Here is a 57,537-nt window from a genome sequence, read left to right on the forward strand (position 1 = left end):
ATCGAACTCATCATGACGAGCGTACCGTGACGACGGTCCATCATGCCCGCCATGACGGCATGTACGCTGTTCATGACACCATTGACGTTGATGGCGATCATTTCGTCCCAATCGGCGGGGTCCTGCCTGCCGATGTCACCGAGCCTCGCAATGCCGGCGTTGGCGAACATCATATCCACGGGGCCGAACCTTGCTTCGGCGTCTCGTACCGCCGCGGCGAGCATCGCACGATCGCGAACGTCCACCTTGCGACAGACCGAATTGGGCAGACGCATGGCCTCCAGCCGTTCGATCCGGCGGGCCATCAGCAGCACAGGGTGGCCGGCCGCGGAGAAGGCGCGGGCGGTGGCTTCTCCGATGCCGGAGCTCGCCCCGGTTACGGCGACAAGCGGCTTTGCGGTCATGTCACAGGCCTCCCTCTCAAAGTTCGCCTTGCGCAAACGCCTCCAGCGTGCCGGCGTCTGCGGCAATGTCGAGGAACGAAAAGCGGTTGCGCATCTCGCGGCAATGCACGATGGCCTCGCGGTAGAGATCGACGGGCACAGCCAGTTCGGTCGCCGTCGTGGCGCCGCCCGCAGCCGACAGCAGGCGCTTCATCTCGCCGACCGGAATCGCGAACCCGGCCAGCTCGCGCCGCAAGTCAGGCCATGTGTCGTCGAGCTTGCGATTGAATGCGATGGCGCCGTCGCGGTCGAAAGCCTTTTTCTTCAGCTCCGCCAGGCATTGCGATGCGACTTCATCGCCAAAGCGGCGGGCCATGCCGGCGGCGTCGATAGGGGTGGCGTGAACGGAAGGCGGCTGATCGCTGGCAAGCATGTACTGCTGCAGGCGCGCCATGCTCAGCGACGCGATGCCGACTTGCTGGCCGTGCAGGCTGCCCGGATGCCGCGCTCCCGCGAAGCAGTCGATGTAATGCGAGATCTGGTGTTCACCCATCGAACCATGGTGCGAGATGCCGGTGAACGAGATGCCCAGTCCGCACAGGGTTAGCACCCGATAGAGATACCCCATCGCCTCGATATCGCCCTTGGGCAGATTCGCGGCGCGCTTGTTGAGCTCGACCTCGTCGACGGCCTGGATCGTGTAAGGCTCTTGAAAATACGCCGTGCCCAACAGCCGGTGCGACATCCACCAGTCGCTTTGGGCTACCGAGCGGGCGAGGCAGTCGGCGAAACCGGAGGCGGCGAGATAGGGCGGCGCCGCGGCGGACACCTTGAGATCGACGAAGAAGCCGGCAGGTGTGTGCGAAGGCAGCGACACCTTCAGGCCGCTGTCGAGGGTGAGCGAGGCGGTGGAAGAGGTATACCCGTTCATCGAAGCGGCGGTTGCGAACACGCAATAGCGCCGCCCGTCGAGGCCGGTGACATACTTGCAGAGGTCGTTGACGGTACCTGAGCCGACGGCGACGACGGAATCGAATCCGCGCAGCTTCTCGGTCAGATTACGAACCTCGGCCATGTCGGCGTGCGGACGATCGAGAACAATGGCCTCGACGGGGCCGATCTCGCGCAGTGCCCTTGCAATCCGCGCGCCCAACGCGTCGTAGGTCGCCTGATCGGCGACCAGAGCAAGGCTGTGCCCCAGCTTCAGGGACGCAACCAGCTCGGCCTCGCGGCCCTCGAGACTGTCTTCAATCACGATGGAGTCGTAGGGCACCTTCACGCGGGCGCCGGTCAGCGGATTGGTCCAGCGGCCAGCCACCAAATCGTCGATCAGCGCGGTCCAGTTCTGCTTCGACATCGAGAAAATCCCGCACAACGCTTCGGCACCGCAGCACCGGCCGTGACATTCGACAAAACTAATTGGCAATTAATCGAGCCAATTGACAATTGTCAACTCGATGTGCATTTTGTGTATCCGACACTGAGGCCGCGATCGCCGATGACCAGGACGCTGCAACGCAAAGTGACACCGCCGCGCATCAAGCGTCGCGCGTTGTCGATTCCTGCAGAGTTCGACAGTGATCCGGTCGTGTGGGCGGCCTGGCTCTACTACGAGGAGGGCATGACGCAGGAGGAGGTCGCCGATCAGCTCGGCGTCTCGCGCGCGTCGGTGGTGAACTTCCTGCAGGAGGCCCGCGACCGCAACATCGTCACCATCGCGGTCTCGTCACGGCACTTGCAGACCATCGGTCTCGCACGCGAAGTGGCCGACGCTTACGGCTTGTCCAACTGCCTCGTCGTGCCTGATGATGGAGGCCGGCTGCCGGTGCACGAGCGGATCGGCATGGCCGCCGCGCGGTTGCTGATCGAGCGTTTGCAGCCCGACGATGTGCTCGGCGTTTCCTGGGGGCGCACGGTGCAGGCCTTGTCGGCAGCGTTGCCCGAGATGAAGCTGCCTGGAGTGACTGTTACCCAGATCACTGGCTGCTCGATCGGGACGACGGAATTCTCGCCGGAACTGTGCACCTCCAACATCGCCAACAAGCTCGGCGCGCGATGCGTCAATCTGCACGCCCCTGGCATCGTCTCCACCGCGCAGATCAAGCGCCTGTTCATGCAGGAGCCGGCGCTGGTCGAGACCTTCAAGATCATCCACTCGAGCAACAAGGTGCTGTTCGGCGTCGGCAGTGTGGATGACGCGGGCACCGCGATGCGCAGCGGATACATGACGCCGGAGAAGATCGAGCCGTATCTCGCGCGCGGCGCGGTCGGCGTGGTGAGCGGACGTTTCATCGACCGGGACGGCAAGCCGCTGTTGGGCGCGCTCGACAATCAAATGATCGGCCTCACGCTGGACGAGATTGCCAAGGTGCCGGAACGAATCTGCATTGCCGGCGGCACCGACAAGATCGACGCGGTCTACGCGGCGCTCAATAACAACTACGCGACGATATTGGTGACGGACGTGGCAACGGCGAGAACGCTGGTGCCGCGTGCGGCCCGGTCTCACCGAGCCGGAGTATCACGCCGGCCCTGATCCAACACAGCGAACTGGGCCGCAGAGCCCGGCGCCGAGAAAAAAGCGATGCACGAGGAAACGTCAATGGTTTCGCAGCAGGTGCCAAGTCTGGCCGTTGACGTGCCGGTGTCCGGCACGGAGCGTCGCCGGGTTTGGCCGCGATTTCTGACCTCGGAACACCCGTTTCCCTGGCTGGCGCCGATCACCGCATTGATCCTGGCGTTCGGGGTCTATCCGCTGCTCTATGCGCTCTGGCTGACGTTCTTCAAGCGCAACCCGGTCACCCGTCTGAATGTCTTCAACCCGACCTGGAACTGGGGAAAGCTGTTCGCCGATGAACGGGTATGGGGCGCCATCGGTCACACCTATCTGTACACGATCAGCGCCCTGCTGATCGAACTGGGTCTTGGCCTTGCCATCGCATTGCTGCTCGACAGCGACCGCAGGGGGTATGGGCTGCTGCGCGCGCTGATGACGCTGCCGCTGGTGGTGCCGCCTGCCGTCACCGGCATGATGTTCCTCCTGATGCTGGACGGATCGTTCGGCGTATTGAGCACGGGCCTCGTTTCGCTGGGGCTGTGGTCGCCGCAACATCCGATCCTCGCCTCCAGCGGTTCTGCACTGGCCGGCGTCCTGCTGGCCGATATCTGGCAGTGGACGCCGTTCATGGTGTTGATCATGCTCGCCGGGCTGCGCGCCTTGCCGAAGGAACCCTTCGAGGCTGCCGCCATCGACGGAGCGACGGCGAGTCAAGCCTTCTTCCGCCTGACCCTGCCGATGCTCTCCAGGATCATCGCGTTGGCCGTCCTGATCCGCGGCGTCGACCTGTTCCGGATCTACGACTACGTGAAGGTGATGACGGACAGCGGGCCCGGCACCTCGACCGAGACGCTGACGTCCTACGCCGGCACCATCTATTTCAAGAACGCCGACTTTCCCTACGCCTCGACGATCTCGCTGTTTACGCTGCTGCTGGTGATCGTCACCTCGAGCATCTTCATCAAGCTGTTCAAGGTGCGGTTCTGATGCAGGAAACATTCCTCCAGAAGCGTTTGCGCGATGTGGCCGCCGTGCTCGTGGTCGGCATGTTCATGTTCCCGCTGTTCTGGTGGGCGCTGACGTCGTTCAAGCCCACGTCGGCGATCTTCAACAAGGACGAGATCGTCTGGTTCAATTTCAAGCCGACGCTCGTCAATTATGCCGTCACGATGCTCGGCAAATCGCGCGCTGAACTGGCCATCGATTCCGGCAACACGTTCGGGGTCGGGGGTGCGAGTTCGTATGACAGCCGCCAAACCATCATCGACTCGCTGATCATCGCGGTGGGAGCGACCGCGCTGACGCTGCTGCTGGCGGTCATTGCGGCCTACGCACTGTCGCGGATGCGCTTTCGCGGGCGGCAGGCCTATCTGAACTGGATCCTGTCGCAGCGCTTCATGCCGCCGATCGCGATCATCGTGCCGGTCGTCTTCATGTTCCACTATCTGTCGCTGCTCGACACCCGGCTTGGCCTGATCATCGTGGATACGCTGATCAACCTGCCGATCGCCGTGCTGCTGATGAAGTCATTCTACGATGACGTTCCCGTCGACGTCGATGAAGCCGCCATGATCGATGGCGCCACGCGATTGCAGATCTTCTGGCGCGTTGTCCTGCCGATGGTCAAGGGCGGCGTCGCAGCCACCGCCGTCCTCTGTTTCATCTTCTCGTGGACGGAATTCCTGATGTCGCTGTTCCTGACCAATTCGATACGAACATTGCCGGTCAGGATCACGACCTTCGTCACCTCGACAGGCTCGGAATGGGGATTCATCGCGGCTCTCGGCACGACAGCCGTGATCCCGAGCTTCATCTTCATCCTGCTCGTCCAGAAGCAGCTTGTCCGCGGCCTGACCCTCGGGTCTCTCAAGGAGTAGGCGCGCGGAGCGAGACCAGAAAGTCAACAAAACATCGGGAGGAGTGCAATGAGTTTCAAGAAATTCGACCAGCAGACGTTCATTGTCGACACCGCGAACGCCTATACCAACGGGCAAATCTCGAAACGCGAATTTCTGCGCAAGCTGGGACTGGCCGGTGTCGGATTCTCGGCCTTCAGCCTCGGCATGCTCGGTAGCCCGCGCGGCCTGCGCAAGGGCAGTCTGCTCGGAACCCCGGCCTATGCCGACGGCTTGCCGGACAACCAGGCCAAATGGCTGAAGGAGGTCGGCAGCAAGTTCAAGGGCGCCAAGATCCGTTATTCGACGGAATCGACGCCGCCCTCGGTGATCCTCAACCAGATCAAGAAGGAGTTCACCGATCCGACCGGTATCGAGGTCGAGGTCGAGATCGTGCCGCTGGAGCAGGTGCTCGCCAAGGCGACGCAGGACGTGCAGGGCCAGCTCGGTTCGTACGACCTCTACTACCTCGATCAATCCTGGATATCGATGTTCCAGCCCGATTGCATCGATCCGGTCGCCTACTACAAGGACAAGCCGGAACTGGCGATGCCCGATTTCGATTGGGACGATTTCTCCAAGCCGCTCGTCAAGAATGTCGCCCAGGTCGACGGACAATGGATGGGCATTCCCTTCGACATTCCGATCTTCACGCTGATGTACCGCAAGGACATCCTGGAGAAGCACAAGATCGCGGTGCCGACCACCTACGAGGACTACCTCGCCGCCGCCAGGCAAATCACCGAGGCCGAGAAGGGCAACGGCATCTTCGGAACCGGCCTGCAGGCCAAATCCGGGCACTATTCGCTGGAGTGCGACTGGAGCCAGGCGGTGTGGGGCCATGGCGGCTCGATTTTCAACAAGAGCAAGAAATTCTCCGGTAACGACGAGCAGGGCATTGCCGGCCTGAAATGGTACCAGGACCTGTTGAAGGTCTCGCCGCCGAATTCGACGGCATCGACCTGGGACGGCCAGTTCGAGATGATGCATTCGGGCCAGATCGCGCTGGCGCAGAGCTGGGATGAGTTCTTCCCCGGCCTCGATGCCGACGACTCCAAGGTCAAGGGCCTGTGGGAGCCTGCCAAGCCGCTGACCGCCAAGAAGCTGCGCCCGGCCTCCGAAGCCGGCTTCAACGAGCAGCCGAACCTCGGCCATCAGGGCGGCTCGTGCATCTCGCTGTCGAAATACTCCAAGAACAAGGAGGCCGCGTGGATCTTCATGCAGTGGGGTTGCTGCAAGGAGATCATGACACGCTGCACGCTGCTCGGCGGCTTCGCTCCGATGCGCAACTCATCGTTCGCCGATCCGCGCGTCAAGGCCAAGGCCAAGGTCGGCGCGGGCACCACGCGGCATCTGGAGACCGTGAAGTGGGTGATCGACAACGCGATGGCGACCGAGCCGCACATGGCGTTGTGGGCGGGTCTGTCGACCAACGAGATTCCAACCGAACTCGGCAAGCTGCTGACGGGCCAGGCCTATGGTGGCGATCCCAAGAAGTGCATGGACGCGCTCGCGAAGCAGATCGACGCCCAGGTCAAGGATGCTGGTCTGCTCTAGAGCGCTTTCGAGCGAAGCGGACACCCGGTTGGTGTGAAGAAGACGCGTCAAAACAACGATCCAGAGCTTCGATTCTGATCCAACCAGAACCGGAATGCTCTGGGTCCCGCGGAGCTAGACTTTGCGGAGGCGGCCTTGGTCGCCTCCGCGCCAATTGAATTGAGATGGCATGTCCAGAGATCTGGTGATCGGCATCGACAGTTCGACCTCGGCGACCAAGGCGATCGCCTGGGATCGCAGCGGACGTGCATTGGCCGAAGGGCGCAAGGCGATCGGCCTTGCCAATCCGCAGCCGGGATACTTCGAACAGAACCCGGACGAGTGGTGGGATTCGACCGCGGCTGCCTTGCGCAGCATCACCGACCAGGTCGGTGCCGAGCGGATCGCTGCGGTTGCGATTTCCAATCAACGCGAAACTTTCAGTGCATTCACGGAGGAGGGGACCGCAATCAGGCCCGGCATGACTTGGCTCGACGAACGGGCTCGGCCTCAGGTTGTGCGCTTCGGCAAATCGTTCGGAGCCGAGCGCGTTCATGCCATTTCGGGCAAGCCCCTTGACGTGCTGCCCTGCCTCTACCGCATCATCTGGATGGCGGAGCACGAGCCGGAGATCTTCGCGCGCGCCGCGCGCTTTGCCGAAGTCCACGGCTATCTGACGCATTGCCTGACCGGTCGATGGCGGACGTCGACGGCCTCGGCCGATCCGACCGGGCTGCTCGATATGACGCGCAACGTTTGGTCAGCCGAGATTCTCGACGCCGCCGGCATTGCGATCGAGAAGTTGCCGGCGCTGATGCCGCCGGGCGCGCGGATGGGGGAGGTCACGCATGCGGCCGCGGCATTCACCGGCCTTTCGGCTGGAACGCCGGTCGTTGCCGGCGGTGGCGATGGCCAGTGCGCCAGCACCGGTGCCGGCGTCACGTCTCCGGGCAGCGCCTACATCAATCTCGGGACCGCAGTGGTCTCGGGAAGCTACGGTCGCAACTATGCCTATGACCGCGCCTTCCGCACCGAGAAGGCGGTGTGCGACGACGGTTACATCTACGAGCAGTGTATCCGCACCGGAACGTTCCTGGTCGACTGGATGGCGCGCGAGATGTTCGGGATCGATGCGACGGCGCAACTGAATGTCTTCAAGGCGCTCGAAGCCGAAGCAGCGAGCTGTCCGATCGGGGCTGATGGCGTCGTGGTGCTGCCTTACTGGCTCGGTTGCATGACCCCCTATTGGGATCCCTATGCGCGCGGCGTGATCGCCGGATTGTCGGGCTCGACCCGGCGCGGTGCGATCTATCGTGCCTTGCTCGAAGGCATCGCGCTGGAGGTTGCCGCTCAGGCTGAGAAGATCGCAGCGGCGACCGGCGGCGAGATCGGACAGTTCTCGGCGATTGGCGGCGGTTCGGACAGCGATCTCTGGCTGCAGATTTTGGCCGATGCCGCGGGCCGGCCGGTTGCGCGCTCGACCGCGCGGGAAGCCTCATCGCTCGGCGCGGCGATCGCGGCGGCCAAGGGCGCCGGCTGGTACGGCACCATCGCCGAGGCCGCCTCGGCGATGACGAGGCCGCCGGCACGAGCATTCCGACCTGAACCGAAGAATGTGGCACGCTACGCCGAATTGCGCGCCATCCATGCCGACCTCTGGCCGCGGCTGCTTGACTGGAACGCCCGGCTTGCGTCGTTTGCGGAGGGCACACCGTCGTGAAGCCCATCGCAAGCTTTCCCGCGGAGACCGCTCGCCGCATCGTCTGCATCCTGACCGACATTGACGATACGCTGACCACCGACGGCCAGCTCCCTGCGGCTTCCTATGCGGCGCTGGAAAAGCTCCAGGGCGCCGGCCTCGCCGTCGTTCCCGTCACCGGCCGGCCGGCCGGCTGGTGCGACATGATTGCGCGGTTCTGGCCGGTTGACGGCGTGATCGGCGAAAACGGCGCGTTCTATTTCCGGCACGATCCGGTGGCGCGGAAGATGGTTCGCAAATTTATCGCAAGCGAGCCCGAGCGCGCCGCCAATCGGCGCAGGTTGCTCGCGCTCGGCGAGCGAATTCTGTCCGAAGTGCCCGGTGCTGCGATTTCGGCCGACCAGCTCTACCGCGAGGCGGATCTTGCGATCGATGTCTGCGAGGACGTGCCGCCACTGCCGCGCGCCGCGGTCGACAGGATCGTCGGGCTGTTCGAAAGCGCGGGCGGGATCGCCAAGGTCTCCTCGATCCACGTCAACGGATGGTTCGGCAGCTACGACAAGCTGGCCATGACCCGGATCTTTCTGCGCGAAAGGCTGGGGCTCGATCTCGACGCGGCGAGGGACCGCATCGTGTTCTGCGGCGACAGTCCGAACGATGCGCCGATGTTTGGCTTCTTCCCCTACGCCTGCGGCGTCGCCAATGTGCGGGATTTCGAGGGGACGATGGCCGCAACGCCGGCCTTCATCGCCAGCAAGCGCGGCGGCGAAGGGTTTGTCGAAATCGTGGAACAAATCTTGTCGGCCAGGACGGGCGCGTAAGGAGAAGAAGCAGCCATGGCATCGGTCACCATCAGCAATGTGCGGAAATCCTACGGCAAGTTCGAGGTGCTGCACGGCATCGATCTCTCGATAGCCAACGGCGAATTCGTCGTGCTTCTGGGACCTTCCGGTTGCGGAAAGTCGACATTGCTGCGGATGGTCGCCGGGCTCGAGCCGATTACGTCGGGCCAGGTCAGCATCGGCAACGTCCTGGTCAACGATCTGCATCCCAAGGATCGCGACATCGCGATGGTGTTCCAGAACTACGCGCTCTATGCCCACCTGAGCGTGTTCGACAACATGGCGTTTTCGATGCAGCTCAAGAAGGTTCCGAAGGCCGAAATCAGGCGCAAGGTGGAGTGGGCCGCTTCGATCCTCAACCTGACGCCCTATCTCGACCGCCAGCCGAAACAGCTGTCCGGCGGCCAACGTCAGCGCGTTGCGATGGGTCGCGCCATCGTGCGCGATCCAGCCGTATTCCTGTTCGACGAGCCGCTGTCGAATCTCGACGCGAAGCTGCGCGTGCAGATGCGAACCGAGATTAAGGAACTGCACCACAAGCTTGCGACCACCACCATCTATGTGACCCATGACCAGATCGAGGCCATGACGATGGCCGATACGATCGTGGTGTTGCGCGACGGCGATATCGAGCAGATCGGCAAGCCGTTGGAGATCTATGACCATCCCGCAAATCTGTTCGTCGCCGAGTTCATCGGTTCGCCGGCGATGAATATCCTGACCGGCGAAGTCGCCGCCGAGGCGGGACGCCCGGTGCTGCGCGCCAACGGCGTGACGCTGCCGTTGCCCTCGGATGCAAATGTCAGTGCCGGTCAGATCGTCAAATACGGCATCCGGCCCGAGCATCTGCGGCCGGGCGCTGGCAGTGCAGGCTTTCCCGCCAAGGTCTCCGTCGTCGAGCCGACGGGCCCTGAAATTCACATCTATGCCGAGGTAGGCGCGCAGGAAGTCTGTTCGATCACGCAGGAGCGCATTGAATTGTCGCCTGGCGACGAGATCAGTCTGCTGCCCGCCCTCGACAGGGTTCGCCTTTTCGAACCCGAGACGGGCAAGGTCATCAACGGCCCGGCCGAGGTCAGGCCTCGCCCGCTGATGCGGGCCTAGTTCGCCCGATCGGACTCCAATCTGTCCAGACAAGAAGACGGAGGAAACATGGTGGACTACGTCATCGTCGGCGCCGGATCGGCCGGATGCGTGTTGGCAAACCGTTTGTCGGCAGATCCGAACAATGACGTCGTGCTGCTCGAGGCCGGCGGCAAGGACACCAATCCCTTCATCCACATGCCGGCGGGCTATCTCGCCCTGATGAAGTCCGGGAGTGTCGACTGGCATTACCATACGGATCCGCAGCCGCACCTGGACAACCGCGTGCTTTTTTGGCCGCGCGGGAAGGTGCTGGGAGGATCGAGCTCCATCAACGGGATGGTCTATATCCGCGGCCACGCCTCCGACTACGATTTGTGGGCTCAGCTCGGCAATCGCGGCTGGTCCTACAGCGATTGCCTGCCATATTTCATTCGGTCGGAAGGGCGGCAGGCCGGCGCCGACGATTATCACGGCGGCGACGGCCCGTTGCGGACGAGCCGGCTGTCGGAAATAACCCATCCGCTGACCAAGGCGTGGTTTGAAGCGGGCAAGCAGGCGGGATTTCGCGCGACGGATGATTTCAACGGTGCCGAACTCGAAGGCTTCGGCCCGGTCGACAGCACGATCGCCGACAATCAACGCGCCAGTGCGGCGCGCTGCTACCTGCATCCGGTTCTTAACCGCCCCAATCTCAAGGTGATCACGAAAGCGCTCGCCTCACGCGTGCTCGTGGAGGGTGGTCGCGCGGTTGGCGTCGAGTACATCAGGAATGGTCAGGTTCACACCTTAAGGGCCGAACGTGAGGTGATCCTGGCCGGTGGCGCGATCAACTCGCCGCAACTGCTCCAATTGTCGGGAATCGGCGATGGCGACCATCTGCGGTCGCTCGGGATAAAGGTCGTCCACGAGCTCAAGGGGGTCGGGCAAAATCTGCAGGACCATCTCGCCTGCGGCGTCAAGCAGCGGTGCACCCAGCCGATCTCGTTTCTCAAGCACACCAAGCCATTGGGCGCCACAAAAGCCTTCATCCAGTACGTGCTGACCAAAACGGGCCCAGCGACGTCGCACGGCCTGGAAGCGATGGCGTTCCTCAAATCGAAAGCGGATCTCATCGCGCCCGACCTGCAATATTTCTTCGTTCTGCTGATGTACAGCGACCATGGCCGCAAGATCACAAATGAGCACGGCTTCATGGCTTACTTCAACATCGCGCGCCCAGAGAGCCGCGGCAGCATCATGATCAAATCAGCCGATCCGTTGCAGCATCCCTCGATCCAGCCGAATTATCTGGAAGCGCCGGAGGATGTACGCAACATGCGCGACGGCGTCAGGATCGGCCGGGAGATCATCGCCCAGAATGCGTTCGCCCCCTATCGCGGACAAGAATATGCGCCGGGTTCTGGCGCGGCGTCGGACGCGGACATCGACCTCTACGTCCGGCAAACCTCCGAAACCATCTATCACCCGGTCGGCACATGCAAAATGGGGTCGGATCCGCTGGCCGTTGTCGACGATCGTCTTCGTGTTCGCGGCGTCGAAGGACTGCGGGTCATCGATGCGTCCGTCATGCCGCGACTGGTCTCGGGAAACACAAACGCGCCAACCATCATGATTGCGGAGAAGGGGGCTGACTTCATCCTTGAGCGCCGGCCTCTCGCAGCAAGTCCCTTGGAAACAGGCAGTCGGCACGTCAGCGTGTAACCGACAACCGTGTGACGAAGTTGCCGTCAGGCCCGGTTAGATTGGCGATAGCTTGTGGCGTCCGCGTCAGGTGTGCTTGTCCAAGCGGCGCTTGAGCAGGGTCAGGTGCTGCAGCAGGTCCGATTGCGCGACGGGCGAGAGCTCCCCGATCAAGGCGATCACCCATTCCTCATGCCGTCGCGCCATCCGGCCGAATTCCCTTGCGCCTTCCTGCGACAGACGCAAGCGGAAGGTACGGCGATCTTCGGAATCGACCTCGCGATGGATCAAGCCGTCGGCTTCCAGCTTCTGCACCAGCGCGGTGATGGCGCCGTTCGAAACCATCAAGAGCTGCGAAACCTCAGACATGGTCGCACCTCCAGGTTTGCGCTCGAGCTGCGCCAAAAGGTCGAAGCGGGCCAGCGTCGTGTTGAACTCCTTGCGCAGCCGGGCATTCAGGGTTTTTTCGATCCGGGTGGTGCAGGAGAGCAGCCGCAGCCAGATGCGCAGCTCGAGATGCGCGCCATCGGACTCATGTGCCGGCCCGACCGGCTGCAGCGGTGGCGGGCGCGCGCTCTTCGGGGATCTGACCTTCCGTTTGGTCGTGGCATCCATTGCTGCGTCTCGCCGAACCTAGATGGAAAGGGACCCGATGCTGGCTCCGCCACAGACATAAAGCGTCTGCCCGGTGATGAAGTCTGCATCCGGCGAACTAAAGAAACTGACCGCGCGCGCAACATCGGTGGACTTGCCAAGGCGGCCGAGAGGAATCGACCGCGCCAGCGCTTTTGCGCGTTCGGATTCCGGCGACATCACGCTCTCGAACATTTCAGTGTCCGCGATTGGGCCCGGTGCCACGACATTGACCGTGATGCCGAACGGAGCGAGCTCCAGCGCCCATGTCCGCGCCATGCCGATGATGCCGGCCTTGGTGGCCGAATAGACCGTGCGGGTGGCAGCCCCAAGCGCCGCGCGGGACGACAACAGCACGATGCGGCCAAAGCGCGCGTGCTTCATGCTCGGCAGCGCTGCCTGCGCCAGCGCAATTCCGGCGCCGAAATGGAGCTGCGCCAAAGCGCCGACGTCCTCGTCCTCGACCTCTTCCAGCAGCTTGGCGCGGATCGCGCCCGCATTGTGGACGACATGGGTGATCGCAACCTTCGCGGCGATGTCCGCGGCCACCTGGCGTGTCGCCGTCCCATCGAGCAGATCGACCTCGTGTGAGGCGAGCCTCGGATGGCTCCAGTCGGGCTTTCGCCGCGACAGCGAGATCACGTCGTAGCCGTCGGCGAGGAGGCCGCGCGCGATTGCGGCGCCGATGCCGGTATTGCCACCGCTTACGATTGCCGTGTAGTTGGCCACGCTCATCGTTCCCTACATGAAGAGCTGGATGTTGCCGAAGGCAGCATCGCAATTGATCAGGTCGACCCGCTTGAGCTTGATCTTCAGCCGGCCGTTCTCGACGCTCAGACGATGCGTGGCCCAGGCCGCATAGAGCGTCTGCTCGTCGTAGCGGGTCTCGACATAGTGCATCGGGGTCCAGGTGACGTAGCTGTTGGCAGCGACATCGCGTGAATCGACCTGTGGGGTCTGCAGCACGTGATGGCAGCGGCTTTTCGGCTTCTGGCTGAAGGTCCGCGCGCCCTTGAGCCGCTCGACCCGGATCGACAGCAGCAGCTTGTCCTCGTACATCAGCGAGCAGGTCAGCCGCGGATCGGTCTGATTCCATTCCAGCGGCATCCAGTAGAAGGCGTCATCGGCGTACAGATCGAGCCACTCGTCAAAGCGCTGCTGATCGATCAACCGAGCCTCGCGGACCACGAAGTCGATCAACTCCTGATCGGTGGGAGCGGCGCTCATGAGAGGGACCTCGGCTACCATGCTCATGTCACATCCCCATCGTCATGAACTTGGTCCACGCCCGGAACTGGTGGCGCATCGGCCATTCGCTGGTCCCGTTGATCGCCACATTGGTCTGCCCGGCTTCGTCGGGACTGTAGAGACGCTGCAGATTGACCCACTCATTGCCGTTCGAATGCAGGCCTTCCTGCGCGCGTTCATACATTTCGAGGTCGTCGTGGCCGACGATGGAGGTCGGTGCATTGATGAGACGGTTGTACATCAGCGTGCGCTCGAGCAGCATGTCGGGTGCGTCGACCAGCTGGAACGTCCAGGACTCGACCAGCGTCTTGTTGGCCGCGATCGGCTTGAACTGTCGCAACAGCTGGATCGGTCCCTTGATCATGATGTTGGGGAAATAGACCGTGTTGTGCCGGTTCTCGTTCAGGATCGCCTTGGCGCGGTCCTCGCCATAGGTCGCCGTCATCTTCTCGAAATATCCGGGTACTGCCGAATAGTCCGAATGGATCGAATGGTGCACGCCGGTGTGACCGTGGCCATTGTCCCAGATCCGGATGCCCATGTTCTCGAAGAACTCGTATGGGCTCATGAAGGGAGCGATGATCTCGACCGCCATCGGCTTCTTCGTGCCGGGAGGGGCTTTTTTCCAGACTTCGACCACGGTTCCGGCGGAGGATTCGTGCGCCACCATGGGATGGCAGGTGTCGGTCTGGTTCTCGACCAGCATCTTCCAATTGCAATTGTGCATGTAGCGCAGCACACCGCCGGCGACCTTGAGCTGACCGGCCGGCGAGCGATCGGTCATGTTGTCGAAGCTCGACAGGCTATCGCCGAAGAACGCCTCGAAATCGAGCCCGCCGTCATTGATCTTGGCGAACACGAAGCCTCGGTAGTTGCGGACATGGCGCACCGGCGTCATGCCGCGCGCGGCCTCGCTCTGTTCGAAGCCGGTGTTCTCGTAACCCTTCTTCAGGGGGATCGCGAGCAGCGAGCCGTCGGTCTTGAAACTCCAGGCGTGGTAGGGGCAGCGGAAGAACTTTCCAGTATTGCCGCAGGTCTCGGACGTGATGCGCGTGCCCTTGTGGGGACAACGATTGTGCAGCACCCGGACCGTGCCGTCGGTGTGACGGACCAGCAGGACCGGCTGGGTGCCGATCGTGGTGCCGTAATAGTCGCCCGGATTGGGCACCTGGCTGTCGTGGCCAACATAGACCCAGCTGTTCGGGAACATGTGCTCCATCTCGAGCTGGAACACCTCCTCGCTGACATAGACATCGCGGTGAACCTCCTGGTCACGGACCAGGGCACGGATCGCCGCGGAGTTGCCGGCGTATCGGGACATGGGTCTCTCCATCACAGATCGAGCACGAGTCGCTTGGTCTTGGCGCGCGAAATACAGATCTGCATCACCTTGTTCGACGCCTTCTCGGCATCGCTCAGGATGTAATCGCGATGGTCCGGGACGCCCTCGATCACCGCGGTCTGGCAGATTCCGCAATCGCCGCGCTTGCAGTCATGCAACGGGTCTTCGCCGGCCTCGAGCAGCACATCCAGGATGGTCTTGCCGACGGGAATTTCGTAGATGCGACCGTTGCTTTTCAGCTCGACCTCAAAACTGCTGTCGCCGGACTTCTCCTCGGGCGCGGCAAATATTTCGAAATGCAGCCGGCCCGGCGGCCAATCCAGCTGTTTCGCCAGCGCGATCGCCGATTCGATCATCGGCAGAGGTCCGCAGAGATAGAGCGGTACATCGGGTGCAAGCCGGGTCATCAGGCCTTCGAGATCGAAGAACCGGCCGGCTTCGTCGTCGGCGTGGATGATTGCGTTGGCGGAGGCGAGGCGCTGAATGTCGTCCGAGAACGCAAGTTCGCTGCGGCTGCGCCCGGCGTAATAGAACGAGAATGGCCTTTGCGTCGCGCTCAGCTCGCAGGCCATGGTGAGCAGCGGCGTGACGCCGATGCCGCCCGCGACAAGGACCACTTCGCCGGCGCCGGAGGCGAGAGCAAAATTGTTTGCCGGAGGCGAGATCGTCAGTCGATCACCGGCCTTGAGACCATGCATCTGCAGCGAGCCGCCGTGACTCTTGCTTTCCTGCAGGACGGCAATGCGGTAACTGGTCGGATGCTCGGCCGCGCGCGGCGAATTGGTCTCGATCAGTGAATAGGAGCGCCGGCCGACATCGGGCAGATGAACGTCGATATGGGCGCCGGCGGCCCAGCCCGGCATCGGCGCGCCGTTGGTGCGCGCAAGCACGAACTCGCGGATGCGCGGCGTGAGCGCTTCGGTCTTCGACACCACCACTTCGAATTGATCCATCCTCAGGCGTCCTCGAACAGCGTCTCGACGGTACGCAACGCGCCGTCGAGCTCGGTGCCATCGGCATCCTTCAGCGCGACCTTGATCAGCCGCTGTACCCATTCGGCGGCGTCGGGCCGGCCAGCCAGCCGCTCGGACGCAAGCATGACCTTGTCGAATTTCGACTCACCGCGCGAATGTGTGTCCGAATAGCCGCCGACGAGACGGCGCGCCTCGCACACGGCGGTCGCGAGCGCGACATCGTGTGCTGCGAATTTCTGGACGCGCTGCGCCCAGCCGTCGAGATGGCGCGTCTCGCGGGAATGCCGCAGATTGCCGCGGCGGAAGCGACGCAGGCCGGCAAGGCAGTACAGCAGCAGAAAGGACGCCGGCGCGGTTGTGCGCAGCTTGCGTCCACGGTCGATCAATCCGGCAAGTCGTTCGCTCCGCTCAACCTTCGCGCCGAGCCGCGGCGGCAACAGCCCTGCCATCTCCTCGGTCCGCGGATGGAAGAACTCGGTGATCGCGAGAACCTGGTCGTCAGCGGCGCGCACCTCGCGGCGCAACCGCTTGAACCTTCCTGCGCGGGTCTTCAGATCGGCGACGCGGATGACGTCGTCATAGGCCATCGCAACCGCGAGATACTTTGCGAAAGCCTGCAGCAGGCCGCTGGCACCGCGCGGCAGGGCTTCCAGCCGATCGAGATACTCGCCGCCATAGGCCACATCCTGATAGTCGACCACGCGTTGCAGGCCGGCCGCGACAATGCCGTGCGATTCGGGCGGCAACTGCCGGGCACGTGCGACCAGCGCGTCGTAGCCGGCATGGCCGATCGGCTCGAGCTTCGGAAATCGTTTGGCGAGCGGCGGCTTTGCCGCGGGCTTCGTCTTTGGATCCTGTTTGAGCTCGGCGGCTGCGCGTTCACGGCCGGCGGCAAACGCGCGCAGGCTGGAATCGACGCCGACGCCTGCGGCCCGGATCGTGGCTTCAAAATCCTCGGTCGTGAAGGGCAGGGCGGAGGAGCCCGCCAGGGCGCCGAACAGCACCGCGGAGACCGCGCTACCGGTGGTATCTGCAATCTCGGCCATGTCGAACGCAATGAAGCGATTGGCGGCGACATTGGCTGCGTCGTAGACCTGCGACGCGTCGGCCGTGCCATCGCCGGGCGCGGTTTTCTCGATAACCGCGAGCGAGCGGTGCGAGGAGCCGATCAGAAGCGTGCGGTCGGGCGAGACCAGTCCGCGCAGGATCGCGCGGCCGGCTTCCATCAATTCGGCGCCGATCACGATGTCGACCTTGCCGGGCGCCGGCATCAGCGACAGCACGGGATGGCGGTCTGGCTTGCTCGCGTCGGGCGCGATCATCTCGATATAGTAGATCGTGGCACCGGTGCGCTGAGCGACGCCGGGCACCGAGGTCGATTGCGCATACCAGCCGCGCCGCTCGGCGAGCGCAACGATCCAGTCGACCAGGACGCCGCCGCCCTGGCCGCCCATCGCGAGCACCGCGACGCTGATCGGGCGTGCCTGGCTGAGGCCGGCTGCGAGGGGGGCGACCGAGACGTTCATGCCGCCTCCTGCTCGAACGTCACCCGCCGTGCCGCCCGCCAGCGCTGCAAGGTGCCGATCAGCCGCCGCCAGAGCCGATCGAACCGCACTTCGGACGCGGTCGGATTGGAGACGATGTCGGCGCGATAGAACGAGGGACACAACACGGCAGCGTCCGCGACTTCGCCGCAATGGCCGCAGCCGACGCAGGAGTTGTCGACGGCGGCGACCGGATTATCCTTCAGCGGGTCGTCGGTCGGCTTCACCGACAGCGACGGACAGCCGGACAGACGGATACAGGCGTGGTCACCGGAACAGACGTCTTCGTCGACGCCGAAGCGCTCGCGCACGATGCGCTCGCCGCGTTTGGCGGCTGCGGCCGCCAGCGGCTTCACGCGCCGCTGCTTGTTCAGCATGCATTCGGACGAGGCGACGATGATCTTCGGCCCTTTCTCCTCCGTGGTCAGAGCCTCGCGCAGCGTATCGCGCATCCGCGTCACGTCGTAGGTGCGGTCGATCTGGCGTACCCATTTGGCGCCGACACCCTTCACCGCCTCGACGATCGGATGCTTGGTCGAGCGCGAACGGTTGTCGGCGCGCGAGGACGGGATGTCCTGGCCGCCGGTTGCGGCGGAGTAGTAGTTGTCGACCACGACGATCACGCCATCATGCTGGTTGAAGACGGCGTTGCCGATCCCGCTGCTCAGCCCGTTATGCCAGAAGCCGCCGTCGCCCATCATCGAGATCGAGCGCTTCCCCGCGGGAACATTGAAGGCCGAGGCCGACGCCGGTCCGAGCCCGTAGCCCATCGTGGTGGCCCCGATGTTGAACGGCGGCAAAATCGAAAACAGGTGGCAGCCGATATCGGCGGCGACATGATGCGGGCCGAGCTCCTTTTCCACCAGCTTCATCGCGGAAAAAATCGGCCGCTCCGGGCAGCCGGTGCAGAAGCCCGGCGGCCGCGGCGGGACCACATCTGCCAGCGCGCGGATCTTGTCGTCGACCTCGACCCGATCGATGTTCGGTGCGCGTGCGGCATCCGGCAGCACGTCCGGGCGCCAGCGGCGGATGAAGGCGCCGATCGCCTGGCCCATCACCTGCGCGGTGTATTCGCCGGCCATCGGCAGCAAGTCCTTGCCATGCAGTTTGGCTGGAATATCCGCATTGCGGAGGATCTTGTGCAGCGCCTGCTCGATGAATTCGGGCTGGCCTTCCTCGACCATCAGCACGGCCTTCTTGCCGCGACAGAAGTCGATCACCTCGCGGTCGACGATCGGGTAGGTCACGTTCATCACATAGAGCGGCACCCGCGTTTCGCCCCAGACATCCGCCAGCCCGGCCTCGCGCAGCGCCGTGATCACGCCGTTATACATACCGCCTTGCATGATGATGCCGATGTCATCGATATCGCCGTTGAACGTCTCGTTCATGCCGCGGGCCTGGATGAATTCGACCGCTGCAGGCCAGCGCTTCTCGATCTTCTCCTTCTCGTGCAGGTAGGAGGCCGGCGGCAGCGCGATGCGGTTGGTATCGCGCGACGGCTGCTCGAGCGCGCGGGACAGCGGAAAGGTTGGGCGGACATTGTCGCGGGTGGCGAAGCGGCCATGGACGTGGCAGGCGCGAATCCGCACCTCCAGCATCACGGGCGTGTTCGACGCCTCGGACAGATCGAAGGAATCCCGCACGGCCTTGACGATCGAGGCCACGTCGGGCCGCGGATCGACCAGCCAGAGCTGCGATTTCATCGCAAAGGCGTGTGAACGCTCCTGCATGATGGAGGAGCCTTCGCCGTAATCCTCGCCGATGATGATGAGCGCGCCGCCGGTCACGCCGCCCGAGCTGAGATTGGCGAGAGCGTCGGACGCGACATTGATACCGACCGGCGCCTTGAAGGTGACCGCACCGCGCAAGGGGTACATCACCGAGGCGGCAAGCGTCGCCGCCGCGGTAGCTTCGCTGGCGCTGGATTCGAAATGCACGCCGAGGTCGGACAGGATATCCTGTGCGTCCGACAGCACGTCCATCAGATGCGAGATCGGCGCACCCTGGTAGCCCGCGACATAGCTGACGCCGCATTCGAGCAGGGCCTTGGTGATGGCGAGGATGCCTTCGCCGCGGAACTCCTGGCCGGCGCCGAGCTTGAGGTCCTCGACCTCGCGCGCGAAAGAGCGTTCTGCCATGCTCGTCTCCTCGGGCCTTCCGCGGTATCCCGCACGACCGAATATAGTTTAGGCATCAAACAAAAATCATGTCAATCGGACTGGGGGATTTCGTTGCGCGAGCTCGTGTCGCGTCTAGTTTATACGCATTTGTAAGCCTGTTCCGGCGGCTCAGTGCCCGGATCTGCGGCTCCACAGTTCAGTCGGCTTGCTTGACAGGATATTTTAGTAGTGAAACATTATTGGGGCGCGTTGCGGTCTGGCGGCGCGCGGCCTTTGCGGGAGATTCACATGACCCCGGGTTCGATCTTGCGCGGGCCGTCGCGCGAACATCTCACGTGGCCGTTCTTCGATGCTGGCCACAGCGAATACGCCGCCGCGCTCGACGCGTTTGCCGCCGACCTCGGCGATACCCATGGCGGCAATGTCGATGAAACCTGCCGCTCGCTGGTTCGCAGGCTCGGCGCTGCGGGCCTGCTTGAGGCATCGGTCGCCGGTGACCGGATCGATGCGGTGATCGATTCCCGGCTGATCTGCATCGCCCGCGAGACCCTCGCCTGGCACAGCGGGCTCGCCGATTTTGCCTTTGCGATGCAGGGACTTGGAACCGGCGCTGTTGCGATCGCGGGTGCACCCGAATTGCGCGCGCTGGTGCTGCCGAAGGCGCGGCGTGGCGAATGGGTCGCCGCCTTCGCCCTGTCGGAGAAGGAAGCCGGTTCCGATGTCGCCGCCATGACCTGCAGCGCCCGGCGCGAGGGCGACCACTACATCCTGGATGGCGAGAAGACCTGGATCTCCAACGGCGGCATCGCGGATGTCTATACGCTGTTCGCGCGGACCGGAGAGGCGCCGGGCGCGCGGGGCATTTCCGCCTTCGTGGTGCTTCCCGACGATCCCGGCTTTTCGATCGCCGATCGCATCGATGTGATGGCGCCGCACCCGCTGGCGACGCTGCGCTTCGAAGGATGCCGGATTCCGGCGGCGCGGCTGCTCGGCTCCCCAGGCGAAGGCTTCAAGATCGCAATGCGCACGCTGGATATTTTTCGTGCGTCGGTCGCGGCCGCTGCGTTGGGCTTTGCCCGCCGCGCGCTCGACGAAGCGACGGCGCATGCCAGGAGCCGCCGGATGTTCGGCGGCGTGCTGGGAGACCAGCAATTGACCCAGGCCGCGCTTGGCGACATGGCGGCCGGCGTCGATGCCAGCGCGCTCCTGACCTATCGCGCGGCATGGCGCCGCGACGTGCAGAAGGCGTCGACGACGCGCGAGGCGGCGATGGCGAAGATGGTCGCGACCGAAACCGCGCAAACGGTGATCGACCGTGCCGTGCAGATGTTCGGCGGCCGCGGCGTGCGTTCCGGCGAGATCGTCGAGCAGCTCTATCGTGAAATCCGCGCGCTGCGAATCTATGAGGGCGCAACCGAGGTCCAGAAACTGATCATCGGACGCGACGTCCTGAAGGGGGGCTGACCGGGGATCGCGCCGACGGGCAATTGACAACGCGGGGCCGGACAAGGCGCCGGTGCAGGAGGGCGAGATGGCAACGAAACCGCGTGAGAACCATCGGGAAGACGTGGCCGGACGGGCCAATGTCGAGGATACGCCCGAGTTGCTCGCCTATTACGACGAACTGGAAAGGCTGGAAGCCGGCGCGCTGTGGACGGTCGCCAACAAGATCGAGCCCTGGCAGCCCAAATCGTCGTCGGTTCCAGTGTTGTGGCGCTACGAGGATCTGCGTGCCCATGTGTTGCGCTCGGTCGAATTGGTGTCGCCCGCGAAGGCCGGTCGCCGCGTCATCTATCTGAACAATCCTGGCCGCCGCGAGCATGCTGCCGCGGTCGGCTGGCTCTATTCGGGTCTGCAGGTCATGCACCCGGGCGAGGTCGCTTCCGCCCACGCCCATTCGGCGTCGGCGCTTCGCTTCATCATGGAGGGCGAGGGCGCCTACACCATCGTCGACGGCCACAAGATGACGCTCGGCGCCAATGATTTCGTGCTGACACCGAATGGCACCTGGCACGAGCACGGCGTCGCGAGCGACGGCTCGCCCTGCATCTGGCAGGACGGCCTCGACATTCCCCTGGTCAACGCACTCGAGGCGAATTTCTACGTGGTTCACCCCGACTTGCAGCAGAGCGTCGGCTATCCCGTCGACGACATGACGCACACCTGGGGCAATCCCGGCTTGCGTCCGGCGGGCGCCGAATGGTCGAAAGGTTATTCGCCGCTCCTGAAATATGAGTGGGGCGCGACCTACGAGGCGCTGCAACGCTATGCGGGGGCCACCGGAGGCTCGCCCTACGACGGCGTTCTCATGAACTACGTGAATCCGGTCACCGGCGGTCCGGTGATGCAGACGATCGGCGCCTCGATGCAGATGCTGCGGCCCGGCGAGAACACGCGCGCGCATCGCCACACCGGCAGCTTCATTTATCAGGTCGCCAAGGGAAGCGGTTACTCGATCATCGACGGCAAGCGCTTCGACTGGAAGGAGCGGGACATCTTCTGCGTGCCGTCCTGGGCCTGGCATGAGCACGTCAACGCCTCCGCCAGCGAGGACGCCTGCCTGTTCACCTTCAACGACCTGCCGGTCATGCACGCGCTTGGGCTCTATCGCGAGGAAGCCTTCGGCGACAATGGCGGTCACCAGCCCCTCGTTTCCTAGGAGAGCGAACGTGCGTCTCGTGACTTACCGCAGCACGGTCGAGGCCGCAGCGCGTCTTGGCGCTGTTATCGACGATCTGGTCGTTGACGTTGCGGAGGCCGGCCAGCATGCCGGGGTTCGACTGCCATCCTCGATGCTGGATTTCATCGCGTACTCATAATCGTCGGCGATGTCCGCTTCGCTCCGATACCGACCGCCTTTGTGCAACTGCAGCAAATGTCGCCGATTGACATCAAGGTAGGCGTTGGATCATCGTTCATAAGAGCTATTGGCTGTAGAGGACGTGTCCCTATGCCCGCCGCGCAGCACGAACTGGTGCTCTACAGCCGGGACGAGCACGTAGTCACGATCACGCTCAATCGGCCCGAGAAGCGCAACGCATTCAACGCGGAGCTTGTCAAAGAACTAAGGGCTGCACTGCTTCGGTTTGAGGCCGATGATGATGCATTCGTCGCCGTTCTGACCGGCTCAGGGCCCTGTTTTTCGAGCGGGGCCGACGTCGGCGAACGACAGGTCCGATCCGTTGCGGAGTTCGATCGACTTGGCGGTCCACAGGAGCCGGATGCTCACACCGCCGATCTTCTCGCGCGACTGCCGAAGTCGAAGCCGATCGTTGCAGCCGTGCACGGGGTCGTGATGGGGCTGGGCATAGGTGTCGCTTTCGAGTGCGACTTGGTCGTTGCCGATAGCGAGACACGTTTTCAGATCACCGAAACACCGCGCGGGCTCGGCGGTGCTCGCTTCTGGGCTTTGCTCCATTTCTGCGGCGGAGGCAGCTTCGCGACGGAAGTGGCGCTCACCGGGCGGTTTTTTTCGGCTGCGGAAGCGGCCGCGGCGGGGATCGTCGGTTCTTTTGCTCCGCCCGGTTCGGTCGTCGAGACAGCTACCGCTCTCGCCCGCCAGATCGCAGCCAATCCGCCTCTAAGCGTGCAAGCAACCGTACGAGCACGCCGCTGGTTCATGGATCAAGCCGAGCGAGCGGCGATGGCGATTACCGATCCGATGAAGCTTTATCTGACAGAAGACTTTCGCGAAGCGCTCGCAGCGCACCTCGAGAAACGTAAGCCGCGGCCTTTTCGGGGACGATGAGTTGCTCCAATCGCGTGCACGCAAGTTCGAGGCGGGCTACCGAGATGAATTGGTCCAAATCACTTTGGGGTGGCGCTGCCAACCTCGGTCGATCGGATAACGAGACGATCCAGCAGCGAATACGGCGCCATGTCGAGCGTCGTGGCGGTACTCCCGCAGTCTGGTTCGCCCCCGATCAATTCTGCAGCTATAGCCAGATGAACGAGAACGCTACTGTCATTTCCCTAGCGTTGAAATCTGCGTCAGGCGCATCAAGTCCTCGGGTGTGCTTTCCAATGCCTCGCGGCTCGTCTGCGCTCTATGGGTTTCTAGGCGCAATCGAGTGCGGTACCTGCTGTCCACTGGACGGAAAGCTCAGGCAAAACGAGTTTGACGAGGCTTACTCGGTCCTGTTGCCGGATGTCGTGCTGAGCAGCGAACCTCAATCGATAGGCGTGAAAGTAGCCGCTGCTGCAGGCATAGCCATCGTCATCTACGAGGTTTCCTCGGATCACCGGAACTGCCGCATCATCGACGTGAGGCCCGCCAAAAACGTGCGGCGTGCTGATCGTCTCATGACCTTGACGTCGGGAGAAGCGCCGGCTGTTCTGATGCGCACATCCGGGACGACAGCGCAGCCCAAGCTCGTCGGGCTTACGCATGCCAATGTTCTGGCTGCGACAGACACGATGCGGGTGGCGTTCGAACTCACCGAAAGCGAGGTTTGCATTACGCCGATGCCATTGCATCACGTGCATGGGTTGATAGCGGCAGCCCTTTCAGCGCTCTCTGCCGGCTCATCGATTCATTGCTGCGAAACGTTCTCGCCTCGATCGTTCGATCAGGCATTACGGGACTACGCGCCGACCTGGCTTACGGCAGCGCCCGCGCTGCACATCGCTATGAGCGACTACTATGCGGGACAAAATTTTACGCCGAGTATTCATACGCTGCGATGCTTTCGCTCATCGTCCGCGCCGCTTCCGCCTGCATCGATAGCGCGTTTGGAAGAGCTGTACGCCGCGCCGCTGCTGGAAACGTATGGGCTCACCGAGACCGCCTCAACCTTGTGTTCGAATCGACTGCCTCCACGGAAGCGCAAGCCCGGCTCTGTTGGACAAGCAATTAGCGCGGACTTGAAAATCGTCGATCCGGAGGGGCGTGAGTTATCGGCAGGCCAGGACGGCGAGGTGATCTTGAAAGGTCCCGGTGTGATCAGCGAGTACGTCGGAACTCAGCCAGCGGACGCGTTTATCGACGGCTACTTGCGCACCGGCGACATCGGACGCGTCGACGGAGACGGTTATTTGTACATCGTTGGTCGATTGAAAGAGGTCATCAAGAGGGGCGGGCACTCAGTCTTTCCGCTGGAGATAGACAACGCATTGCTGGATCATCCGGCCGTCGCCGAGGCGGTGACGTTTTCGATCCCTCACCCGACCCTCGGCGAGGACGTTCTCGCCGCCATAGTGCCGAAAGCAGGTTCCGTTGTACTTCCGTCAAGCATCCGTGAAAGTGCTGCCGAGGTCTTGAGCGGCTATAAAGTTCCGACGCGAATTCTCGTAGTGGAAGCAATACCCCGCAATGCCATCGGGAAGGTGATGCGGCGCGATGTTCCGTCCCTATTGGCGAAACAGCTGGCGCCCGCTCGGATAGCGGCGACCCAACCCACCGAGCAGATACTACTGGCGATTTGGCTGGAGATCATCCAACGCGATGACATCGGCATCACAGACAACGTTTTCGAGTTCGGCGCAGATCCGCTCCGAGCCGAGCTGGCTGCGGCCAGGATTGATCAACGCTTCGGCGTCCGCTTTTCGTTGAAACAAATTTTCGCACAACCGACGGTGAAGGAGCAGGCGGTGCTCCTCGATAACAAGGGTACGCATCATGCCGCGTCCTAGTGTGCTGGGATGTTGCGAGGCCCCACTTCTAGTTTGCATGGGGTTGTTTTCGCGCTTTTAGTCCCGCTCCTGGTCTCTAATGCCCGCCGAGATAGGCCGCGATCAGCTTCGGGTCGTGGATCAGGGTATCCGCCGGCCCCGATTGGATGATCTCGCCGGTTTCCAGTACATAGCCGTAATCCGCGGTCTCGAGCGCAGCCCGTGCGTTCTGCTCGACCAGCAGCACCGAGACGCCGAGGCTGCGCAGCGAGGCGATGGTGCGGAAGATTTCGCGGACGATGAGCGGCGCGAGCCCAAGGCTCGGTTCATCGAGCACGAGCAGCTTCGGCTTCGCCATCAGCGCACGGCCCAGCGCCAGCATCTGCCGCTCGCCGCCGGATAAGGTGCCGGCGGCCTGCTTGCGTCGCTCCTTCAGCCGTGGAAAGCGGTCGAACACGTCGTCGAGGCACGTCCGTGTCGCCGAGCGATCGCGCAGGCTGTAGGTGCCGAGCAACAGATTGTCGGCGACCGACATGTCGGCGAACAGCTCGCGCTTCTCGGGCACCAGGCAAAGGCCGCGTTCGACCCGGCCCTCGACGTCGATTTTTGCGAGATCAGTCCCCTGGAAGATCATCCGGCCCGTGCATCGCAACAGGCCGATCGCAGCCATCAGCAGGGTCGTCTTGCCGGCGCCGTTCGGACCGATCACGGTCACGATCTGTCCCTGTTCGACGGACAGCGAGACGTTCCGCACCGCCTCGACCTTGCCGTAGGCGACCGACACATTCTCGATCGAGAGCAGCTGTGTCACGCGACGCCTCCGAGATAAGCCTCCTGGACCCGGGCGTCGCTGCGGATCGCCGCCGGGCCACCCTCGCAGAGCTTTGAGCCGAAATCGAGCACGACGATGCGGTCGACCAGCGACATCACGAATTCCATGTCGTGCTCGACCAGCAGGATCGTCAAATGGTCCGCGCGCAGTGACCGCAACAGCTCGGCGAGCTTCAGCTTCTCCTGGCGGCGAAGGCCCGCCGCAGGCTCGTCCAGCACGAGCAGCGTCGGATCGGCGGCGAGCGCGCGGGCGATTTCGAGCACGCGCTGATTGCCGAGCGGCAGGTTGCCGGCGAGTTCGAATGGCTTGTCGCCGAGCCCGACCCGCTCGAGCTGGCGCAGGGCCTCGTAGCGCGCGCTGGCTTCCTCCGCCTGGTTCAGGCGCAGGGCGCCGGCCAAGAGACCGGTCGTGGTGCGCGCATAGGTGCCGAGCAGCACATTATCGAGCAGCGTCATGCGCGGACGCAATTTGACGTGCTGGAAGGTGCGGGAGATCCCGGAACGGGCGATCCGGAATTGCTGGTCATGGGTGATCGATCGGTCGACGAATTTGATCTCGCCGCTGTTGGTGCGAAGCGCGCCGGTGAGCAGGTTGAACATCGTGGTCTTGCCGGCGCCGTTCGGCCCGATCAGGCCGAGGATCTCGCCGGACCGCACCTCGAAGCTGACATTGTTGACGGCAACCAGGCCGCCAAAGCGCCGCTGCGCGCCGCTGACCTTGAGCAGGAGCGTGCCCGGCGCCGGCTGCTCGCGACGCGGCAGCGGAGCGGCCGGCTCTGGACGGGACAATTTCAGATCCGGCAAAAAGCCGGCGAGGAGCGGCACGATGCCTTGCCGCGCCCGCTGCAGAAACACGATGAACAGCGCCGAGAACGCGACGATCTCGAGCTGGCCCGAGGCGCCCTTGGCGATCAGAGGAAGGTAGTCCTGCACGGAATTCTTCAGCAGCGTCACGATCGCAGCACCGACCACGCCCCCCAGCACGCTGCCGGCGCCGCCGACCATCGCCATCATCAGATATTCGATGCCCATGCTGGCATCGAACGGCCCGGGACTGACGAAACGGCCAAGATGGGCGTAGAGCCATCCGGACAGCGCGCCGAACAACGCGGCGATGACGAAGGTCACAAGCTTGATCTGGAATGCGCTGATGCCGAGGCTTTCGACCAGCGTATTGCCGCCGCGCAACGCTCGCATGGCGCGGCCGATACGCGAGTCCAGCAGGTTGTAGCAGACGAGCAGCACCGCCCCGACGATGGCCCAGATCAGGAAATAGATCTGCCGGCTCTCGACCAGAGCGAACGGGCCGATCGAGATCGGCGGCAGGCCCGAGATGCCGTTATGCTCGCCGAGCCCGTCGATGTTGCTGAACAGGAACGCGATCGCCAGTCCCCAGGCGACCGTGCTCAGCGACAGGAAATGTCCTTGCAGGCGCAGCGTCACGAGACCGAGAATCGCCGCGATGCTGCAGGTCAGGACCACGGCCAGCACCAGCCCGAGCCAGGGCGAGTGGCCGTTCACCGCGGTGACCCACGCGGTCGAATAGGCCGCGATGCCGACGAAGGCGGCCTGGCCGAACGACACGATGCCGCCGACCCCGGTCAGCAACGCCAGCCCGATCGCCGCAAGCGCGTAGACGCCGATATAATTCAGCAATGTGATGCTGAACGGATTGAGCACGAACGGCGCCGCGACGAGGCAGGCAATCACCGCGGCAATGATCAGGCGGATCTGCGTCGCGGTCATTCCTCGACTTCCTCTTCGGAATGCTGCGAAGCGAGCGAACGCCAGAGCAGGACCGGGATCAGCAGCGAGAACACGATGACGTCCTTCAGGGTGCTGCTCTGGAACGAGGCGAAGCTCTCGAGAATGCCGACGCCGAAGGCGCCGAGCGCGGCGCCCGGGTAACTGGTCATGCCGCCGATGATGGCGCCGACGAAGGCCTTGAGGCCGAGCAGGAAGCCGGAATCGTAGAAGATCGTGTTGACCGGCGCGATCAGGATGCCGGATACGCCCGCCATCAGCGATCCCAAGAGATAGGCGATGGTCCCGGCGCGTGCCGGTCTGATTCCCATCAGCCGTGCCCCGGTCCGGTTGAAGGCCGTCGCGCGCAGCGCCTTGCCGAGCAGGGTGAAATCGAAGAACAGCAGCAGAAGGCCGCTGAACAGCAGCGCGGCCACCAGGATCAGCACCGTCTGTCCCGACACCTGGACGCCGGCGATCTCCATCCCGAGCGAGGTCAGCGGCTCGGTCCTGACGCCTTCGGGGCCGAAGAACAACAAGCCGAGGCCAACCAGCGCGAAGTGAAGCGCAACCGAGACCGTGAGCAGCAGCAGCACCGAAGCGTCCGCGATCGGGCGGAACACGATCCGGTCGAGCAGCGGCGCGACCGGCATGATCAGGAGCAGCGCCAGCACGATCCTGACCGGCGCCGGCGGATTGAACCGCATCGTCAACCAGACGATCCCGACCACGATCAGGGGAAGCACGAGATAGCCAAGGACGGCTTTCGGCACCGAGCGCAATTCGCCGGCGCGCGAAAGCGCCGCCACCTCCATGAGACTGGCCATGCATGCCAGCACGACAACCAGCCCGACCGTCCCGGGAAGCTGGTGGGCATCGAGCGCCGCCAGCGTCAGCGCGGTGAAGGCCGCGATGTCGCCGAATGGAATGAAGATCACTCGCGTGACGGTGAAGATCAGCACGGTCCCGATCGCCACCAGGGCGTAGACCGCCCCGGTCGCTATGCCATCGATCGCGAGGATCGCTGCGATATCTGCCGTCATGCTGTTGGCCGTTCTTCTCTGCTATTCCGCCCTCACGGCGCGTAGGTCCAGACGCCATTGATCAGGCGGACGATCACCAGCGAGCGCTCGTCGACGCCGTGATAGGCCCCGGGCTTGAAGTTGTAGACCGCGTGCACGCCGGCGAGTTCCTTGGTGTCGAGGATCTCGTCGCGCAGCGCCTTGCGGAATTCGACGGTGCCGGGCTTCGCCGTTTTCAGCGCGCGCGCCGCGGCCGATGTGAAGATCATCCAGCCGTCGAAGGAATAGGCCGAGAACACGTCCGTGGTCGGGGCGTTGTTGGCCTTCTGGTAGGCCGCGCGGAATTCAAGCGCCAGCTTCTTGGCGAAATGGCTGTCCGGAAGCTGATCGGCGACGATGACCGGACCGGTGGACACCTGGATCCCTTCGGCAGATTTGCCGCCGACGCGTACGAAGTCGGGATTGATCAGCGCGACAGTGCCGTAGGTCTTGCCCTTGAAGCCGCGTTCGCCAAGCGCCAGCAGCGGGAGCGAGCCTTGCGTGCCGGATCCGCCGATCAGCACGGCATCGGGGCGCGCCGCCAGAACCTTGAGGATCTGACCGGTGACCGAGGTGTCGACGCGCGCATAGCGCTCGTTGGTCAGGATCTTGATGCCGTCTTCGGTTTCGGCCGCCTTGGCGCCGTTGTAGACGAGATCACCCCAGGCGTCGGAGAAGCCGATATAGCCGATGTTCTTGACCGCATCGCGCTTCATGCGATCGGCGACGACCTTGACCAGCAGCGAGGCGGGCTGCGGAACGGAAATACCCCATTGATCGGCCGGATTGGGCTGTCCGGAGACCGGAGAGACGGCGATCATCGGCACCTTCAATTCGGTCGCGACGGCCATCATCGCGATGGTCGAGGGCGCGGTGGCGGTCCCGATCAGCAGATCGACCTTCTCTTCCTCGATCAGCTTGCGCGCGGCGCGCGTCGCGGCGGAGGGATCGGAGCCATCATCGAGCTGGATCAGCCTGATCTTCTCGCCGTTGACCTCACCCTTGTACTCCAGCGCTGCCTGGATGCCGCGCCCATAGGGGATGCCGATCGAGGAACCGGGCCCACTGAGCGATGTCACGAACCCGACCGTGATGTCGGCCTGCGCGGTCGAAGCCGTGACAAGGCCTGCCAGGACTGCAGTCAGACTCAAAATCTTGCGCATTGCATTCCCCCTTGGCTGAAAACAGTCGCTAGCTGAGCGAGATGTCAGTATGGATCGAGAGAGGATCGACAGGAGCCGTGACATGACCGCAAGCACGACCGGCCCGGGCATCGAGCGCCGCTTCATCGCGACGCGCCTTGGCCGCATCCACGTTGCCATGGCGGGAGCCGGGTTCCCCGTTCTGTTGCTGCACCAGACGCCGCGCTCGTGGGATGAGTATCGTGACGTGCTGCCGCTTCTCGGTCGCGATTTCCGCGCGATTGCCATGGACACACTTGGCTTCGGCGATTCCGACCGGCCATCGGGCGAACCTTCGATCGAGTTGTGGGCCGAGGGCGCGCTTGCGCTGCTCGACGCGCTGGAACAGCCGCGCAGCGCGATCGTCGGTCATCACACCGGTGCGGCGATTGCGGTCGAGATCGCCGCTTCGTCGCCTGCGCGCGTGAGCGCGCTGGTGCTCTCGGCCTGTCCCTTTGTCGATGCGGCGCGGCGTGCCAAGCACCATGGCATGCAGGTCATCGACGATGTCGAGACGCGGAGTGACGGCGCCCATCTTGCTGAGCTGTGGGCACGCCGGCAGCCGTTCTATCCGGCCGATGATACCGATCTGTTGCGGCGCTTCATGGTCGATGCGCTGCGGGCCGGCGATATGGCGGCCGAAGGCCACCGGGTGGTAAATCGCTATCGGATGGAGGATCGTCTGGGACACATCCGGTGCCCCACGCTGGTGATCGCACCGACCGACGATCCGCACGCTCATCCGGCGGCTCCGAGGGTCGCTGGAGCTATCGGCGGCAGCGTCCTGCGCGAGCTCTCAGGAGGCATGGTGCCGCTTCCCGATCAGATGCCGGAGGCCTTTGCGGACCTGGTGCGCGATTTCGTCGCTGCCGAGCTCGCCAGGCTCTGAGACGCCGCGCTGGTTCGCCGCGAATGCGAACCCGCCCGTCGTACCTGCTGTTCCGAGCCTGATGATCTCAGCCACGATTGAGGAACCCTTGGCAACGCAACGATCGGCGGAAGCTGTCCGTCAATTATTTAAAGCCTAAAGTATTTTCTGACGGAACGTCAATACATCAACTCCCGGGTTCGTAGAAAAGTTTGCAGTGGTGTGTACGGCCAAAAAAGCGGAATTCGCTTATGCAAATAGGACGGGCGCCCACTGCCTGTCGTTTCGGCAAACAGCTCGCAGTCGCGCGCCGCGCGTGCGGACGCGCCGTTGAATTGACGGCAAAATTATTATGTGCTTGAAATATTTCGGTCGATGGGACGGCGTCTCGCCGCGACGCGCTCTCATAACGACAGGCTTGCGCGGGTCGTCAGTCCTTCCGGACGGCGGAGGTTCAACGCCCGGTGCGGTCCGCCCGTGAACAGGATATCCGCTGTGCGCGTCTTCTGGCAGAGCTTCGTCGACCAGACCACAAGCGCGCCATACATGGCGCGGCTTGCCGACTACCTGAACGAGATCGCTGCGCCCGGCACCAGCGTCCATGTCGAGGGCATCACGCCCGCCGATCGCGACTTCGGGCGCCTGAGCGAATTCCGCTGTGCGATCCAGGCCGTCGACAACGGGCTTGCGGCGCAAGAGCGCGGCTTCGATGCCTATGTCATGGGTCATTTCCAGGATCCGGGATTGTACGAGTTGCGCTCGGCACTGACGATTCCGGTGGTCGGTGTCGGCGAGGCGACGCTGCTTGCGGCCTCGCAGCTTGGACGTCGGCTCGGCCTCGTCACGCTCGATGCTGCCTTTGAGGTTTGGCACTACGAGCAGGCCGATCGCTACGGGCTCGGCGGTCGCGTGGTGCATGTCACGAACATGGGATGCCGGCCCGAGGATTTCAGCGCAGCGTTCGCTGGCGATGCCCAAGCGAAAGCGCTTATGCTGCGCGATTTTGCGGCCTGCGCGCAGCCTCTGGTGGATCGCGGCGCCGATGTCGTGATCCCGGCCGGCGTGTTGCCCGGTCTTCTGATTGCAAGCGAGCGCGGCTTCAAGGTCGGCCATGCGCCGGTGGTCAATTGCGCCGCGGTCGCGCTGAAGAGCGCCGAAATGTGGGTGCAGCTGCAGCGCCTTAACGGCACCGAGCCGAGCCGCGGGCCGAGCTTCGCGCTGGCCAATGAGCGCGCCCGCCAGGATTTTCGCGCGCTCGTTGCGCGCATGCAGAGCACCGAACCCAAGCTACGTTGAGGACACGCATGCGGCAGCCCGACAAGATCTTGTATGAAGCCGAAGTCACCGCAACCGGCGGGCACGAACGCTGTCCTTGTTCGAATGCGACATGCGTCAAACTGACCGTGCTCTGAGCGGCCTCACCACAGGAACTAGGCAATCAGATGCAGAGTTCGATCCGCACACCTTATGACCGGGTCGTGATGGCGGTTCCCGTAACGATCCCTTACGTGCGCTACTCGATCGAGAGCGCGCAATGGTGGATCGGGCGGGCGCTGAAATCGCTGGTCGATGGCGCCGGGATCACGCCGCGCGATATCGACGGGTTCTGCGTTTCGAGCTTCACGGCCGGGCTCGACAGTGGAATCGGTCTCACCCAGCATTTTGGCCTGTGCGTGCGCTGGCTCGACACCATACCGCTGGGCGGCGCGAGCGCGATTGCCGCGCTGCGACGCGCCGCGCGGGCGGTGCAGGCGGGTGATGCCCGCATCGTGGCTTGCGTGGCCGGCGACACCAACCACGTCGATTCGTTCCGCACCACGCTGGAAAGTTTTTCGCGCTTCAACCAGGACGCGGTCTATCCCTATGGCGCCGGCGGCGCCAATGCGAGCTTTGCGCTGATCGCGCGCAACTATATGCGCACGTTCGGCGCGCGGCGCGAGGATTTCGGCAAGATCGCGGTTGCCCAGCGCACAAATGCGCTGCGCAATCCCAACGCCCTGATGAAGACGCCGCTGACCGTCGAGCAATACATGGCGGCGCGGCCGATCGCCGATCCGATCCATTTGTTCGATTGCGTGATGCCATGCGCCGGCGCGGAGGCCTTCCTGGTGATGACCGAGGACGTCGCAGCGTCGCTGAATCTGCGGGGCGCCAAAATCCTCGCCACGATCGAGCGCCACAACGCATTCGGCGATGATCCTGTCCAGGTGCGTGGCGGCTGGGCGATGGACATCGATGAGCTCTACGCGATGGCCGGCGTCAAGCCGGACAATCTCGACTTCGTCGAGACCTACGACGATTACCCTGTGATCTCGATGATGCAGTTCGAGGACCTCGGCTTCTGCCGCAAGGGCGAGGGGCCGGATTTCGTGCGCCAGCATGACCTGACGATCGACGGCTCCTTCCCGCACAACACCTCGGGCGGCCAATTGTCAGTTGGGCAGGCGGGTGCCGGCGGCGCCTATCTCGGGGTGGTCGAGGCACTGCGCCAGGTGCTGGGGCTCGCCGGTCCGACCCAGGTCAAGGATGCGCGCATCGGCTTGGCGTCGGGCTTCGGAATGATCAATTATGATCGCGGCCTCGCCTCGGGCGCGGCGATTCTCGCAGGACCAGGCGCATGATCGAGCCGCTTGCAAAGCCGCGCCGGAAGAATCCGTTGGCTCGGACACGGCTGCCGACGTCGCCGCCGCAGCCGCGCAGCCGCACCTCGCACGGGTTGACGCGCGCCGCCGCCGAAGGACGGTTCATGCTGCAGCGTTGCGGCGCCTGCGCGACCTTCTGCTATCCGGCGCGCGATGCGTGCCCCGCTTGCCTTTCCGCCGATCTCGCTTTCACGGATGCGCCGCGGCGCGGCACGCTGCTGTGCGAGACCACGCTGCACATCGCGGCCGACGTGTATTTCCGCGAGCGCGCGCCATGGCGGGTCGGCCTGGTCGCGATGGATTGCGGGCCGCGGCTGGTGACCCATTTGCATGCCGATTGCGCGGAGGGTCAGCCGGTCGTGATGTCGTTCCAACTGGACAAGAGCGGGCAGGCCGTGGCTTTCGCGCACCCCGAACGTGAGACCCCCAACATGACGGACGACAGGCAGTGGCGTGAGATGACCGCCGATCCGAAATTCCGGCGCGTTCTGGTCACCAATGGACGGAGTATCGTCGGCCAAGAGGTGGTGGCTGCACTGAAGGCGGCGGGCGCGTCGATCGTGTTCGTCGGTGTCGCCGAACCGTGGAAGCCGTTCCACGGCGAAGCGGCGTTGCGCGCGCTTGAGGGCGTCGAAATCGTGCCGCTCGACGTCGGCGATGAGAAGTCGGTCGCGGATCTCGCGGCCGATATCGGCGGCAAGGTCGACATCCTCGTCAACACTGCCGAGCATGTGCGCGCCGGCGGGCTGCTCGATCGCCCGGGTACCAGCATCGTGCGCGACGAGATCGACCAGACCTATCTCGGCTTCGTCCATCTGGCGCAGGCGTTCGGACCGGCAATGCGGATGCGTGGCGCCGACGGCGTCAACAGCGCCGCCGCCTGGGTCAATATCCTGTCGGTCTATGCGCTGGCGAACTGGCCGGTGTTCGGTGCCTACTCGGCCTCACAGGCCGCCGCGCTTTCGTTGTCGCATTGCCTGCGCGCCGAGTTCAGGCCCGGCGGCATCAAGGTCGTGAACGTCTTCACCGGCCCGCTCGATATCGAGTGGTTCCAGACCGTGCCGCCGCCGAAGGTCGCGCCCCGCGCGGTCGCCAGCGCCATCGTGTCGGCGCTCAAGCGCGGGTTGGAAGATGTGTTCGTTGGCGATATCGCCGAGGAGATCCGCCAACGCCTTGCGGCCAATCCCAAGGCGGTCGAGCGTGAGCTAGGGGCATGAGCGAGCGGATCAAAAGAAAAACGGGAGAGGCGCAATGGATAGCAACAATCTGACGCAGTTTGCTGGCGCGATCGCGTCCGGCGCGGTGCGTGTCGTCGATCTGACTTTCACGCTTAGCCCCGATTTTCCAGTGATCGTGCTACCGCCCGAGTTCGGACAGGCCGCGCCGGTGCGGATCCAGCGGATTTCGCAGTACGATGCTGCGGGCCCCGCCTGGTACTGGAACAACCTGACCTTCGGCGAGCACACCGGTACGCATTTCGACGCGCCGATCCACTGGTTCACCGGCAAGGACCTGCCGAACAATTCGGTCGACACACTGCCGGTGCGCGACATGATTGCGCCGGCATGCGTGATCGACTGCTCGGCCGAGGCGGCGCAGAATCCGGACTTCCTGCTGACGATTCCGGTGGTCGAGGCCTGGGAAAACCGTCATGGACGGATTCCGGAGCGCCACTGGGTTCTGCTGCGCACCGACTGGTCGAAGAAGGGTTGGCGCGACTATGCCAATCTGAAGGATGACGGTGCACATACGCCGGGGCCCGATGCCGCCGTGATGCGATGGCTGGTCGAGGACCGCGGCATCATCGGCCTTGGCACCGAGACGATCGGGACCGATGCAGGACAGGCCGGCCATCTCGATCCGCCCTATCCGGCGCACCATTTCCTGCACGGCGGCGGGCGCTACGGCCTGCAGTGCCTGTGCAATCTCGATCAGCTTCCTCCGACCGGCGCGGTGATCGTCGCCGCGCCGTTGAAGATCCAGAATGGTTCGGGTAGTCCGCTGCGCGTGCTTGCGCTGGTGCCTGCCGCGTAGCGCTGGAGCCTTTTCGTCCACATCGAGTGAGTTCATGAACAAGACAACTTTGTTGGTCGGCGCCGCGCTGCTGCTCGGCGCCGCGCTGCCGGCCCGTGCTGAAATCCTGGTTGGATTCGTGACCGGGCTGAGCGGCCCGGTGTCCTCGATCGGCGTGCCGAACGCCAAGGGGCTGGCTGCGGGCCAGGCGTATATCGGCGAGCTCGATGGCGAGAAAGTTCGCGTCATCCAGCTCGACGACGGCTCCGACCCGGCGGCGTCGACGCGCAACGCGCGCAAGCTGGTGGAGCAGGAAAAGGTCGACTTCCTGATCGGAACGTCGGGCGCGCCGCAGACGCTGGCCATGGCCACGGTTGCGGTCGAGATGAAGGTGCCGATGGTGGCGATCTCGCCGATTGCGCCGGTGCCGGCAGGCGAGGGCGGACCATGGGTGGTGCAGACGCCGCAGCCGACACCGCTTCTGGTCCAGGGTATCGTCGATCACATGAAGGGCCGCAGCGTGAAGACTGTGGCGTTCATCGGCTTCTCCGACGCGTTCGGCGACCTGATGTACAATTCGCTCGTGCAAAGCGCCGAGAAGGCCGGAATCAAGGTGACCGCGAACGAGCGCTATGCGCGCTCCGACAACTCGGTCACGGCGCAAGTGTTGCGAGCGCTGTCGGTCCGCCCCGATGCGATCATGCTGGGCGGTACCGGCACCCCCGGTGCACTTCCGGTGATCGCGCTGTCCGAGCGCGGTTACAAGGGGCCACTCTACGGCAATCACGGCATGATCAGCGCCGACTTCCTGCGGCTCGCCGGCAAGTCGGCGGAGGGCATCATCTGCCCAACCGGACCGGTGACGGCAGCCGAGCAGCTTCCCGAGAGCAATCCGATCCGCAAGGTCGCGCTTGCGTTCCGCGCGGCCTATGAAAAGGCCAATGGCGAGCCGCCGGCCGATGCGTTCTCACCTTATGCCTTTGATGGCTGGCTGGTGTTCATCGATGCCGCCAGGCGCGCCAAGGCAACAGGTGCGGCGCCGGGCACGCCGGCCTTCCGCAATGCGCTGCGTGAGGCGCTGTTCACGACCAAGGATGTGGTCGGCGCGCATGGCATCTACAGCTACACGCCAGCCGATCGCCACGGCGTCGACGACCGCGCGCGGATCATGGTCCAGATCGAAGGCGGGAGATACAAGCTGCTGCCGTGACGGCAGCAGCCTGGGTTCAGGCGTGGCGCAGCGTCGCCTTGAGCTGACGCATGTCGATCGCGCGGTTGGCGGCAACCGCGGCAGCCGCGAGTGTCTTGATCTCGCCGCGGGCGAGCTTGCGCGTCGATGACAACGGCAGCTCGTCGACGATCGCCACATAGCCCGGCACCTTGTGATAGGCGAGGCGTTCGGCGCAGGCCTTGACGATTGAAGTCGCGAGCATGTCGGCGTCGTCGACCTTCGAGTTCGGCACGATGAAGGCGAAGACCTCCTCACCGCGGATGTCATCGGGAACGGGCGTGACTGCGCAGCCGCCGATGCGAGCGTCCATGTAAAGCGCGCTTTCGACCTCGAGCACGCCGATGTTTTCGCCGCTGCGCCGCACGATGGTTTTCTTGCGATCGAAGAAATACATCAGCCCGTCGTGGTCGGCGAACACCAGGTCTCCGGTGTGGAACCAGCCGTCTTGCCAGGCCGCTTCGGTGGCCCCCTCATCCTTCAGGTAGCCGCTGAAGAAACCGGCGCGCGGCGCGTCGCCCTTGGCGCGGACCAGCAACTCGCCGGGTTTGCCGAGTGCGACGTCGGCGCCCTGGTCGTCGACGAGGCGATACTCCATGCTATCCGACGGCCGGCCGACGCAGCGTGCGCCAAAGCCCGCCGGCTCGCGCGCGGTGGTAGTGGCCGCGGCGCCCCCGGTCTCGGTCATCGCCCACGCCTCGACGATCGGGATGCGGAAACGCTCCTCGAACGTGGCGCGGTGGCGGACATCGACGCCGGGGGCGAAGGCAAAGCGCACGCGATGCTGCCGTTCGACCTCGGTCGCCGGCAGCTGCAGCAGGATGGCCGGGATGACGCCGAGGCAATGCACGACGGTCGCGCCGCTGTCAACCACGCACTGCCACCAGCGGTTGGCGTGAAAGCGGTCGAGCGGCACCACGGCGCCGCCGAGCACCATCATCCCGACCGCGCTGCAGCCCAGCGCGTTCATGTGGAACATCGGCAACGGCGTCAGATTGATCTCGCGATCCGGCTGCAGCGTGGCGACGCCGCCTTGCGCGAGATACCAATCGGCAACCTGAAGGAAATAGCGGTTCGACAGCATGCAGCCCTTCGGCTTGCCGGTGCTGCCGGAGGTGAACAGCAGCGCGCATTCGTCGTTGAAGTCGGGGTGCTGGGCTGCGACCTCGCTCTGACATGACGGAATGCGGCCGTCGGTGTCGATCAGGCGGGCGCGCCCGAGCACCGCATCCCTGGTCACGTGGATACGATCCGGTGTTGCCACCAGCAGCTCCGCTTCCGACAGTTCGAGCTGGAAGGACAGCTCATCGGGGCGGATGTCCGGGTTGATCGGGACGATCGAGACCCCAAGCGCATTGAGCGCGAGCCAATGCAGGAAGAACACAGGGCGATTTTCCAGCAGCAGGGCAACCCGCGCGCCTCGTCCATAGCCCGCAGCCGCATATTCCACGCGCAGGCGATCGACCTCCGCCTTGAACGCCCCGTACGCGATGTCAAATCCGTCGGGCGCGTAGGGCAATTGCGCGCTTGCAGGCGCAAGCAGGAACGGCGCGTCCGAACGTCTTGCGGCCGATGCCATGAAGGCATCGGAGGGCGATCGATAGGGAAACTCAGGGCTCATCGCGGGGGAGTGCTCCTGTTGATGTCTCCGGCCCTGCACCAGATCACGACCGGAACCCGCACGCAGCCCTTGCTGTGGCGGCAGTTTTCGTGAATACTTTAAGCCTAAACTATCTCGCTGGCCAGTGGCGATATCGGCCCATCGGCGTGGCAAGGCGGTGGAGATGCGTGTGCCGGCAGCTGACAGCAACGTCTCCGGACAGCTATCAGGCCGGCCGATCTGGTCGGAGGCGGCCGAGCGTTTCCCCCCGGCGGACCGAATCCTTTCGACTGTTCTGATACGGCAGGCCGCACGGTACGGAGATGGCATGCTCCTTGTCTTTGGCGAGACGCGATGGAGCTATGCCGAGACCGTCAGGATTGCGGCTGCGTCGGCCGCGCGGTTGATGCGAGCCGGAATTCGCGCCGGTGACCGCGTCGCCCTGATCTGCTCGAACCGGCCGGAATTTCTTGAGGTCTATCTCGGCTGCGCATGGATGGGGGCCGTCTGCGTGCCGATCAACACGGCGCTGCGCGGGATCCAGCTCAGCCATATCTTGCGCAACTGTGGACCGAAGCTGCTGGTCGTCGAGGCGCCCTTCTTGCCGGCCGTCGCAACGCTGGAGAGCGATGTCGCGCCGCCCGGTGTGATCTGGACGATCGGAGAGGGTGGCGAGCCCTTCGCCATGCCGGGGCCGATCGCGCCACTGCCTCCGCTCGGGGAGGGAGTGTCGCCCGCGCAGGCCCGGCCCGGCGACACGGTCGCGATCCTCTATACGTCAGGCACGACAGGACCCTCCAAGGGCGTTTGCTGCCCGCAGGCGCAGATGTTCTGGTGGGGGGTCTATTCGGCGCGCGCGCTCGGCATCGTCGAGGGCGATGTCCTCTTCACCACGCTTCCGCTGTTTCACACCAATGCGCTGAACGCATTCTATCAGGCGCTCCTGAACGGCTGCACCTACGTGCTCGAGCCGAAATTCTCCGCCTCCGGTTTCTGGGCCGCGGCGCGGCGGCATCGGGCGACGGTTGGCTATCTGCTTGGCGCGATGGCCGTGATGCTGCTGGCGCAGCCGCAGTCCGAAAATGACACCGCGCACTACCTTCGTGTCGCGCTCGGCGGCGGCGTCCCCGGCCGGTTTCATGGTCCGTTTCTGGCGCGTTTCGGTGTGCCGCTGCTCGATGGCTACGGCTCGACCGAGACCAATTTCGTGTTCGCAAGCCCGATCCCCTCCGATCGCCCGGGCACCATGGGTTATCTCGCCGACGGCGTGGAAGCCCGTATCGTCGATCCCGACGATACGGTGCTGCCGGACGGCATCGCCGGTGAATTGCTGCTGCGTGCGCGCGAGCCGTTTGCATTCGCGACGGGCTATTTCGGAATGCCCGAGAAGACGGTCGAGGCCTGGCGAAATCTCTGGTTTCACACCGGTGACCTCGTCATGCGCGACACGGACGGTCAATATCATTTGGTCGACCGGATGAAAGATTCGATCCGCCGGCGCGGCGAGAATGTTTCGTCGTGGGAGGTCGAGCAGGTCCTGCTGAGACATCCGGCGATTGCGGCTTGCGCCATCTATCCGCTGCCATCCGACCTTGGCGAGGATGAAGTTGCGGCGGCCATCCAGCTCCGGCCCGGCCATGCGCTCGAGGCCATCGACGTGGTCAAGCATTGCGAGGGACAGATAGCCTACTTCGCCATTCCGCGTTTTGTCCGGATTGTCGCCGAGATGCCGCTCACCGAGAACGGCAAGATCAGAAAGGTTGTGCTGCGAGAGGCCGGAATGATAGCCGACACCTGGGACCGCGACGCCGCAGGATACAAACCCCGCCGCTAAGATTTGCGCTGCGCTGGGCTGCAGGCGCAGCTCTCCCCAGTGACTTGTGCAGATCGCGAGGGCAACCAGAATGCCGTGACGATCCGGGTCGTCCAGGGCGAGCGGCTGCCGACAGCAAGTTCCTCGGCCAGTTCGATCTCGTCGGCATCGCGCAGGGCGCCATTGCCGTCGACTTCGGGCGGAACCTGAAAGGCGCTCAAGTGGAAAATTTCCAGGGCATGTGAGGCGGTTCACATCGCGACGCTGCGGTCGGCACTAATCAGATCATTGCAAAACTTCTTCGGGGGCAGCTCCAACCGAACGGAGATTTCGCATGAAAGGTCTGATGGTAGCGGCCGTCACCGTTTTCGCGTTTCTTACCGTGGTGCTCGGCATCCAGCGATCACACTCGGTCTCGTCGCTCGGGCGGGCCGATATGGCAAGCAGTTCGACATTGCAAGAGCTACAAGGCGGCGCTGCCAAGTTGCCGGCCGATGACTTTGACGACCGGTCCTTGGTCTTTCCGAGAGAGACGACGCGCTAGACAACCACCTGTCCGGCGAGACGACCCGCAGTCGGGCGACGAACGCTACGGGCCCAAGAAGGCGGCTGGAGGTGAGTCGTGGCTTCGGAGTAAGCCAAGCGATTCCAGTTCACCTCGATGAAGGTCGACCTCCAGGATAGCCAAGAGAGACGTCAGCACGACCGCGACGAAAATGAGCGATGGTGACGTTTCACGGGGCACGTCGCCATCGTGTGGCGAAATCGAATTGCGAAGTGACCGCCACAGCGAAATGAAATGCAGATACGTCTTGGGTCGTATTTGCATGCCGTCATCCTTGACGCTTCAGGTTCAGCTTAGGAGCCGGTGCCCCTCGGTTCAAGCCGACAAGATTGCGGCATTGAGTAGCGGGGCCGAATCAAATCCCGCGGCGCAGCATGGAAACCGAACGACGGCTCTCGTTGTTGACCCTGGTCAAGCGCGCGCAAACTATCCCTCCAGGGCAACGGCAACGTGCCGGAGCCGACCCGCGAGCCGCCGATGAACTGGCTCTCAAATCTGTGCGTCGTTGCCGCCCTGTGGGCATTTGATGCAACGCCGGCGCAAGGTCAACTCGCGGGTCATGGCGGACCCGTTCGGGCGATTGCGATCTCGAGTGATGGTAACAGTGCTCTGTCAGGCAGCTTCGACACGTCGGCAATTCGATGGTCACTCAAGACCGAATCCGCCGAGCAAGTCCTCCGCTTTCACTCCGATGCGGTGAATGCGGTCGTCTTCCTCAGGGATGGACGAATGGCGACCGCCGGAGCTGATGCGCGGATCGCGATCTGGACCTCCGGCCGCGAGCAGCCGGATCAGGTCTTCGAGGGCCATCAGGCGCCAATCGTTTCGCTCGTCGTCTCGCCGGACGGTACAAGGCTCGCCACGGCATCATGGGACCATACGGTTGGCCTCTGGTCACTCGCCGACGGCGCGTCGCAGGTGCTGAAAGGGCACACGCAGAACGTGAACGGAGTTGCCTTTTCTGCCGATGGACAATCGCTGGTCAGCGTCGGTTACGACTGCGAGTTGAGGATCTGGCCGATGGCGGCAGGAACGCCGGATGTAGTCCTGCTCCCGTCACCCATCAACGCCGTGGCAGTCGCACCTGACGGCGAAATCATCGCGGGCGGAGGCGACGGGAAGATACGATTTCTAACATCGAACGGGCATGAGACCGGCGAGGTTCCGGCCGGGTCGACCCCGGTCGTCTCGTTGGCGCTCTCCGCGGACGGGACGTTGATCGCGGCAACCGGAATTGGCGGAACCGTTTCCGTCATCGACCGAAAGGCGCGGAGCATCGTGCAAGCGCTGGCCACTCAGGGGGCGCCGGTTTGGTCGGTGGCATTCCTGCCCGACAATGCAACGTTGCTGACGGGGGGCGCGGACGGCGTGATCCGGCGCTGGAACGCGCGGACAGGCGATCCGATCGGCTCGTCGCTGCGGGCTGCGCAAAGCGATCCCCTGGCGCCCTATGCGGGAGATCGCGGCGCCCTGGTATTCAGGGCGTGTGTTGCGTGTCACACGCTGTCCGCGGAGGAGCCGCAGCGCGCCGGCCCCACGCTCGATGGCCTGTATGGTCGCAGGATCGCGTCGTTGCCGGGATATCGCTTCTCCAACGCGCTGACGAAAATGGACATCGTCTGGACTCCCGAAACGGTGGCAAGACTCTTCGAACTCGGCCCGAATACCTATACGCCGGGCACAAAAATGCCGGAGCAGCGGATCGGCTCGGTCGAGGACCGCAAGGCGCTCACGGATTTCCTGGGGCGTGCGACGTTGGGGCGACGGTAGCGGCCCGTTATGCAGCTTTGACAGCTAGAAGCCGGGCCATTTCTCTACCGGGAGGCTCGTTATGTTCGGATACTCCTTGATCAATCTGATGACGTCGACGTTTGGATGTTCCTTCAGGGCCTCGGAGACGCAATTGTTCACGTATTTCCGGCGCGCGAGCCATTTGACCTTCCTGCCCTTCGCCTCCGCCTTGCAGGCAACGATCGCCTGTTTCAAGGCGACCTTGTCGGCTTTCGACAGGCGCGCGGCTTCGACGGGCGTCGCGATCATCGCTGCGCCAAGGGCAACTACGACGGCAACGAATGCAAAATGAGCTTTGGTGAGATGAGACATGGTGCCCCTCCTAAATGTGCCGCTTCCCACAGTTGAATTGGTCCTAAGTCTTGGTTTCCCGTTCGCGTAGATAATCGTCGGTCGTTCGAGGCGCCGCGCGTTGCGGTACGCCGGCAAACGGGTCGAACTGCTGCTCGCTCATGGTGATCACGCGGCAATCCGCGCACATTCTGACCGTATCGACCCGCTTGTCGCCGGCGGGATACATCCAGTGCCGGCCCTCAAGCTTCGCTGCGATCTTCTCAATCGTGCTCTTCACGCCAAACGGCTTGTTGCAGCGGATGCAAAGCGCCGGCTCTTCCTGCTTGATGATCGTCGCCGGGGCTCTGGCGGCACGGAAGTCGATCTGCGGTTTCAGAGTAATCACCTTTTCCGGGCAGGTGCTCTGGCACAATCCGCATTGCACGCAGGCATCTTCGACGAATTTGAGCACAGGACGCTCGGGATCGTCGCGCAGCGCACCGGTCGGGCAGGCGGACACGCACGACAGACATAAGGTGCATCCCTCCACATTGACGCTGATCGCGCCAAGTGGTGCCCCTTCAGGCAGCGCGATGACGTCGACAGGCGACGGCGCCAGGCGGTGCAACTCGTGGAGCGCGAGACGAAGCAGTTCGCGCCGTTTGCCGACGGTCCGGAATGTCGCGGGATGCTCGACGGTCGGCGCAGGCTTGATTGACCAGAGCGTCCTGCCGAGTGCGTCCGGATCGTCGGTTTCGATTGCTTCGACCCTGGGTCCTGCGAACCCAAGTCCGGAGATAATGGCATCAGCCATCGCGATCGTCTTGAAGAGGCCAGCGACGTCATGCCGCGGCTTTGCGCGAAGGAGAAAGCGTATCCCCGCCGCACCATAGGCGAAGGAAGCGACGACGGCCTCGAGCCCAACCTGCGTCACCTCGTTCACCGCGAGCGGCAGCACGCTGGCCGGCAGCCCGTCGCCATGGCGGGCGAGCGCATCGATCAGCGCAGTGCCGTGCTGGCTATCGTGGAACAGGACGACGGCATTGGTGCCGCCGGCTGCGTGATAGGACAAAAGCATCGCGCGCAATTTGTGCAACAGCGCGTCGGCTGGCGGCAGGGCATAGGTTGCCGCGCCGGTCGGACAGGCCGCGGCGCATTGGCCGCATCCGGCGCAGACCTCCGCATTGATCCTGACGTGATCGCCATCCGGTGTGATCGCCCCGGTCGGGCAAAGATCGAGGCAGCGATGGCACCCCGTTAGCTTCGACCGCGAATGCACGCAGAGCTCTGCGGTGAAGTTGACGTATTTCGGCTTGTCGAAGCTGCCGACGAGATCGCGTGCCTTGAGGACCGCGCGCAGCATTGCGGGCGGGTCTCCCGGGTCGACGCGGAGATAACCTTCGCGCAAATCATGCGCGGGAAAGAGCGGCATCCCGCCGGAAAGATCAAGGATGAGGTCGCAGCGCGACGTCAGGCCGTTGCGCGGAGCCTCGAACAGCAGCGTCTCGCGCGAGGAGGGGCGAGGCGCGGCATAGTCGTCGATCACAAGCTCGAAGGCGCCCAGATGTCCCTTGGCATTGCGAATCGTTCCCTTGACGATCGGGAACGATGTCGTCGCAGGTGGTGCAATCCGCGCTGGCCTCGTGATCATGACTGTCACGTCGAGGTGATCTGCCAGCAGTTGGCCCGCTTCAACCGCGACGTCGTCGCGGCCATAGATCAGGATCACGCCCTCGCTCGACAAGGTGACAAACGGGTAGGCCGGCACGGGCTCGGACGCTGCAGCGAGCAGCCCTGCCATTTTCGGCCCCGCCTGTCGCCCTTCCAGGGACCACCCGGCGGTCTCCCGGATGTTGACGAACTCTGTTCTTTCCGAGCGGCCCTCCATCGCATCGGCAAACAGCGGCGCCTCCTGGGTGCAGCCGACGATCATCGGGCCCGCGACCTTCGCTGCATCGCGAAACCGATCCAGCTCGGCTCGGCACAGGTGTCGGAATTCGGCGATCTCGCTGTTGCGACATCCTCGCTTGATCGCAGCGGTGTCGAGACGCATCGTGTCTTCGCACGAGCAGATCAGGATCGTCTTCGGCGAATCCGGCATACGCAGCTATTCACCTCCCAACGCGGTCGGGGAACGAGGTGGCGGACTCGCGCCGTCCCCGTTGCTCGGATAAGCTATTATCACATGGGAAGAAATGGAAGCTGGAGGTCCGTCTGTCGCCGACCGTCCGCACGCGCTCATCGATCCTGGAGCCCGTTGACCTGCCTCCGCCGTTCACGCTGGTGAGGCTGCGCGAGACGCGCGATGCCTTCGCCCATGCCATCGATATCGCGGAGGAAAGCGGGGCAGGTACGCTGACCTATGTGGGGCGCTTCGATCTTGCCGAGTTCGCCGTCGTGCTCGAACCCGCCGAGCCCTTATGCACCGCGCGCCGCGCCTTCTATGCCGCCATGGTGGCATTGACTGACGCCTTGCGCGCCTATGCACCCCCGAACAAGGAGGTCGCCATCGATTGGCCGGATACGGTCCGTGTCGACGGCGGGCTCGTTGGTGGCGGCCGGCTTGGCTGGCCATCATCTGCGAAAGAGAATGAGCCGCCGCGCTGGTTGGTGTTCGGTGCCATGATCCGGATGGTTGCGATGACGGAGGCGGAAGCGGGCGTGCATCCACTCGTTTCGGCGCTCGATCAGGAGGGCTTTGGCGAAGCCGGCGCGGTTCAAATCACGGAAAGCTTTGCGCGGCACCTGATGCTCGCGACCGAAACCTGGCAAGTCGACGGTTTTGACGCCGTCGCACGCGAATTCCTCAGCCGGCTGACGGACGAACCGCAGACCTCTCGCGCGATCGCTGACAACGGCGATCTTCTGGTGCGCCGGGTTGGAGCAGATGGGACCGAGCGGCGCGATTTGAGGAAGTACCTGCTATCGTCCTTGTGGCTCGATCCGAAGCTCGGAGGGCTGCGCCTGTGAAGCTCTTGCGCACCATTGCGCTCGATCCGTCCGACACGTTCGTATTCGACGTGCCCGCGGAGCCCGGCGAATGGGCGGTGCCGGGCGCGTTCCGCTTCCTCGATCGGGATTTGGCGCAACTGGACGGTAAGGACCGGTCCGCCTTCCGCGGCGGTTTTCTCGGAGTGCAATCCTGGGGCTGGTCGACGCTGGCGCAGATCGTTCCCGCGACCGCGGACGATCGCCGCACGCTGGTGGAGCTGCTGGCGAAGCGGCTCGTCGAACGGTTCGGTGCGCCGGATCTTGCAATCGCGCACGTAGCGGCGGAAGAGGAGGTTGCCTTTGCGCAATCGCTCTGTGCCCATCCGATCAGCACGCTGATTGCCGTCCATCGCTCGGTGTGCGATGGCGAGGTCCGCGAGTCCTTCCGGAGCTTGCGGCTGCGGGAGGGGCAAGGGCACGGCAAGGCGTTCTCGTTCATGGAAGTGGAGGATGACGCCGAACCCGGCGATCTCGATCTTGCCGACATGAGCAAGGAGCCGAGGCGATGAAAGATTTGGCGATGAAGGATTTCTGGATCGCCTGCGGCCACCATCTGCTCGATCGCAACGCGAGCGGCGGGCTCGTTGTCACGGATGAATACCTGAAGGCCTATTTCGCGCGCCCCGAGCTGATGCCGCCGGATGACGCGTGCGCAGTCGAGCGTCGCTTGCACCGGCAATTGCTGGCCGATCCGCGCCTCCCGGTCGGGGACAAGGAGGTGGCCGCGATCGGTGATGCCGACGCGCGGGAAAACTGGCAATTCGTGCTGGCATTTCGTGACCTCTTGCTGCGCCATTCGACGCTGGAGGCGGCCTATCTCGCGACGGTTCGTTCAGGTTCGGTCAATCTGCCGCCGCTGTTCATGAACCAGCTGGTGCATGTGATCCTGCGCAATGCGCTTGATCGCTGCGAGGATCCGTTTCAGCTGCGTGCAGCCGAGCTGTTCTTTCGGCCGCAACGAATCCTGCCGCACGAGCATCTGCTGCTCCTGGGCGACGATGAAATCCTTGGCGGGCGCAGCCCGACGCCGGTGCTGTCGCTGATGTCGATGCTGGACGCGACGAGCGATATCCAACTCGACGTTCTCAGCGAGGAGAACGCCGACGGCTATTGGCAACGCAGTGACCAGTTCGATATGGCGCTTGATCTGACCGGCGGAGGGCGGGGGCAGGCCGCGCTGGCCGACGCGATGCGGCGCTGGATCTCGCATCTGCTCGGGATCGATGTGACGATCGAGCCGCTGACCGAACTGCGCAACGCAGAACTCACCTGGTATGTGGGCCTGGATTCCGAAGCGACCCGCATCGGCGACCGGCTTTGGCAGGGCGAATCCCTCGACGATCGCACCGCGGGGCGCGTGCTGGCGTTGTTTCGGCTGAGCTTTGCGGATCCCGGCCTGGTCGTCGACACCGCCGGGCGCACGCCGGCCTATCTGATCCTTGCGATGACGTCCGATCAGGTCGTCCGGATGAAACCCCAGAACTTGCTGACGGGACTGCCAGTCAAGCATCTGGAGGCCGTGACATGAGCCCCGTCGCCGAGCCGCTGGTCCGTATCCCCGTCGGCGTCGTGGTCGAACGCCGCAGAGCGGGTTCTCCGTGGATCGACGTCGTCTGGCGCAGCGTCGGGGTGCTTCCGGATGAGCCCGAGATGACGCCGTGGACGGTGATCCGCGAGCAGGATGGAGTGACGCTGTTTTACGCCGGCAGTGCGACAGTCGATCTCTACCGCTCGGAAACCGATCGCTACCGCGACAATCTCACCTCCGGTGCGCCCAGCATCTGGATCGTGTTGAGCCCTGCCGAGGGAGCCTCGCCCTACCTCCTTTCCGCGGTCACGGCCGATCCCGCCGAAGGGGAGGCGTTCACGGGGGCCGGCGCCAATCTCGTCGAAGCGGTGCCGATGCCCGAGGTGCTGCGCCGGACGATTGAAGATTTCATCGCCGAGCACCACGTCGAGAAGGAGTTCTTCAAGCGCGAGCGGAGCCGCGCCGATCCGGAGGCGCTGGCGCAACGGCGCCATGACGGTGGGCACGAATGAGCGGAGACGACTTTCTGGCGCGCTGGTCGCGACGCAAGCAGGCGGCGAGGGACGGCCAGGCCGAACCAAGACCCGAACAGCCCGCCGAGGCAAATGCGCCTGCGGCGGCCGCCCCCGACGTGGCGGAGCCCTGTCCCACCGAGTTGGACTTGTCGAGCCTGCCGCCCATCGAATCGATTGGTGCCGCGACCGACGTCTCGGCCTTCCTTCGCAAGGGCATTCCTCAGGAATTGAGCCGTGCGGCGCTTCGTCGGGCCTGGAGCGCCGATCCTGCCATTCGCGACTTCATTGGGCTGGCGGAAAATGCCTGGGACTTCAACGACCCGACCGCCATGCCTGGCTTCGGTCCGCTGGACTATTCGGCCGAGCAGGTTGACGCACTCGTCCGCCGCGTTGTCGGGGACCTCGTGCAGGCCGCCGAGAACGCGACCGACGCGATCGAAGGGACTGTCGACGCCATGCGACCGCCCGTTGCTGCGGTCGACGATTTGGCGCAAGCATCAAATCCGGTGAAGGCGCGCCCGAATCTCCCACTGTCCGATGAGTCCGCGACCGCGGAATTGCCCGCAAACTCTGCTGCACCGCAACTGCCAGGTCCGGATGAAGAGACTGCCGTTCGGCGGCGCACACATGGCGGCGCGCTGCCTCGATAGGCTGCGACCAAATGCTATAGCCGCAGGCTATGCGCATCGATTGACCGCTTCCCGGCACCCGATTAGTCTTTGTTAAGCAAACGCAATCAAGCGCTTGGCCCCGAGGATGGGAGGGCGGTGTGCGCGATGCGGGCCTTGAACGTGCCATCGATGCCGTGGGCGGCGTAGCCCAGCTAGCCCGGAAAATCGGTATTGCGCAGCCCTCGGTGTCGAACTGGAACCGGGTGCCGGCGCAACGCGTGATTGCGGTCGAAATCGCGACGGGCGTCCCGCGAAAAATTCTTCGTCCCGATCTCTATAGCGAGCTTGCGATATCGGACCTGCTTGATCCGATCGAAGCCGGACGCGCGCAGGAATACGCACTGCTTGCGACCCTGCTCTCGTCGGCGCCGTCGCGAGACCTCCTTGAGAAGATCGCGCAACTGAACGGCGATGTGACGCCGCTTGGGCGTGCCCACTCCGCTCTTGCGGAGGCCGCTTCGATCGCGGTCGCAACCGAGGTCGAGCGCGAATATTTCGACCTGTTCGTCGGCGTTGGGCGCGGCGAGCTGCTGCCCTACGCGTCCTACTATCTGACCGGCTTCCTCAACGAGCGCCCGCTGTCGCGACTTCGTGACGATCTGGCCGCGCTTGGCATCGAGCGGGTGGAGAGCAATCCAGAACCCGAGGACCATGCGGCGACGCTATGCGAGATCATGGCGGGCCTTGTGGCTGGTCGTTTCCCGGCGTCGCTCGCAGCACAGCGCGTCTTCTTCGAGAAGCATGTGTCCCGCTGGATCGGACGTCTGTTCGCCGACATGGCGAAGGCCGAATGCGCCAGGTTCTATCGAGCGGTCGGGGCGCTGGGATGCGTGTTTTTTGAGATTGAAACAGAGGCCTTCAAGTTCGCCAATTGACCGGCTGCCCCGGTCCAAGGAGAGGTGCAATGAGCGATGAGAAGAAAATGACGGCAGGCCGCCGCGACTTCCTTCGCAAGGTCGGAATCGGCACGGTTGGTGCAGGCGCCGCGCTGGCAACCCCCTTGATCGCGCCGGCGAAGGCCGACAGCGAGAGCGAAGCTGACAAGCGCAAGGCGCGCTACAGGGAAACCGAAGACGTGAAAGCGTACTATCGCGTCAATCGCTATCCGCGGTGAGGGAGGCGGCCATGCTGATCAGGAGAACACAGCGTTCCGATTCCGACCGACGTGGATCCGTCGCAGCCCTTCTGTCCGGGCAGACTGGCGGCCTCGACCGCCGCACGTTCCTGCGTCGGTCCGGTCTTGCCGGCGGCGCGCTCGCTGCGCTCAGCACGCTGCCCCTCGGTGGCGTTCGCGAGGCGGAGGCTGCCGCCGCCGGGCCGCTAACCGCGGGAGCGACGGCGCGCAAGAGCATCTGCACGCATTGCTCGGTTGGATGCACCGTGACTGCGGAAGTGCTGAACGGCGTATGGATCGGCCAGGAGCCGACCTGGGATTCCCCGATCAATCGCGGATCGCATTGTGCGAAGGGCGCCTCCGTGCGCGAACTCGTGCACAGCGAGCGGCGGCTTCGCTATCCGATGAAGCTGGTTGGCGGGCAGTGGACCCGGGTCTCCTGGGACGCCGCGATCAACGAGATCGGCGACAAGCTGCTGGAGGTGCGCGAGAAGTCGGGACCCGATTCCGTCTATTGGCTCGGGTCGGCCAAGATGACCAACGAGGGTGCCTATCTGTTCCGCAAGCTCGGCGCGTTCTGGGGCACCAACAACACCGACCATCAGGCGCGTATCTGCCATTCGACGACCGTCACCGGCGTGGCCAACACCTGGGGTTACGGCGCGATGACCAACAGCTTCAACGACATCCGCAACGCCAAGACCCAGATGATCATGGGCGGCAATCCGGCCGAGGCGCATCCGGTGTCGTTGCAGCACCTGCTCGAGGGCAAGGAGCTGCAAAAGGCCAACTTTATCGTCATCGACCCGCGCCTGACGCGCACCGCGGCGCACGCGACCGAGTATGTCCGCATGCGGCCTGGCACCGACATTCCGGTGCTCTACGGCATGATGTGGCACATCCTGCAGAACGGCTGGGAGGACAAGGAATTCATCCGGCAGCGCGTCTATGGTTTCGACGATCTTCGCAAGGAGGTCGAAAAATGGAATCCGGAGGAGGTCGAGCGCGTTACCGGCATTCCCGGTGAACAGCTCAAGCGTGTCGCGAAGTTGTTCGCAACGGAAAAGCCGTCGACGCTGATCTGGGCCATGGGGCAGACTCAGAAGACGGTCGGCACCGCCAATGTGCGGGCGAGTTGCATCCTGCTCCTGATGACTGGAAATGTCGGCGGACCGGGCATGGGCGCCAACATCTTCCGCGGCCATGACAACGTGCAGGGCGCGACCGATGTCGGGCTCGATATCGTCACGCTGCCGTTCTACTACGGGCTCGCCGAAGGCGCCTGGAAGCACTGGTCGCGGGTTTGGGAGGTCGACTATGACTTCCTGAAGTCGCGCTTCGACTCCAAGCAGATCATGGAAGCGCCCGGCATCCCGCTCACGCGCTGGTTCGAAGCGGTGACGTTGCCGAAAGACCAGGTCGCCCAGAAAGACAATGTGCGGGCGGTGTTCGTGCAGGGACACGCCTCTAACAGCATCACCCGCATTCCGGAATCCCTGAATGGTCTGAAGGCGCTCGACCTGCTCGTCATCGCCGACCCGCATCCGACCACCTGGACCTCGCTCGCCGTGGAGGCCGGGCGCAAGGACGGTCTCTACATTCTCCCGGTCGCCACCCAATTCGAGTGCAAGGGGTCTCGTGTCGCCTCGAACCGCTCGCTGCAGTGGGGCGAGCAGATCGTGAAGCCGATCTTTGAATCCAAGGACGACCTCGAGATCACCTATCGCCTGGCGAAGAAGTTCGGCTTCGCCGACAAGATGTTCAAGAACATCAAGGTCGAGAACGATCTGCCCGAGGCCGAGGACATCCTGCGCGAAATGAATCGCGGCAGCTGGTCGACCGGCTATTGCGGGCAATCGCCCGAGCGTCTCAAGGCCCATATGAAGAACCAGGCGAAGTTCGACATGCTGACGATGCGGGCTCCGAAGGACGATCCGGAAGTCGGCGGCGACTATTACGGCCTGCCCTGGCCGTGCTGGGGCTCGCCGGAGGTCAGGCATCCGGGCACGCCGCTGCTCTACAATACAAACCTCGGCGTGATGGATGGCGGCGGCACGTTCCGGCCGCGCTTCGGCATCGAACGTGAGGAGAAGCTGGCCGACGGCTCGACGCGGAAGGTCAGCCTGCTCGCCGACGGGTCCTATTCGAAGGATTCGGAAATCAAGGACGGCTATCCGGAATTCACGCTGGCGAGCCTGAAGAAGCTCGGCTGGGACAAGGATCTGACGGAAGCGGAGATGGCCACGATCAACAGGATCAACCCGGCCACTCCCGACGCGGTGTCGTGGTCGCTCGACCTTTCGGGCGGCATTCAGCGCGTTGCGCTGATGCATGGCTGCGTGCCTTACGGCAACGGCAAGGCGCGCATGAATGCGTTCGGCCTGCCGGATCCCATTCCGGTTCACCGCGAGCCGATCTACACGCCGCGCGTCGATCTGGTCGCCAAGTATCCGACGCTTCCCGATGCCAAGCAGTTCCGCATGCCCAACATCGGGTTCTCCGTGCAGAAGGCCGCGGTGGAGAAGGGCATTGCCAAGCAATTCCCGCTCATCCTCTCCTCGGGCCGCCTGGTCGAATACGAGGGCGGTGGCGAAGAGACGCGAACCAATCCGTGGCTCGCCGAACTCCAGCAGGACATGTTCATCGAGATCAGTCCCGCCGATGCCGCCGATCGCGGCATCAAGGATGGCGGCTGGGTCTGGGTGAGCGGTGCTGAAAACAACGCGCGTGCCAGAATGAAGGCGCTGGTGACCGAACGGGTCGGGAAGGGCGTTGCCTGGATGCCTTTCCACTTCGGCGGCTGGCTCGCGGGCAAGGACCTTCGCGGCAATTACCCGAAGGGGACCGATCCGATCGTGCTTGGCGAAAGCGCCAATACGATCACGACCTATGGCTATGATCCTGCAACCAACATGCAGGAGACCAAGGTCACTCTCTGCCAGATCGTCGCAGCCTAGAGGAGCAACGCACATGGCTCGAATGAAATTCCTCTGCGACGCCGACCGCTGTATCGAGTGCAATGCCTGCGTCACCGCCTGCAAGAACGAGCATGAGGTGCCCTGGGGCATCAACCGGCGCCGCGTCGTCACGATCAACGACGGCAAGCCGGGAGAGCGATCGATCTCCATGGCTTGCATGCACTGCACCGATGCACCCTGCGCGGCGGTCTGCCCGGTGAACTGCTTCTACACCACCGCCGATGGCGTCGTACTTCATTCCAAGGATCTGTGCATCGGCTGCGGCTATTGCTTCTACGCGTGTCCGTTCGGCGCGCCGCAATACCCGAAGATCGGCAATTTCGGCTCCCGCGGCAAAATGGACAAGTGCACGTTCTGCGCCGGCGGCCCCGAGGTCGACGGCAGCAAGGAGGAGTACGAGAAGTATGGGGCCAATCGCCTCGCCGAGGGGAAATTGCCGCTCTGCGCCGAGATGTGCTCCACAAAATCATTGCTCGCGGGCGATGGCGAGATCATCGCCCAGATCTACAAGGAACGTGTGATGAAGCGCGGCTACGGCTCGGGCGCCTGGGGCTGGAAAACCGCCTATCGCGAGACGATCGAATCCTGAAGGCGGGTTTGCGCATATACCGGGAGGAGCTCATGGCGTCTCTTGCAAAATACATCCGTCTCGCCCTCGGCGCATGGGTGCTTGCGTTGATGATCACTGCGTCGGTGCCGTCCATCGGCCAGCAGGTCAACCCGAACGCAAGCGCAGTGAAGGAGCAACAGCTTCTGCAGGAGCTCAACCGTATCCAGGGACGCGTCAGCATTCCCGATCAGCGGTCAAGCGTGCTGGAGCAGCCGGCGGGGCGCGAGTGGCGGGAATTCCGCAACGTCACCCTGCGCTGGGTCGGCGGAGTTGCCATCCTCGGCATGCTCGTGGCGCTCGTCGCCTTCTATCTCATCCGCGGCATGGTCCGCCTCCAGAGCGGGAGGTCGGGGCGCACGATCGTGCGCTTCGGCGCCTTTGAGCGCTTCGTGCACTGGATGACGGCGACCTGCTTCATCATTCTGGCAATCTCCGGACTGAACATCACCTTCGGCCGTCCGCTGCTGTTGCCGCTGATCGGCCACGAAGCATTCTCCGAATGGTCGCAATGGGCGAAATACGCGCATAACTATTTGAGCTTCCCGTTCACCATCGGAGTGATGCTGATCTTCCTGATGTGGCTCGGCGGCAATATCCCGAACAAGGTCGATGTCGAGTGGATCAAGCGCGGCGGCGGTATCGTGGGTCATGATCATCCTCCGGCCTATCGTTTCAACGCCGGACAGAAGGCGGTCTACTGGATCGTTGTGATCGGCGGCGCTGCCGTTGCGATCACCGGATATGAGCTGATGTTCCCGTTCTACCTGTCCGGCATCGAAGGAATGCAAATGGCCGCGGTGATCCACGCGATCGTGGCGGTCCTGTTCGTCGCGGTGATGCTGGCCCACATCTACATCGGCACCATCGGCATGCAGGGCGCCTTCGAGGCGATGGGCAGTGGCGTCGTGGACGTCAATTGGGCGAAAGAGCACCACAGCCTGTGGCTGGAGGAGGAGACGCGCACCGCGGCCAATGACGCGCGCTCGAAGCCGGCCGCCACGGCGGCGGAGTAAAAGCAACGCCGCCCCCCGGGGGCGAGATCGCTAAAGCCGCACGGCCGTCGTTGCAAAGGCCTCTGCGACCGGTTGTTGCACGCGGTCAAGGACCGCGGCGCTGACTCCCGCCACAACGACGGCGGCCGCGCAGGCGAGCAGGAAGGCTCTCATGGCTATCCTCCCAAAAAGGTCGAGTGCAGCGAGAGATTACACAAAATCGATTGTCACGGACAGCGCTGCTTTCCCGCGCCCTTGCGTCGACGCTTGCTTCTGACGCATCGCAGTGCCCGGCATCACAGCCATTGCCGTCGTGGCGCGTTATCAGGCGCCTGTGCTGCAAAATGCGGCTCCGCCACTTCGGTAGCGTAGTCCGGCAACCACGCCTCGCACGGCACCGATAACAGATGTCGATGTGATGACGAGCCCGTTGATGGAAAATCAGGACGCGGGCGGCGGCCACCATAAAGAATCAAATCCGCCGGTGGATCGACCAGGGTTCGCGTCCGCCCGGCGCCAGCCGCGCAACACGGCAATGGGGCATTCAGACGATCACCGCAAAATGACCAAGCTGACCAAACCGGCAAATGGATTTGTGAATCGAACTCCTTGATTGGAGTTGGTTGATACCCTAATACCGTCATCGGCAGGGGTGGTGCATGTGCGGGCTGGTTAAAGCGATCATTGCTGACGATCACGCCGTGGTTCGGGAAGGGCTGAAACAGCTTCTGTCGACCGTGGACCAGCTTACAATCGGTGGAGAAGCCGCCGACGGCGAGGCCGTTCACCGGCTGCTGAACGAGAGCTCCGCCGATCTTCTGATACTCGATCTCGGCATGCCGGGTGTGGGCGGGTTTCAGTTCATAGCGAAGCTGAAAGCCGAATGGCCTGAGCTGCGAGTGCTTGTCCTCACCGCCAATGTTGAGCCACGTTCCGTTCGGGCAGCATTTTCCGCGGGTGCGAACGGCTATTTGACCAAGAGCGGCGATCCGTCGGAGCTCATCGCTGCAATCGATGCCATCAGAAAAGGCAACGCCTATGTGGCGGAGGAGGTTCGCTTTGCGGTGGACCAGCATGATGGCCTGAATGAAACCCCGGAGCCCACGGCTGCGATCATATCTCCGGTCACGCTGACAAGGCGTGAGCGGCAAATCCTGGGGATGATCCCTCACGGCGCCACCAGCCGCGACATCGCCAACCGTCTCGGCATCAGTCTGCTGACCGCCCGGAAGCATCGCGAAAACCTGATGCGGAAGCTCGATCTGCATAGTGGTGCCGAATTGACAGCCTACGCGATCCGTCTCGGCCTTCCAGCGGGCTAGCTAGCGCAGCGGCAACTGGCGAACGAAGCCGCCGCACCTGTCGGCGCGTGGAGAGGTTTCGATGCAAGAAGACAAGATACGCGAGGCGCTCGTCGAGCTCTTGTATCGTAATTCCTATGGCGTGGTGGCCTCCAACGTCCTGATCTCCCTGGCGGCGGCGTACGTCCTGAGGAACACCGTACCGGCGAGCTGGTTGGTCGGATGGCTCGGTGCGCTGTATCTGCTCACCGCCATACGCGTCCTGGCGGCGCGCCGGTTCTTCAGCCGGAATCGAGAACCAGCGTCTGTGTTGCGATGGGCGTGGCTCGCGGCTTCTTTTTCCTGCGTGTCGGGCCTGCTGTGGGGAATGCTCGGCTGGGTCGGGTTCGTTCCTGAACAGCCCGTTCCTTTTTTATTCACCGCTGTTGCCTTGACCGGTCTGGTCTGCGGCACGGTTCCGTCGCTCTCGGCCTTTCCGCCGGCTCTGATCGGCTCGATCATCGCAACGGTGCTGCCGGTCATGGCGCGCTCCTTTATCAATGGAGGTGATGCCTCCGGCGCATATCTCGCCCTGCTTACGGGGCTTGTGGCCATCAATTTCTACTACTGCCGCACGACGCACCGCATGCTGCGTGAGACCATCAGGTTGCGTCTGGAAAATGTCGAGCTCGTCAGCCACTTGCAGGAAGAACGCGACCGCGCGCAGGCGGCCGATCGTGCGAAAACGCGTTTCCTTGCGGCGGCAAGTCATGACCTGCGCCAGCCGATCCATGCCTTGAGTCTGCTGATCGCCACGCTCGCGGCGCTGGGTCACCGCGGCGCTGTCCAATCCGGCGATGCACGCGATCTGGCCGGCAAGGCAAAATCCATTGTCGGCAACCTCAGCGCCCTCCTGAACGGACTGCTCGACATCTCCCGGCTCGATGCCGGCGTCGTCACTGTTGCGAAGGAGACGGTGAATCTCTCCCAGCTGTTCTACCAGCTCAACAACGAGTTCGCTTCCGTTGCGAAGGATCGCGGCCTTGATTGGCGTGTCGTTGAAAGCCGTCTCCAGGTGGACAGCGATCCCATGATGCTGAAACGGGTGTTGGGCAATCTGCTGTCGAACGCCTTTCGCTACACGGGATCCGGCGGCGTTCTGCTCGGCTGCCGCAGGCGCGGCGCGTCGGTGGAAATCCAGATATGGGATACCGGCCCCGGCATCCCCGCAGATCAGCAAGCAATGGTCTTCGAGGAATTCGTGCAATTGCAGAACCCGGCGAGGGATCGCACGCAAGGGCTTGGCCTTGGCCTCGCCATCGTTCGCCGCACCGCCGCGCTGCTGCAACATCCGCTGAAACTGGTCTCCGTCACCGGGCGCGGCTCGATGTTTTCCGTTACGGTTCCGCAAGCCGGTGCGGTGGCGGCTCCCTTGCCCGATAGCGCGGCACCACCCGCAGCCATCGCCGTCAGCATCATGGTCGTGGAAGACGAGGAGGATGTTCTCGATATCATGGTGCAGTTGCTCACGCTGCAGGGGCATCGGGTCTATGCCGGTCGATCTGCCGCTGAGGTGCAACAGATTCATGCAGAGGCGATGATAACAGGCGATGCACCGGTCGATCTGATCATCGCCGACTACCGCCTCGGAGATGGTGCTACGGGCCTGGAGGCAATCGAGGCTCTTTGCGCCCATATCGGCCGCTCGGTCCCTGCCTTTATCGTAACCGGCGATACCTCGCCGTCGCGCATCAAGGAAGCCACCGCCAGCGGTTATCGTGTTCTGCACAAGCCGATCAGCGGCGAGGAATTGCACGATGCGATCGTCGCGGCCTGCGTCGACGGCAAGGAAGCAATCATGAGTGATTGCTAAAACATTAGACGACGAAATACGACGTCTGCCGTATCGCTCGCGAATCAACCCAACGATATCCTTCACCCCAACTGGACGCGCTTGAACGGCAGCCGATCTCGAACCCGGCTGTTGGGAGCAGGAGTGTGCCATCAACGGGAGCTGTCAAGACGAGCAGCTTCGCTCCGAGCGCGTACAAGAAGGCAAGTTGGATATGGCAACGACCGATAGCTCCCACGCCCGGC

The 57,537-nt window shown here is 63.7% G+C and carries 53 protein-coding genes (2 of these 53 running past the window's edge); 36 read left to right on the forward strand and 17 right to left on the reverse strand.

The genetic code is table 11. The features are described from left to right. On the reverse strand, window positions 1-404 hold the 5' portion of the coding sequence (locus G6P99_RS19005) for an SDR family oxidoreductase (RefSeq protein WP_029078458.1). The gene continues 322 nt to the left of window position 1, outside the view; only the first 404 of its 726 coding nucleotides appear in the window; the start codon lies at window positions 402-404; the stop codon falls past the left edge of the window. Window positions 405-420: 16 nt separating this feature from the next. Continuing rightward, a complete protein-coding gene (locus G6P99_RS19010) occupies window positions 421-1,740 on the reverse strand; it encodes an iron-containing alcohol dehydrogenase (protein ID WP_051346014.1) in 1,320 nt (439 codons plus the stop codon). Window positions 1,741-1,881: 141 nt separating this feature from the next. Between G6P99_RS19010 and G6P99_RS19015 the strand changes: the two genes are divergently transcribed. The 8 genes from G6P99_RS19015 to G6P99_RS19050 all read left to right on the forward strand — a co-directional run bounded on the left by G6P99_RS19015 (window position 1,882) and on the right by G6P99_RS19050 (window position 11,699). After that, a complete protein-coding gene (locus tag G6P99_RS19015) occupies window positions 1,882-2,919 on the forward strand; it encodes a sugar-binding transcriptional regulator (protein ID WP_165123155.1) in 1,038 nt (345 codons plus the stop codon). 66 nt (window positions 2,920-2,985) lie between these two features. Next, a complete protein-coding gene (locus G6P99_RS19020) occupies window positions 2,986-3,927 on the forward strand; it encodes a carbohydrate ABC transporter permease (RefSeq protein ID WP_084518305.1) in 942 nt (313 codons plus the stop codon). Beyond that, window positions 3,927-4,817: a carbohydrate ABC transporter permease gene (locus G6P99_RS19025; protein ID WP_029078461.1), complete on the forward strand. Its 891-nt coding sequence runs from the start codon at window positions 3,927-3,929 to the stop codon at window positions 4,815-4,817. The genes G6P99_RS19020 and G6P99_RS19025 overlap by 1 nt, the downstream gene beginning before the upstream one ends. A 48-nt stretch (window positions 4,818-4,865) precedes the next feature. Next, window positions 4,866-6,392 (forward strand): ABC transporter substrate-binding protein, encoded by a 1,527-nt coding sequence (locus tag G6P99_RS19030; protein ID WP_035976188.1) that lies wholly within the window; start codon window positions 4,866-4,868, stop codon window positions 6,390-6,392. A 169-nt stretch (window positions 6,393-6,561) separates the two neighbouring features. After that, on the forward strand, window positions 6,562-8,091 hold the full coding sequence (locus G6P99_RS19035; RefSeq protein WP_035976190.1) for a xylulokinase: 1,530 nt from the start codon (window positions 6,562-6,564) through the stop codon (window positions 8,089-8,091). After that, window positions 8,088-8,891: an HAD hydrolase family protein gene (locus G6P99_RS19040; protein WP_029078463.1), complete on the forward strand. Its 804-nt coding sequence runs from the start codon at window positions 8,088-8,090 to the stop codon at window positions 8,889-8,891. Before G6P99_RS19035 ends, G6P99_RS19040 begins: the two co-directional genes overlap by 4 nt. A gap of 15 nt (window positions 8,892-8,906) precedes the next feature. Further along, complete coding sequence (locus tag G6P99_RS19045; RefSeq protein WP_051346016.1) at window positions 8,907-10,016, forward strand: ABC transporter ATP-binding protein; 1,110 nt, start codon at window positions 8,907-8,909, stop codon at window positions 10,014-10,016. 48 nt (window positions 10,017-10,064) lie between these two features. Next, window positions 10,065-11,699, forward strand: coding sequence for a choline dehydrogenase (locus tag G6P99_RS19050; RefSeq protein WP_035976192.1), 1,635 nt, complete (start codon window positions 10,065-10,067; stop codon window positions 11,697-11,699). Window positions 11,700-11,765: 66 nt separating this feature from the next. On the opposite strand, the gene G6P99_RS19055 is transcribed toward G6P99_RS19050, so the two are convergent. The 7 genes from G6P99_RS19055 to G6P99_RS19085 are packed head-to-tail and all read right to left on the reverse strand — an operon-like array spanning window position 11,766 to window position 19,560. After that, a complete protein-coding gene (locus G6P99_RS19055; RefSeq protein ID WP_063618910.1) occupies window positions 11,766-12,293 on the reverse strand; it encodes a MarR family winged helix-turn-helix transcriptional regulator in 528 nt (175 codons plus the stop codon). A gap of 18 nt (window positions 12,294-12,311) precedes the next feature. After that, on the reverse strand, window positions 12,312-13,040 hold the full coding sequence (locus G6P99_RS19060; protein ID WP_414645578.1) for an SDR family NAD(P)-dependent oxidoreductase: 729 nt from the start codon (window positions 13,038-13,040) through the stop codon (window positions 12,312-12,314). Between the two features lie 12 nt (window positions 13,041-13,052). After that, on the reverse strand, window positions 13,053-13,538 hold the full coding sequence (locus tag G6P99_RS19065; RefSeq protein ID WP_029078466.1) for an aromatic-ring-hydroxylating dioxygenase subunit beta: 486 nt from the start codon (window positions 13,536-13,538) through the stop codon (window positions 13,053-13,055). Between the two features lie 28 nt (window positions 13,539-13,566). Continuing rightward, a complete protein-coding gene (locus tag G6P99_RS19070; protein WP_029078467.1) occupies window positions 13,567-14,880 on the reverse strand; it encodes an aromatic ring-hydroxylating dioxygenase subunit alpha in 1,314 nt (437 codons plus the stop codon). 11 nt (window positions 14,881-14,891) lie between these two features. Continuing rightward, a complete protein-coding gene (locus G6P99_RS19075) occupies window positions 14,892-15,854 on the reverse strand; it encodes a PDR/VanB family oxidoreductase (protein WP_029078468.1) in 963 nt (320 codons plus the stop codon). A gap of 2 nt (window positions 15,855-15,856) precedes the next feature. After that, entirely contained in the window at window positions 15,857-17,401 is a 1,545-nt protein-coding gene (locus tag G6P99_RS19080) for an indolepyruvate oxidoreductase subunit beta family protein (protein WP_165123159.1), read from the reverse strand. Further along, window positions 17,398-19,560, reverse strand: a complete 2,163-nt coding sequence (locus G6P99_RS19085; RefSeq protein WP_165123161.1) for an indolepyruvate ferredoxin oxidoreductase subunit alpha — start codon at window positions 19,558-19,560, stop codon at window positions 17,398-17,400. Before G6P99_RS19085 ends, G6P99_RS19080 begins: the two co-directional genes overlap by 4 nt. Before the next feature lie 270 nt (window positions 19,561-19,830). Between G6P99_RS19085 and G6P99_RS19090 the strand changes: the two genes are divergently transcribed. The 5 genes from G6P99_RS19090 to G6P99_RS19110 all read left to right on the forward strand — a co-directional run bounded on the left by G6P99_RS19090 (window position 19,831) and on the right by G6P99_RS19110 (window position 25,173). Next, entirely contained in the window at window positions 19,831-21,006 is a 1,176-nt protein-coding gene (locus G6P99_RS19090) for an acyl-CoA dehydrogenase family protein (protein WP_029078471.1), read from the forward strand. 67 nt (window positions 21,007-21,073) lie between these two features. After that, a complete protein-coding gene (locus tag G6P99_RS19095) occupies window positions 21,074-22,201 on the forward strand; it encodes a cupin domain-containing protein (RefSeq protein ID WP_029078472.1) in 1,128 nt (375 codons plus the stop codon). Window positions 22,202-22,211: 10 nt separating this feature from the next. Then, the gene (locus G6P99_RS19100; protein WP_156928380.1) at window positions 22,212-22,361 is read left to right on the forward strand and encodes a hypothetical protein; all 150 of its coding nucleotides are present in this window, start codon (window positions 22,212-22,214) and stop codon (window positions 22,359-22,361) included. Window positions 22,362-22,492: 131 nt separating this feature from the next. Next, on the forward strand, window positions 22,493-23,290 hold the full coding sequence (locus G6P99_RS19105) for an enoyl-CoA hydratase/isomerase family protein (RefSeq protein ID WP_165123163.1): 798 nt from the start codon (window positions 22,493-22,495) through the stop codon (window positions 23,288-23,290). 44 nt (window positions 23,291-23,334) lie between these two features. Continuing rightward, window positions 23,335-25,173 carry a non-ribosomal peptide synthetase gene (locus G6P99_RS19110; RefSeq protein ID WP_165123165.1) on the forward strand — a complete coding sequence of 613 codons (1,839 nt, stop codon included), beginning with the start codon at window positions 23,335-23,337 and terminating at the stop codon, window positions 25,171-25,173. Between the two features lie 76 nt (window positions 25,174-25,249). Here the strand turns inward: G6P99_RS19110 and G6P99_RS19115 are convergent, their stop codons facing one another. Genes G6P99_RS19115 through G6P99_RS19130 form a run of 4 tightly spaced genes read right to left on the reverse strand, consistent with a single transcriptional unit; the run spans window position 25,250 to window position 29,950 of the window. After that, complete coding sequence (locus G6P99_RS19115; protein WP_029078474.1) at window positions 25,250-25,963, reverse strand: ABC transporter ATP-binding protein; 714 nt, start codon at window positions 25,961-25,963, stop codon at window positions 25,250-25,252. Then, the gene (locus G6P99_RS19120) at window positions 25,960-27,729 is read right to left on the reverse strand and encodes an ABC transporter permease subunit (protein ID WP_051346018.1); all 1,770 of its coding nucleotides are present in this window, start codon (window positions 27,727-27,729) and stop codon (window positions 25,960-25,962) included. The genes G6P99_RS19115 and G6P99_RS19120 overlap by 4 nt, the downstream gene beginning before the upstream one ends. Beyond that, on the reverse strand, window positions 27,726-28,769 hold the full coding sequence (locus G6P99_RS19125; protein WP_029078475.1) for a branched-chain amino acid ABC transporter permease: 1,044 nt from the start codon (window positions 28,767-28,769) through the stop codon (window positions 27,726-27,728). The genes G6P99_RS19120 and G6P99_RS19125 overlap by 4 nt, the downstream gene beginning before the upstream one ends. 32 nt (window positions 28,770-28,801) lie before the next feature. After that, window positions 28,802-29,950, reverse strand: a complete 1,149-nt coding sequence (locus G6P99_RS19130; RefSeq protein ID WP_029078476.1) for an ABC transporter substrate-binding protein — start codon at window positions 29,948-29,950, stop codon at window positions 28,802-28,804. A gap of 82 nt (window positions 29,951-30,032) precedes the next feature. Here G6P99_RS19130 and G6P99_RS19135 point away from each other — a divergent pair, with 82 nt between their 5' ends. From G6P99_RS19135 to G6P99_RS19160, 6 genes are all read left to right on the forward strand, one after another. Continuing rightward, window positions 30,033-30,857, forward strand: coding sequence for an alpha/beta fold hydrolase (locus G6P99_RS19135; protein WP_035976195.1), 825 nt, complete (start codon window positions 30,033-30,035; stop codon window positions 30,855-30,857). A gap of 474 nt (window positions 30,858-31,331) precedes the next feature. Then, window positions 31,332-32,132 (forward strand): aspartate/glutamate racemase family protein, encoded by an 801-nt coding sequence (locus tag G6P99_RS19140; protein ID WP_035976197.1) that lies wholly within the window; start codon window positions 31,332-31,334, stop codon window positions 32,130-32,132. A gap of 146 nt (window positions 32,133-32,278) precedes the next feature. Further along, on the forward strand, window positions 32,279-33,457 hold the full coding sequence (locus G6P99_RS19145) for a thiolase family protein (protein ID WP_029078478.1): 1,179 nt from the start codon (window positions 32,279-32,281) through the stop codon (window positions 33,455-33,457). Next, window positions 33,454-34,695 (forward strand): SDR family NAD(P)-dependent oxidoreductase, encoded by a 1,242-nt coding sequence (locus G6P99_RS19150; protein ID WP_029078479.1) that lies wholly within the window; start codon window positions 33,454-33,456, stop codon window positions 34,693-34,695. The genes G6P99_RS19145 and G6P99_RS19150 overlap by 4 nt, the downstream gene beginning before the upstream one ends. Before the next feature lie 34 nt (window positions 34,696-34,729). Further along, window positions 34,730-35,512, forward strand: coding sequence for a cyclase family protein (locus G6P99_RS19155; protein ID WP_165123167.1), 783 nt, complete (start codon window positions 34,730-34,732; stop codon window positions 35,510-35,512). 34 nt (window positions 35,513-35,546) lie between these two features. Continuing rightward, a complete protein-coding gene (locus tag G6P99_RS19160) occupies window positions 35,547-36,701 on the forward strand; it encodes an ABC transporter substrate-binding protein (RefSeq protein WP_029078481.1) in 1,155 nt (384 codons plus the stop codon). 16 nt (window positions 36,702-36,717) lie between these two features. Here G6P99_RS19160 and G6P99_RS19165 read toward each other — a convergent pair whose 3' ends face one another. Continuing rightward, a complete protein-coding gene (locus G6P99_RS19165; protein WP_084518282.1) occupies window positions 36,718-38,340 on the reverse strand; it encodes an AMP-binding protein in 1,623 nt (540 codons plus the stop codon). Window positions 38,341-38,503: 163 nt separating this feature from the next. Between G6P99_RS19165 and G6P99_RS19170 the strand changes: the two genes are divergently transcribed. Beyond that, window positions 38,504-40,153, forward strand: a complete 1,650-nt coding sequence (locus G6P99_RS19170) for an ATP-dependent acyl-CoA ligase (protein ID WP_165123169.1) — start codon at window positions 38,504-38,506, stop codon at window positions 40,151-40,153. Here the strand turns inward: G6P99_RS19170 and G6P99_RS19175 are convergent. Next, window positions 40,150-40,353: a hypothetical protein gene (locus tag G6P99_RS19175; RefSeq protein WP_165123171.1), complete on the reverse strand. Its 204-nt coding sequence runs from the start codon at window positions 40,351-40,353 to the stop codon at window positions 40,150-40,152. The genes G6P99_RS19170 and G6P99_RS19175 overlap by 4 nt on opposite strands. 113 nt (window positions 40,354-40,466) lie before the next feature. Between G6P99_RS19175 and G6P99_RS19180 the strand changes: the two genes are divergently transcribed. Beyond that, window positions 40,467-40,676 carry a hypothetical protein gene (locus tag G6P99_RS19180; protein ID WP_165123173.1) on the forward strand — a complete coding sequence of 70 codons (210 nt, stop codon included), beginning with the start codon at window positions 40,467-40,469 and terminating at the stop codon, window positions 40,674-40,676. A 498-nt stretch (window positions 40,677-41,174) separates the two neighbouring features. Then, window positions 41,175-42,467: a c-type cytochrome gene (locus G6P99_RS19185; protein ID WP_029078482.1), complete on the forward strand. Its 1,293-nt coding sequence runs from the start codon at window positions 41,175-41,177 to the stop codon at window positions 42,465-42,467. A 24-nt stretch (window positions 42,468-42,491) separates the two neighbouring features. On the opposite strand, the gene G6P99_RS19190 is transcribed toward G6P99_RS19185, so the two are convergent. Then, the gene (locus tag G6P99_RS19190) at window positions 42,492-42,800 is read right to left on the reverse strand and encodes a hypothetical protein (RefSeq protein ID WP_245284522.1); all 309 of its coding nucleotides are present in this window, start codon (window positions 42,798-42,800) and stop codon (window positions 42,492-42,494) included. A gap of 43 nt (window positions 42,801-42,843) precedes the next feature. After that, on the reverse strand, window positions 42,844-44,814 hold the full coding sequence (locus G6P99_RS19195) for a 4Fe-4S binding protein (RefSeq protein ID WP_029078484.1): 1,971 nt from the start codon (window positions 44,812-44,814) through the stop codon (window positions 42,844-42,846). Between the two features lie 209 nt (window positions 44,815-45,023). Between G6P99_RS19195 and G6P99_RS19200 the strand changes: the two genes are divergently transcribed. From G6P99_RS19200 to G6P99_RS19265, 14 genes are all read left to right on the forward strand, one after another. Then, window positions 45,024-45,731 carry a biotin/lipoate--protein ligase family protein gene (locus G6P99_RS19200; protein ID WP_051346038.1) on the forward strand — a complete coding sequence of 236 codons (708 nt, stop codon included), beginning with the start codon at window positions 45,024-45,026 and terminating at the stop codon, window positions 45,729-45,731. Next, window positions 45,728-46,261, forward strand: a complete 534-nt coding sequence (locus tag G6P99_RS19205) for a DUF6505 family protein (protein ID WP_029078486.1) — start codon at window positions 45,728-45,730, stop codon at window positions 46,259-46,261. The genes G6P99_RS19200 and G6P99_RS19205 overlap by 4 nt, the downstream gene beginning before the upstream one ends. 11 nt (window positions 46,262-46,272) lie before the next feature. After that, window positions 46,273-47,280: a DUF6352 family protein gene (locus G6P99_RS19210; RefSeq protein WP_165128921.1), complete on the forward strand. Its 1,008-nt coding sequence runs from the start codon at window positions 46,273-46,275 to the stop codon at window positions 47,278-47,280. Beyond that, window positions 47,277-47,792, forward strand: coding sequence for a DUF3305 domain-containing protein (locus G6P99_RS19215; RefSeq protein WP_029078488.1), 516 nt, complete (start codon window positions 47,277-47,279; stop codon window positions 47,790-47,792). The genes G6P99_RS19210 and G6P99_RS19215 overlap by 4 nt, the downstream gene beginning before the upstream one ends. Further along, window positions 47,789-48,445 (forward strand): DUF3306 domain-containing protein, encoded by a 657-nt coding sequence (locus G6P99_RS19220; protein WP_029078489.1) that lies wholly within the window; start codon window positions 47,789-47,791, stop codon window positions 48,443-48,445. The genes G6P99_RS19215 and G6P99_RS19220 overlap by 4 nt, the downstream gene beginning before the upstream one ends. Before the next feature lie 119 nt (window positions 48,446-48,564). After that, window positions 48,565-49,341 carry a Cro/CI family transcriptional regulator gene (locus tag G6P99_RS19225; protein ID WP_029078490.1) on the forward strand — a complete coding sequence of 259 codons (777 nt, stop codon included), beginning with the start codon at window positions 48,565-48,567 and terminating at the stop codon, window positions 49,339-49,341. 29 nt (window positions 49,342-49,370) lie between these two features. Next, the gene (locus tag G6P99_RS19230) at window positions 49,371-49,580 is read left to right on the forward strand and encodes a twin-arginine translocation signal domain-containing protein (RefSeq protein WP_029078491.1); all 210 of its coding nucleotides are present in this window, start codon (window positions 49,371-49,373) and stop codon (window positions 49,578-49,580) included. 11 nt (window positions 49,581-49,591) lie between these two features. Next, window positions 49,592-52,537 carry a formate dehydrogenase subunit alpha gene (locus G6P99_RS19235; protein WP_165123175.1) on the forward strand — a complete coding sequence of 982 codons (2,946 nt, stop codon included), beginning with the start codon at window positions 49,592-49,594 and terminating at the stop codon, window positions 52,535-52,537. 13 nt (window positions 52,538-52,550) lie between these two features. Beyond that, entirely contained in the window at window positions 52,551-53,147 is a 597-nt protein-coding gene (gene fdh3B / locus G6P99_RS19240) for a formate dehydrogenase FDH3 subunit beta (RefSeq protein ID WP_029078493.1), read from the forward strand. Between the two features lie 32 nt (window positions 53,148-53,179). Beyond that, on the forward strand, window positions 53,180-54,181 hold the full coding sequence (locus G6P99_RS19245; RefSeq protein ID WP_165123177.1) for a formate dehydrogenase subunit gamma: 1,002 nt from the start codon (window positions 53,180-53,182) through the stop codon (window positions 54,179-54,181). 412 nt (window positions 54,182-54,593) lie between these two features. After that, complete coding sequence (locus G6P99_RS19250) at window positions 54,594-54,773, forward strand: hypothetical protein (protein ID WP_156928381.1); 180 nt, start codon at window positions 54,594-54,596, stop codon at window positions 54,771-54,773. Window positions 54,774-54,819: 46 nt separating this feature from the next. Continuing rightward, window positions 54,820-55,482, forward strand: a complete 663-nt coding sequence (locus tag G6P99_RS19255; protein WP_029078495.1) for a response regulator — start codon at window positions 54,820-54,822, stop codon at window positions 55,480-55,482. A gap of 61 nt (window positions 55,483-55,543) precedes the next feature. Continuing rightward, window positions 55,544-57,313: a hybrid sensor histidine kinase/response regulator gene (locus G6P99_RS19260; protein ID WP_029078496.1), complete on the forward strand. Its 1,770-nt coding sequence runs from the start codon at window positions 55,544-55,546 to the stop codon at window positions 57,311-57,313. 193 nt (window positions 57,314-57,506) lie between these two features. Next, a protein-coding gene (locus tag G6P99_RS19265) for a hypothetical protein (RefSeq protein WP_156928382.1) crosses the window boundary here: on the forward strand, window positions 57,507-57,537 show its start. 143 nt of this gene lie beyond the right edge of the window; the window shows 31 of its 174 coding nt (coding positions 1-31); its start codon is at window positions 57,507-57,509; the stop codon falls past the right edge of the window.

It is taken from the genome of Bradyrhizobium sp. 6(2017), from assembly GCF_011058295.2.
Classification (GTDB): Bacteria; Pseudomonadota; Alphaproteobacteria; order Rhizobiales; family Xanthobacteraceae; genus Bradyrhizobium; species Bradyrhizobium septentrionale.

Bases quoted from the DNA above. Each gene is read 5' to 3' on its own strand.
- G6P99_RS19170 (WP_165123169.1), top strand. From the start codon at position 38,504: ATGCGTGTGCCGGCAGCTGACAGCAACGTCTCCGGACAGCTATCAGGC.
- G6P99_RS19090 (WP_029078471.1), top strand. From the start codon at position 19,831: ATGACCCCGGGTTCGATCTTGCGCGGGCCGTCGCGCGAACATCTCACG.
- G6P99_RS19120 (WP_051346018.1), bottom strand. From the start codon at position 27,729: ATGACCGCGACGCAGATCCGCCTGATCATTGCCGCGGTGATTGCCTGC.
- G6P99_RS19135 (WP_035976195.1), top strand. From the start codon at position 30,033: ATGACCGCAAGCACGACCGGCCCGGGCATCGAGCGCCGCTTCATCGCG.
- G6P99_RS19065 (WP_029078466.1), bottom strand. From the start codon at position 13,538: ATGAGCGCCGCTCCCACCGATCAGGAGTTGATCGACTTCGTGGTCCGC.
- G6P99_RS19080 (WP_165123159.1), bottom strand. From the start codon at position 17,401: ATGAACGTCTCGGTCGCCCCCCTCGCAGCCGGCCTCAGCCAGGCACGC.
- G6P99_RS19220 (WP_029078489.1), top strand. From the start codon at position 47,789: ATGAGCGGAGACGACTTTCTGGCGCGCTGGTCGCGACGCAAGCAGGCG.
- G6P99_RS19190 (WP_245284522.1), bottom strand. From the start codon at position 42,800: ATGTCTCATCTCACCAAAGCTCATTTTGCATTCGTTGCCGTCGTAGTT.
- G6P99_RS19020 (WP_084518305.1), top strand. From the start codon at position 2,986: ATGGTTTCGCAGCAGGTGCCAAGTCTGGCCGTTGACGTGCCGGTGTCC.
- G6P99_RS19105 (WP_165123163.1), top strand. From the start codon at position 22,493: ATGCCCGCCGCGCAGCACGAACTGGTGCTCTACAGCCGGGACGAGCAC.
- G6P99_RS19155 (WP_165123167.1), top strand. From the start codon at position 34,730: ATGGATAGCAACAATCTGACGCAGTTTGCTGGCGCGATCGCGTCCGGC.
- G6P99_RS19130 (WP_029078476.1), bottom strand. From the start codon at position 29,950: ATGCGCAAGATTTTGAGTCTGACTGCAGTCCTGGCAGGCCTTGTCACG.
- G6P99_RS19035 (WP_035976190.1), top strand. From the start codon at position 6,562: ATGTCCAGAGATCTGGTGATCGGCATCGACAGTTCGACCTCGGCGACC.
- G6P99_RS19150 (WP_029078479.1), top strand. From the start codon at position 33,454: ATGATCGAGCCGCTTGCAAAGCCGCGCCGGAAGAATCCGTTGGCTCGG.
- G6P99_RS19180 (WP_165123173.1), top strand. From the start codon at position 40,467: ATGAAAGGTCTGATGGTAGCGGCCGTCACCGTTTTCGCGTTTCTTACC.
- fdh3B (WP_029078493.1), top strand. From the start codon at position 52,551: ATGGCTCGAATGAAATTCCTCTGCGACGCCGACCGCTGTATCGAGTGC.
- G6P99_RS19050 (WP_035976192.1), top strand. From the start codon at position 10,065: ATGGTGGACTACGTCATCGTCGGCGCCGGATCGGCCGGATGCGTGTTG.
- G6P99_RS19165 (WP_084518282.1), bottom strand. From the start codon at position 38,340: ATGAGCCCTGAGTTTCCCTATCGATCGCCCTCCGATGCCTTCATGGCA.
- G6P99_RS19235 (WP_165123175.1), top strand. From the start codon at position 49,592: ATGCTGATCAGGAGAACACAGCGTTCCGATTCCGACCGACGTGGATCC.
- G6P99_RS19075 (WP_029078468.1), bottom strand. From the start codon at position 15,854: ATGGATCAATTCGAAGTGGTGGTGTCGAAGACCGAAGCGCTCACGCCG.
- G6P99_RS19260 (WP_029078496.1), top strand. From the start codon at position 55,544: ATGCAAGAAGACAAGATACGCGAGGCGCTCGTCGAGCTCTTGTATCGT.
- G6P99_RS19255 (WP_029078495.1), top strand. From the start codon at position 54,820: ATGTGCGGGCTGGTTAAAGCGATCATTGCTGACGATCACGCCGTGGTT.
- G6P99_RS19145 (WP_029078478.1), top strand. From the start codon at position 32,279: ATGCAGAGTTCGATCCGCACACCTTATGACCGGGTCGTGATGGCGGTT.
- G6P99_RS19025 (WP_029078461.1), top strand. From the start codon at position 3,927: ATGCAGGAAACATTCCTCCAGAAGCGTTTGCGCGATGTGGCCGCCGTG.
- G6P99_RS19110 (WP_165123165.1), top strand. From the start codon at position 23,335: ATGAATTGGTCCAAATCACTTTGGGGTGGCGCTGCCAACCTCGGTCGA.
- G6P99_RS19095 (WP_029078472.1), top strand. From the start codon at position 21,074: ATGGCAACGAAACCGCGTGAGAACCATCGGGAAGACGTGGCCGGACGG.
- G6P99_RS19010 (WP_051346014.1), bottom strand. From the start codon at position 1,740: ATGTCGAAGCAGAACTGGACCGCGCTGATCGACGATTTGGTGGCTGGC.
- G6P99_RS19015 (WP_165123155.1), top strand. From the start codon at position 1,882: ATGACCAGGACGCTGCAACGCAAAGTGACACCGCCGCGCATCAAGCGT.
- G6P99_RS19030 (WP_035976188.1), top strand. From the start codon at position 4,866: ATGAGTTTCAAGAAATTCGACCAGCAGACGTTCATTGTCGACACCGCG.
- G6P99_RS19125 (WP_029078475.1), bottom strand. From the start codon at position 28,769: ATGACGGCAGATATCGCAGCGATCCTCGCGATCGATGGCATAGCGACC.
- G6P99_RS19045 (WP_051346016.1), top strand. From the start codon at position 8,907: ATGGCATCGGTCACCATCAGCAATGTGCGGAAATCCTACGGCAAGTTC.
- G6P99_RS19055 (WP_063618910.1), bottom strand. From the start codon at position 12,293: ATGGATGCCACGACCAAACGGAAGGTCAGATCCCCGAAGAGCGCGCGC.
- G6P99_RS19085 (WP_165123161.1), bottom strand. From the start codon at position 19,560: ATGGCAGAACGCTCTTTCGCGCGCGAGGTCGAGGACCTCAAGCTCGGC.
- G6P99_RS19245 (WP_165123177.1), top strand. From the start codon at position 53,180: ATGGCGTCTCTTGCAAAATACATCCGTCTCGCCCTCGGCGCATGGGTG.
- G6P99_RS19070 (WP_029078467.1), bottom strand. From the start codon at position 14,880: ATGTCCCGATACGCCGGCAACTCCGCGGCGATCCGTGCCCTGGTCCGT.
- G6P99_RS19185 (WP_029078482.1), top strand. From the start codon at position 41,175: ATGAACTGGCTCTCAAATCTGTGCGTCGTTGCCGCCCTGTGGGCATTT.
- G6P99_RS19160 (WP_029078481.1), top strand. From the start codon at position 35,547: ATGAACAAGACAACTTTGTTGGTCGGCGCCGCGCTGCTGCTCGGCGCC.
- G6P99_RS19230 (WP_029078491.1), top strand. From the start codon at position 49,371: ATGAGCGATGAGAAGAAAATGACGGCAGGCCGCCGCGACTTCCTTCGC.
- G6P99_RS19250 (WP_156928381.1), top strand. From the start codon at position 54,594: ATGGAAAATCAGGACGCGGGCGGCGGCCACCATAAAGAATCAAATCCG.
- G6P99_RS19215 (WP_029078488.1), top strand. From the start codon at position 47,277: ATGAGCCCCGTCGCCGAGCCGCTGGTCCGTATCCCCGTCGGCGTCGTG.
- G6P99_RS19210 (WP_165128921.1), top strand. From the start codon at position 46,273: ATGAAGGATTTCTGGATCGCCTGCGGCCACCATCTGCTCGATCGCAAC.
- G6P99_RS19195 (WP_029078484.1), bottom strand. From the start codon at position 44,814: ATGCGTCTCGACACCGCTGCGATCAAGCGAGGATGTCGCAACAGCGAG.